At 62.9% G+C, this 56,299-nt stretch carries 53 protein-coding genes and 1 pseudogene (1 of these 54 cut by a window edge); 21 read left to right on the top strand and 33 right to left on the bottom strand.

Annotated elements, in window-relative coordinates:
- The 3 genes in view from EN990_RS14165 to EN990_RS14155 are tightly spaced (at most 35 nt apart) and all read right to left on the bottom strand, a layout consistent with a single transcriptional unit that may run on beyond the window.
- Positions 1-9, bottom strand: the 5' end (the start) of a protein-coding gene (locus tag EN990_RS14165; RefSeq protein ID WP_013532900.1) for a hypothetical protein. The gene continues 153 nt to the left of window position 1, outside the view; only the first 9 of its 162 coding nucleotides appear in the window; its start codon is at positions 7-9; the stop codon falls past the left edge of the window.
- A gap of 35 nt (positions 10-44) precedes the next feature.
- Entirely contained in the window at positions 45-422 is a 378-nt protein-coding gene (locus EN990_RS14160) for a hypothetical protein (protein WP_013532899.1), read from the bottom strand.
- Positions 423-434: 12 nt separating this feature from the next.
- Positions 435-722: a hypothetical protein gene (locus EN990_RS14155; protein WP_127368959.1), complete on the bottom strand. Its 288-nt coding sequence runs from the start codon at positions 720-722 to the stop codon at positions 435-437.
- A gap of 286 nt (positions 723-1,008) precedes the next feature.
- Between EN990_RS14155 and EN990_RS14150 the strand changes: the two genes are divergently transcribed.
- The 4 genes from EN990_RS14150 to EN990_RS14135 all read left to right on the top strand — a co-directional run bounded on the left by EN990_RS14150 (position 1,009) and on the right by EN990_RS14135 (position 4,893).
- Entirely contained in the window at positions 1,009-2,142 is a 1,134-nt protein-coding gene (locus EN990_RS14150) for an aminomethyltransferase family protein (RefSeq protein WP_027163838.1), read from the top strand.
- Between the two features lie 142 nt (positions 2,143-2,284).
- Positions 2,285-2,881, top strand: a complete 597-nt coding sequence (locus EN990_RS14145) for a dimethylamine monooxygenase subunit DmmA family protein (protein WP_063171623.1) — start codon at positions 2,285-2,287, stop codon at positions 2,879-2,881.
- On the top strand, positions 2,878-3,843 hold the full coding sequence (locus tag EN990_RS14140; RefSeq protein ID WP_063167620.1) for a PDR/VanB family oxidoreductase: 966 nt from the start codon (positions 2,878-2,880) through the stop codon (positions 3,841-3,843). The genes EN990_RS14145 and EN990_RS14140 overlap by 4 nt, the downstream gene beginning before the upstream one ends.
- A 9-nt stretch (positions 3,844-3,852) precedes the next feature.
- Positions 3,853-4,893 (top strand): DUF3445 domain-containing protein, encoded by a 1,041-nt coding sequence (locus EN990_RS14135; RefSeq protein WP_024502597.1) that lies wholly within the window; start codon positions 3,853-3,855, stop codon positions 4,891-4,893.
- A gap of 52 nt (positions 4,894-4,945) precedes the next feature.
- Here EN990_RS14135 and EN990_RS14130 read toward each other — a convergent pair whose 3' ends face one another.
- On the bottom strand, positions 4,946-5,662 hold the full coding sequence (locus tag EN990_RS14130) for an XRE family transcriptional regulator (protein ID WP_013532893.1): 717 nt from the start codon (positions 5,660-5,662) through the stop codon (positions 4,946-4,948).
- Positions 5,663-5,980: 318 nt separating this feature from the next.
- Between EN990_RS14130 and EN990_RS14125 the strand changes: the two genes are divergently transcribed.
- Complete coding sequence (locus EN990_RS14125) at positions 5,981-7,339, top strand: NAD(P)/FAD-dependent oxidoreductase (RefSeq protein ID WP_127369003.1); 1,359 nt, start codon at positions 5,981-5,983, stop codon at positions 7,337-7,339.
- Between the two features lie 15 nt (positions 7,340-7,354).
- Here EN990_RS14125 and EN990_RS14120 read toward each other — a convergent pair whose 3' ends face one another.
- From EN990_RS14120 to EN990_RS14090, 7 genes are all read right to left on the bottom strand, one after another.
- Positions 7,355-7,732, bottom strand: a complete 378-nt coding sequence (locus tag EN990_RS14120) for a GFA family protein (RefSeq protein WP_013532891.1) — start codon at positions 7,730-7,732, stop codon at positions 7,355-7,357.
- Between the two features lie 29 nt (positions 7,733-7,761).
- On the bottom strand, positions 7,762-9,744 hold the full coding sequence (locus EN990_RS14115) for an ABC transporter permease subunit (RefSeq protein WP_127369002.1): 1,983 nt from the start codon (positions 9,742-9,744) through the stop codon (positions 7,762-7,764).
- Positions 9,741-10,826 carry a glycine betaine/L-proline ABC transporter ATP-binding protein gene (locus EN990_RS14110; RefSeq protein WP_127369001.1) on the bottom strand — a complete coding sequence of 362 codons (1,086 nt, stop codon included), beginning with the start codon at positions 10,824-10,826 and terminating at the stop codon, positions 9,741-9,743. Before EN990_RS14110 ends, EN990_RS14115 begins: the two co-directional genes overlap by 4 nt.
- A gap of 77 nt (positions 10,827-10,903) precedes the next feature.
- A complete protein-coding gene (locus EN990_RS14105) occupies positions 10,904-11,878 on the bottom strand; it encodes an ABC transporter substrate-binding protein (protein ID WP_064995094.1) in 975 nt (324 codons plus the stop codon).
- A 419-nt stretch (positions 11,879-12,297) separates the two neighbouring features.
- The gene (locus EN990_RS14100) at positions 12,298-13,062 is read right to left on the bottom strand and encodes an SDR family oxidoreductase (RefSeq protein WP_013532887.1); all 765 of its coding nucleotides are present in this window, start codon (positions 13,060-13,062) and stop codon (positions 12,298-12,300) included.
- Between the two features lie 79 nt (positions 13,063-13,141).
- The gene (locus tag EN990_RS14095) at positions 13,142-14,032 is read right to left on the bottom strand and encodes a DUF427 domain-containing protein (protein WP_164753535.1); all 891 of its coding nucleotides are present in this window, start codon (positions 14,030-14,032) and stop codon (positions 13,142-13,144) included.
- Positions 14,029-15,684, bottom strand: a complete 1,656-nt coding sequence (locus tag EN990_RS14090; protein WP_027163831.1) for an ABC transporter substrate-binding protein — start codon at positions 15,682-15,684, stop codon at positions 14,029-14,031. Before EN990_RS14090 ends, EN990_RS14095 begins: the two co-directional genes overlap by 4 nt.
- Before the next feature lie 112 nt (positions 15,685-15,796).
- On the opposite strand from EN990_RS14090, the gene EN990_RS14085 reads away from it, so the two are divergent.
- Positions 15,797-16,699, top strand: coding sequence for a LysR family transcriptional regulator (locus tag EN990_RS14085; RefSeq protein ID WP_127384733.1), 903 nt, complete (start codon positions 15,797-15,799; stop codon positions 16,697-16,699).
- Between the two features lie 33 nt (positions 16,700-16,732).
- On the opposite strand, the gene EN990_RS14080 is transcribed toward EN990_RS14085, so the two are convergent.
- The 7 genes from EN990_RS14080 to EN990_RS14050 all read right to left on the bottom strand — a co-directional run bounded on the left by EN990_RS14080 (position 16,733) and on the right by EN990_RS14050 (position 25,646).
- Positions 16,733-18,763, bottom strand: a complete 2,031-nt coding sequence (locus EN990_RS14080) for an ABC transporter ATP-binding protein (RefSeq protein ID WP_127368702.1) — start codon at positions 18,761-18,763, stop codon at positions 16,733-16,735.
- Positions 18,756-19,634, bottom strand: a complete 879-nt coding sequence (locus EN990_RS14075; protein ID WP_027163828.1) for an ABC transporter permease — start codon at positions 19,632-19,634, stop codon at positions 18,756-18,758. The genes EN990_RS14080 and EN990_RS14075 overlap by 8 nt, the downstream gene beginning before the upstream one ends.
- Positions 19,631-20,614, bottom strand: coding sequence for an ABC transporter permease (locus EN990_RS14070; protein WP_181172681.1), 984 nt, complete (start codon positions 20,612-20,614; stop codon positions 19,631-19,633). Before EN990_RS14070 ends, EN990_RS14075 begins: the two co-directional genes overlap by 4 nt.
- 100 nt (positions 20,615-20,714) lie before the next feature.
- Positions 20,715-22,379: an ABC transporter substrate-binding protein gene (locus EN990_RS14065; RefSeq protein WP_013532880.1), complete on the bottom strand. Its 1,665-nt coding sequence runs from the start codon at positions 22,377-22,379 to the stop codon at positions 20,715-20,717.
- Positions 22,380-22,625: 246 nt separating this feature from the next.
- Complete coding sequence (locus EN990_RS14060; RefSeq protein ID WP_127368703.1) at positions 22,626-23,810, bottom strand: mandelate racemase/muconate lactonizing enzyme family protein; 1,185 nt, start codon at positions 23,808-23,810, stop codon at positions 22,626-22,628.
- Position 23,811: 1 nt separating this feature from the next.
- Positions 23,812-24,918: a mandelate racemase/muconate lactonizing enzyme family protein gene (locus tag EN990_RS14055; protein WP_024502610.1), complete on the bottom strand. Its 1,107-nt coding sequence runs from the start codon at positions 24,916-24,918 to the stop codon at positions 23,812-23,814.
- Positions 24,919-24,953: 35 nt separating this feature from the next.
- The gene (locus tag EN990_RS14050; protein ID WP_013532877.1) at positions 24,954-25,646 is read right to left on the bottom strand and encodes a GntR family transcriptional regulator; all 693 of its coding nucleotides are present in this window, start codon (positions 25,644-25,646) and stop codon (positions 24,954-24,956) included.
- A 132-nt stretch (positions 25,647-25,778) separates the two neighbouring features.
- On the opposite strand from EN990_RS14050, the gene EN990_RS36645 reads away from it, so the two are divergent.
- On the top strand, positions 25,779-26,204 hold the full coding sequence (locus EN990_RS36645; protein WP_281040634.1) for a LysR family transcriptional regulator: 426 nt from the start codon (positions 25,779-25,781) through the stop codon (positions 26,202-26,204).
- Between the two features lie 22 nt (positions 26,205-26,226).
- Here EN990_RS36645 and EN990_RS14040 read toward each other — a convergent pair whose 3' ends face one another.
- Genes EN990_RS14040 through EN990_RS14030 form a run of 3 tightly spaced genes read right to left on the bottom strand, consistent with a single transcriptional unit; the run spans position 26,227 to position 30,818 of the window.
- The gene (locus tag EN990_RS14040; RefSeq protein WP_013532876.1) at positions 26,227-27,378 is read right to left on the bottom strand and encodes an efflux RND transporter periplasmic adaptor subunit; all 1,152 of its coding nucleotides are present in this window, start codon (positions 27,376-27,378) and stop codon (positions 26,227-26,229) included.
- A gap of 15 nt (positions 27,379-27,393) precedes the next feature.
- Positions 27,394-30,570 carry a multidrug efflux RND transporter permease subunit gene (locus EN990_RS14035; RefSeq protein ID WP_024502613.1) on the bottom strand — a complete coding sequence of 1,059 codons (3,177 nt, stop codon included), beginning with the start codon at positions 30,568-30,570 and terminating at the stop codon, positions 27,394-27,396.
- Positions 30,564-30,818, bottom strand: coding sequence for a hypothetical protein (locus EN990_RS14030; protein ID WP_024502614.1), 255 nt, complete (start codon positions 30,816-30,818; stop codon positions 30,564-30,566). Before EN990_RS14030 ends, EN990_RS14035 begins: the two co-directional genes overlap by 7 nt.
- Before the next feature lie 241 nt (positions 30,819-31,059).
- Between EN990_RS14030 and EN990_RS14025 the strand changes: the two genes are divergently transcribed.
- Entirely contained in the window at positions 31,060-31,650 is a 591-nt protein-coding gene (locus EN990_RS14025; RefSeq protein ID WP_013532873.1) for a TetR/AcrR family transcriptional regulator, read from the top strand.
- Positions 31,651-31,980: 330 nt separating this feature from the next.
- On the opposite strand, the gene EN990_RS14015 is transcribed toward EN990_RS14025, so the two are convergent.
- The 6 genes from EN990_RS14015 to EN990_RS13990 form a co-directional block, all read right to left on the bottom strand.
- Complete coding sequence (locus EN990_RS14015; protein WP_127370433.1) at positions 31,981-33,003, bottom strand: LacI family DNA-binding transcriptional regulator; 1,023 nt, start codon at positions 33,001-33,003, stop codon at positions 31,981-31,983.
- 136 nt (positions 33,004-33,139) lie between these two features.
- A complete protein-coding gene (locus tag EN990_RS14010; protein WP_013532870.1) occupies positions 33,140-33,931 on the bottom strand; it encodes an ATP-binding cassette domain-containing protein in 792 nt (263 codons plus the stop codon).
- A gap of 3 nt (positions 33,932-33,934) precedes the next feature.
- The gene (locus tag EN990_RS14005; protein ID WP_013532869.1) at positions 33,935-34,921 is read right to left on the bottom strand and encodes an ABC transporter permease; all 987 of its coding nucleotides are present in this window, start codon (positions 34,919-34,921) and stop codon (positions 33,935-33,937) included.
- 114 nt (positions 34,922-35,035) lie between these two features.
- A complete protein-coding gene (locus EN990_RS14000) occupies positions 35,036-35,971 on the bottom strand; it encodes a substrate-binding domain-containing protein (RefSeq protein ID WP_013532868.1) in 936 nt (311 codons plus the stop codon).
- 322 nt (positions 35,972-36,293) lie between these two features.
- The gene (locus EN990_RS13995) at positions 36,294-36,839 is read right to left on the bottom strand and encodes a hypothetical protein (protein ID WP_064995104.1); all 546 of its coding nucleotides are present in this window, start codon (positions 36,837-36,839) and stop codon (positions 36,294-36,296) included.
- Positions 36,840-36,915: 76 nt separating this feature from the next.
- Entirely contained in the window at positions 36,916-38,073 is a 1,158-nt protein-coding gene (locus tag EN990_RS13990) for a fumarylacetoacetate hydrolase family protein (RefSeq protein WP_063167634.1), read from the bottom strand.
- Between the two features lie 237 nt (positions 38,074-38,310).
- Here EN990_RS13990 and EN990_RS13985 point away from each other — a divergent pair, with 237 nt between their 5' ends.
- The 6 genes from EN990_RS13985 (at position 38,311) to EN990_RS13960 (ending at position 44,359) form a co-directional block, all read left to right on the top strand.
- On the top strand, positions 38,311-39,591 hold the full coding sequence (locus EN990_RS13985) for an FAD-dependent oxidoreductase (protein WP_127369270.1): 1,281 nt from the start codon (positions 38,311-38,313) through the stop codon (positions 39,589-39,591).
- A gap of 105 nt (positions 39,592-39,696) precedes the next feature.
- A complete protein-coding gene (locus EN990_RS13980) occupies positions 39,697-40,581 on the top strand; it encodes an ABC transporter permease (RefSeq protein WP_127384732.1) in 885 nt (294 codons plus the stop codon).
- The gene (locus EN990_RS13975; RefSeq protein WP_127388315.1) at positions 40,578-41,447 is read left to right on the top strand and encodes an ABC transporter permease; all 870 of its coding nucleotides are present in this window, start codon (positions 40,578-40,580) and stop codon (positions 41,445-41,447) included. Before EN990_RS13980 ends, EN990_RS13975 begins: the two co-directional genes overlap by 4 nt.
- Positions 41,432-42,502, top strand: coding sequence for an ABC transporter substrate-binding protein (locus EN990_RS13970; protein WP_127370096.1), 1,071 nt, complete (start codon positions 41,432-41,434; stop codon positions 42,500-42,502). The genes EN990_RS13975 and EN990_RS13970 overlap by 16 nt, the downstream gene beginning before the upstream one ends.
- A gap of 173 nt (positions 42,503-42,675) precedes the next feature.
- A complete protein-coding gene (locus tag EN990_RS13965) occupies positions 42,676-43,284 on the top strand; it encodes a cupin domain-containing protein (RefSeq protein WP_024502622.1) in 609 nt (202 codons plus the stop codon).
- Positions 43,274-44,359: an ABC transporter ATP-binding protein gene (locus tag EN990_RS13960; RefSeq protein WP_127385298.1), complete on the top strand. Its 1,086-nt coding sequence runs from the start codon at positions 43,274-43,276 to the stop codon at positions 44,357-44,359. Before EN990_RS13965 ends, EN990_RS13960 begins: the two co-directional genes overlap by 11 nt.
- Positions 44,360-44,919: 560 nt before the next feature.
- Here the strand turns inward: EN990_RS13960 and EN990_RS13950 are convergent.
- Positions 44,920-45,624 carry an SOS response-associated peptidase gene (locus EN990_RS13950; protein ID WP_127370059.1) on the bottom strand — a complete coding sequence of 235 codons (705 nt, stop codon included), beginning with the start codon at positions 45,622-45,624 and terminating at the stop codon, positions 44,920-44,922.
- 160 nt (positions 45,625-45,784) lie between these two features.
- Here EN990_RS13950 and EN990_RS13945 point away from each other — a divergent pair, with 160 nt between their 5' ends.
- Positions 45,785-46,138: a nuclear transport factor 2 family protein gene (locus EN990_RS13945; protein WP_127370058.1), complete on the top strand. Its 354-nt coding sequence runs from the start codon at positions 45,785-45,787 to the stop codon at positions 46,136-46,138.
- A gap of 168 nt (positions 46,139-46,306) precedes the next feature.
- Positions 46,307-46,657 carry an ArsC family reductase gene (locus EN990_RS13940; RefSeq protein ID WP_013532857.1) on the top strand — a complete coding sequence of 117 codons (351 nt, stop codon included), beginning with the start codon at positions 46,307-46,309 and terminating at the stop codon, positions 46,655-46,657.
- Positions 46,658-46,870: 213 nt separating this feature from the next.
- Here EN990_RS13940 and EN990_RS13930 read toward each other — a convergent pair whose 3' ends face one another.
- Genes EN990_RS13930 through EN990_RS13920 form a run of 3 tightly spaced genes read right to left on the bottom strand, consistent with a single transcriptional unit; the run spans position 46,871 to position 49,491 of the window.
- Positions 46,871-47,224, bottom strand: coding sequence for a DUF488 domain-containing protein (locus tag EN990_RS13930; RefSeq protein WP_127385297.1), 354 nt, complete (start codon positions 47,222-47,224; stop codon positions 46,871-46,873).
- A 21-nt stretch (positions 47,225-47,245) separates the two neighbouring features.
- Complete coding sequence (locus EN990_RS13925) at positions 47,246-48,502, bottom strand: aminopeptidase (protein ID WP_127369392.1); 1,257 nt, start codon at positions 48,500-48,502, stop codon at positions 47,246-47,248.
- Positions 48,499-49,491 (bottom strand): LysR substrate-binding domain-containing protein, encoded by a 993-nt coding sequence (locus EN990_RS13920; RefSeq protein ID WP_127369391.1) that lies wholly within the window; start codon positions 49,489-49,491, stop codon positions 48,499-48,501. The genes EN990_RS13925 and EN990_RS13920 overlap by 4 nt, the downstream gene beginning before the upstream one ends.
- Positions 49,492-49,585: 94 nt before the next feature.
- Here EN990_RS13920 and EN990_RS13915 point away from each other — a divergent pair, with 94 nt between their 5' ends.
- The 3 genes and pseudogenes from EN990_RS13915 to sbmA all read left to right on the top strand — a co-directional run bounded on the left by EN990_RS13915 (position 49,586) and on the right by sbmA (position 52,452).
- A complete protein-coding gene (locus tag EN990_RS13915; RefSeq protein WP_024502627.1) occupies positions 49,586-49,807 on the top strand; it encodes a hypothetical protein in 222 nt (73 codons plus the stop codon).
- A gap of 116 nt (positions 49,808-49,923) precedes the next feature.
- Positions 49,924-51,079, top strand: a pseudogene (locus tag EN990_RS13910) (YbfB/YjiJ family MFS transporter).
- A gap of 113 nt (positions 51,080-51,192) precedes the next feature.
- Positions 51,193-52,452 (top strand): peptide antibiotic transporter SbmA, encoded by a 1,260-nt coding sequence (gene sbmA / locus EN990_RS13905; protein WP_013532851.1) that lies wholly within the window; start codon positions 51,193-51,195, stop codon positions 52,450-52,452.
- Positions 52,453-52,485: 33 nt separating this feature from the next.
- Here sbmA and EN990_RS13900 read toward each other — a convergent pair whose 3' ends face one another.
- Positions 52,486-53,493, bottom strand: a complete 1,008-nt coding sequence (locus EN990_RS13900) for a polysaccharide deacetylase (RefSeq protein WP_084652795.1) — start codon at positions 53,491-53,493, stop codon at positions 52,486-52,488.
- 213 nt (positions 53,494-53,706) lie between these two features.
- On the opposite strand from EN990_RS13900, the gene EN990_RS13895 reads away from it, so the two are divergent.
- Both EN990_RS13895 and der read left to right on the top strand, forming a co-directional pair.
- The gene (locus EN990_RS13895) at positions 53,707-54,372 is read left to right on the top strand and encodes a tetratricopeptide repeat protein (protein ID WP_013532849.1); all 666 of its coding nucleotides are present in this window, start codon (positions 53,707-53,709) and stop codon (positions 54,370-54,372) included.
- On the top strand, positions 54,369-55,802 hold the full coding sequence (der, locus tag EN990_RS13890; RefSeq protein WP_064995110.1) for a ribosome biogenesis GTPase Der: 1,434 nt from the start codon (positions 54,369-54,371) through the stop codon (positions 55,800-55,802). The genes EN990_RS13895 and der overlap by 4 nt, the downstream gene beginning before the upstream one ends.
- A 32-nt stretch (positions 55,803-55,834) precedes the next feature.
- Here der and EN990_RS13885 read toward each other — a convergent pair.
- Positions 55,835-56,299: LysR substrate-binding domain-containing protein (locus EN990_RS13885; protein ID WP_245469183.1), on the bottom strand; the 465-nt coding region annotated here is incomplete at its 5' end.

Raw genomic sequence — 56,299 nt, 5'->3', positions numbered from 1 at the left:
CACCCACATGATCGTGTCCCCGAATTAAATCGTCCTCAGAACTCTTACTTGTCGTCGAATTTTTCGTTGATGACGTCGCGATATTCGCGGTCGGATGCGCGAAACAGGAAGACGAAATAGCCTATCAGCACCGCAGCCATTATGATCAGCGTCGGCCAGTCGATGACATAATGGAAGCGGTTCTGGATGATGTCGTGCGCGGTCTCGGGCGTGTAGCCGAGCTTTTCCCAGATCGAGGCCATGGTCGGGTTCTGGCCGAGCGCTTCCCACGTCTTGGCGTCGAGCGCGTCGATGGATTTCGCCGCACCGGCGAGGCCCAGTTTCAGCGGCAGCCACAGCGCCACGAAAATGGCGACGACGACGACGGCGATGTCGAAAACCTGCCCGGCCTTGCTCTGCTCCGGCGGCGTGTAGCGGGACATCTCTTCTACCCCTCAGGACTTGCGGTTGCGGAATGCGTCGGCGTTCTTGATATCGAGCCCGTAGATGAATTCCTTGTCTTCCTTGTAGTGCTTGACCATCGCCAGGATGGCGGCCGTGTTGAAGATCAGCACGGCGGCGGCGGCGATCGCGACCACGGCCTTGATGCCGCTGTGCGGGATGTAGGGCCATGTCATGAGCAGGACGAAGAGGATCGTTGCCCACAGGCAGACGATCAGGAGCGCGGATCCGCGCACGTCGGAACGGTACAGCGCTTCGATGCGCAGTTGCATGTCTGACATCGGTTTTCCCCTTTTTCCAACGCCAGGCCCCGAATTGGCCGGCCGCTGCCCTCTTTCAAGAGAGTGAAATTTTTTTCATAAATTCAATCCGAATCCCGCAATTGTCAAGCGCGATTTACGTGAGGTTAACTGTTTGCTTTGTGCGGTGGATTTTGCCTGACAATGAAATTAATTGCTTATGGGTATTGCGGCGTCCTGGCGTTTGCGATCAATATTCGGTCAAAGCTCCCGCCACTGCGCAGGGGGCAGGGAACAGCAGAGCATTATCCAAACGGAGGACGAGCGGATGACGGCATCCTGGAGATTTTCGACCCTGGCGGATCGCCACCGAGCGCTCGGTTCGAAGCTCGAAGACTGGAGCGGCATGGGAACCGCCTGGACCTACGACAAGGATGCCGACGAGGAGTACATCGCCATCCGCACCAAGGCTGGCCTGATGGATGTCTCCGGCCTCAAGAAGGTGCACATCACCGGGCCGCATGCTTCACACCTGATCGACCTGGCGACGACGCGCGACGTCGAAAAGATCTACCCCGGCAAGTCGGCCTATGCCTGCATGCTGAACGAGGCGGGAAAATTCACCGACGATTGCATCCTCTACCGCACCGGCCCCAATGCCTGGATGGTCGTGCATGGTTCGGGCACCGGTCATGAGGAGTTGCAGCGGGCGGCTATGGGCCGCGACGTGTCGCTGCGCTTCGACGACAATCTGCACGATCTTTCGCTGCAGGGGCCAACCGCCGTCGACTATCTGGCCAAGCATGTGCCGGGCATTCGCGACCTCAACTATTTCCATCATATGCAGACGCAACTGTTCGGTTTGCCCGTCATGATCTCGCGCACCGGCTACACCGGCGAGCGCGGCTACGAGATCTTCTGCCGCGGCCAGGATGCCGGCACGATCTGGGACAGGATCCTCGACGAGGGCAAGAGCGCCGGCATCATTCCGTGCCGCTTCACCACCCTCGACATGCTGCGGGTGGAAAGCTATTTGCTGTTCTACCCCTACGACAATTCGCAGAAATATCCGTTCGAGAACGAAGGACCCGGCGACACGCTGTGGGAGCTCGGCCTCGACTTCACCGTCAGCCCCGGAAAGACCGGCTTCCGCGGCGCCGAGGAGCATTATCGCCTCAAGGGTAAGGAGCGCTTCAAGATCTACGGCGTTCTGCTCGACGGCAAGGAGCCGGCCGATGAGGGTGCGCCGGTCTATCGCGACGGCAAGAAGGTGGGCGTGGTAACCTGCGCCATGTATTCGCCGCTGGTCGAGAAATCGATGGGCATCGCCCGCCTCGACGTCGACTGCGCGGTCAAGGACACCAAGCTCGAAATCCGCAACAGGAGCGGCGCCATCAAGGCCACCGCCCAGCCATTGCCATTCGACGATCCCAAGAAGACCAAGCGCACGGCGAAAGGTTGAGGCATAATCAACAGCGAGGGGTTCGAGCAGTTCCAGGAAAAGTGTGAAACGGTTTTCCGTCCGGAATTGCGTCAAAGCAAAGAGATAGAGCGGTCCGCCGTTTCTATGAAACGGTGAAGCGCTCGAAGGCACGAAGACTTAAATGGCAGCCAAAAGCATCATCAGCCGGCCTGTTTACGGAACCTTGTCTCCGCAGCCCGGCAAGCATCATCTTTTTATCGCGGATGCGGAAGGGGCGCTGGCGATAGCGGAGATGGCCGGGAGGGCGCCGCCCGGGTTTTTCGACGACGCCGAAATCGTCTTCATTCCCGGGCCTGACGGCAAACACACCGCAGCCCTCGAAGCGCTGAGACCGGCGCAGTTTCATCTGTCGCCATCCTTCGCCAGCCTGCTGCCACGGCTTAGGCAGACACTGACCAATGCGCATATGGGCCTGCGCCTCTATCTCGCCGGCACTGAGGGCCTGATCGGCCAGGCGATGCAGGTGGCGCTTGAAGCCGGCATCGACCACACTTCGATCCAGACCGAGCACCGCGGTTCGCTGGCGCGGCGCATGCAATGCGTCCACTGCAAGGGCATCACCGAGAATGTGACGACGCAGCCGGCGACCTGCGCGCATTGCGGCCTGCTGCTTCTGGTGCGCGATCATTATTCCAGGCGCATCGCGGCGTTCCAGGGCGTCTGCATCAACGCCGAGGATCGCAGCGAGATTCCTCCGATGGAGGAGGTTTTCCGATGAGCGCCGGAACAACAAAACTCGATGTCGTGGTCAGCGACGTCGTCCCGGTCAACGACCTCGTCACCCGCTTCCATTTCCGCCGGCGCGACGGCGAGTTGCTGCCGACCTTTTCCGGCGGCGCCCATGTCGTGGTCGAGATGCGCGACGGCGAACGCACCAGGCTCAACCCCTATTCGCTGATGGGCTCGCCGCTCGACACGCGCGAATACACGATCTCGGTGCGCCGCGACGATGTCGGCCGCGGCGGCTCGCTGTTCATGCACCGGAACGTCAAGCCCGGCATGGAGATGGTGGTCAGCTATCCCGTCAATCTGTTCTCGCTCGACCTGCGCGCCAAAAAGCATCTGATGCTGGCCGGCGGCATCGGCATCACGCCGTTCATGGCGCAGACCGCTCAGCTTGCGGCGGAAGGCGGCAATTTCGAACTGCACTACACCTGCCGCACCGCATCGCTCGGCACCTACGCCGATGTGCTGCGCGAGCGCTACGACCGACGGGTCAGGCTCTATCATGACGACCTTGACGAGCGCATCGAACTCGACCGGCTGCTGTCGACGCAGCCGCTCGGCACGCATCTCTATGTCTGCGGCCCGGCCGGCATGATCAACTGGGTGCGTGATCGCGCGGCAAGCCTCGGTTGGCCATCGGAAACTGTGCATTTCGAGCATTTCGCGGCCCCCCAGCCTGGCCTGCCTTTCGACGTGACGCTTGCCGTCAGCGGCAAGACGATCCGCGTCGATGAGCAGCAGAGCCTGCTGGAAGCGATCGAAGCGGCCGGCGTCGATCCGCCCTATCTCTGCCGCGGCGGCGTCTGCGGCCAGTGCGAAACCAACGTCATCTCTTGCGACGGCAAGTTCATCCACAACGACCACTGGCTGAGCGAGGAAGAGCACCGTTCGGGCAAGAAGATCATGCCGTGCGTGTCGCGCTTCGAGGGCCGGTCGCTGGTCCTGGAGCGCTAGGAGGAAATCATGGGCATCACCTTTCGCAAGGAAACGTTCCGCGACGACTTCACCTTCAGGAACAGCCCTGAGCACATCAGGCGCTTCCCGTTCCCTTTCCACGAAGACGCCTACATGTATGCGGTCAACATCGAGCCGCATGTCGTTGGGCCGAAAGGCAGCGTGCTGGAAAACCTGATCGACGTCGACGAGCACTATGTCGCCGAGATGCAGGACCGCGCGCTGGTGCTGGCCGAGGACCCGCTGCGCTGCCAGTCGCTGCCGCACATGACGCTGGCCGGTTGGGACTTGCTGGAACTGCTGATGGAGCAGCAGGCGCTGGGCTATCCCGAGCATTTCACGCTGACCCGCGACGGCGACCGCTGGCGCTGGATCAACCGGCCGCTCGGCATCGACGACACCTTCACCTTCGGCGACACCTCGACGCTGCCTTACGGCCCGATGGAGTACATCACCCGCCAGAGCCAGGGCGACTTCTGCATCCTCGACCAGCGCGACGGCAATCTGTGGATGGATGCCGGCATGGTCACCACCCAAGCCGACTGGTCGCTCGATTTCGACATCGGCATGAACTTTTTCGAATGGCACGCGCCGGTGCCGCTGGCGCATGAGAAGGGGATTTTTGTCAGGGCGCTGAAATTCCTCACCAACATCCAGCAAGGCAAGCCGGCCAGGCGCCTGAACTGGACGATGACCATCAATCCGCGCCTCGACACCAGCCCCGAAAACTATCACAAATGGGGTCCGGACCGGGCTACGGTGACGCCGGAAAATGTCGGCGACAAAGTGCATCTGCGCGTCGAGCTGCAGAGTTTTTGGCGCCTGCCGCGCTCGAACGGCATCGTCTTTCCGATCCGCTGCTATCTGATCAAGATGGATGAGCTGGTGACGCAACCAAAATGGGCCCGGCGCCTGCACCGCGTCATCCGCGACCTGCCCGACGAACTCGCCAACTACAAGGGCCTGACCCGGTATAGGTCAACGTTGGTCGAGTGGCTGTCGAAGCTCGACGACGGCAGCCCGACGAGCCCTGGGTTCGGACCGGATTGAGCGACGCCCGCGAAGCTGCCGATCTCCCCCTCGTGGGGAGATCGAGTCCCGCTCAACCCGCGCTCTGCGGATAGCAGATAATCGACAAATACCGCATCGGCAGTTTCGTCAGCTGTTCCGGCCCGTGCGGCGCGTCGGCGTCGAAGAACAGGCTGTCGCCGGGCTTCATCGGGTAGAGATTGCTGCCGTGCCGGTAAACGACCTCGCCCTCGAGCATATAGAGGAACTCCATGCCCTCATGCTGGAAGGTCGGAAACACGTCGGAATCCTCGGTCAGCGTGATCAAATAGGGCTCGACGACGACGCCGCTGGTATTGGAGCCGATATGGCCGAGCAGATTGTACTGGTGACCGGCGCGCGTGCCGCGGCGCTCGACATCGAGGCCTTGGCCGGCCTTGACGAAAACGGCGCTGCGCTCTTCCTCGAACCGGCGGAAGAAGGCGGTGACCGGGACGCCGAGCGCCCGCGACAGCGCCTGCAAGGTGGTCAGTGACGGCGAGGTGATGCCATTCTCGATCTTCGACAGCATGCCCAGCGAAATGTCGGTGGCGACCGCCAGATCGGCGACGGTGATGCCGAGCTTCTTGCGGAAGGCGCGCACCTCGCGGCCGATCGCCACCTCCAGCACCTTTTCGCGCGTGTCGCGAATGGCATGCGGGTTCTGCGTCAGCGGCGCGCGGATGGTTTTCCCGTCGGCCGAGACCTTTGGCTGCGGCTTGGCCTTTGCACCGGCTGGACCAGCCTTGGAATCGGAAACCTTCTTCGCCATGTCGCCCCCGGCACTCCTGCGGATTTATTTCACTCTAGGTGAACATGTCAGGTGCCGATACAGCAGCGCAACTGCGACGGCAAGTCGCCTGAAAGCGCATGCGCACGATCCGGCGTTTGGCCGCGTCCGGTTTTTTGCGGGAAATCCACATCGGCGGAACGTTGTTTCCGCACCGGGCTGTTGACAGCACGAAAGGGCCAATTACTGTCCCTGTGAGTGAAATTTGTTTCGTAAGAGCAATTCCGGAAAAAGCGCATAGCGCTTTCCCCTTGGGAGTTGCGTCAAGGCAAAAGTCGAAACCAGATCGGGAGGCCTGCCATGAAAAGTCGCGTTGCCGTCGTCGGAGCCGGCCCATCCGGCCTGGCACAGCTCAGGGCCTTCAAATCGGCGGCCGACAAGGGCGCCGACATTCCCGAGATCGTCTGCTTCGAAAAGCAGTCGGACTGGGGCGGCCTGTGGAACTACACCTGGCGCACCGGTCTCGACGAGCATGGCGATCCGGTGCACGGTTCCATGTATCGCTATCTCTGGTCGAACGGACCAAAGGAATGCCTGGAATTCGCCGACTATACTTTCGAGGAGCACTTCGGCCGGCCGATCGGCTCCTATCCGCCGCGCGCCGTGCTGTGGGACTACATCAAGGGGCGCGTCGAGAAATCAGGCCTGCGCAAATGGGTGCGCTTCAACAGCCCGGTGCGCATGGTGACGTTTTCGGACGAGACGAAGAAATTCACCGTCACCGCGCATGACCGCACCAACGACGTCACCTACTCGGAAGAGTTCGACAATGTCGTCGTCGCCTCCGGGCATTTCTCGGTACCCAACGTGCCCTATTTCGAGGGTTTCTCCACCTTCAATGGCCGCATCCTGCACAGCCATGATTTCCGCGACGCGATGGAGTTCAAGGGCAAGGATATCCTGATCATCGGCCGCTCCTATTCGGCCGAGGACATCGGCTCGCAATGCTACAAATACGGCGCCAAATCCATCACCTCCAGCTACCGCTCGAAGCCGATGGGTTTCAAATGGCCGGAGAATTGGAAAGAGGTGCCGCTGCTGCAGAAGGTCGTCGGCAAAACCGCGCATTTCAAGGATGGCACGACCAAGGATGTCGACGCCATCATCCTGTGCACCGGGTACCTGCATTCCTTCCCCTTCCTGACCGACGATCTGAAGCTCAAGACAGCCAACCGCATGTGGCCGCTCGATCTCTATGAAGGCGTCGTCTGGGAGAAGAACCCACAGCTTTCCTATATCGGCATGCAGGATCAGTTCTACACCTTCAATATGTTCGACGCGCAGGCCTGGTTTGCCCGCGACGTCATCATGGGCCGCATCAAGCTGCCCTCGGCCGAGGCGATGGCCGCTCACGGCGCGAAGTGGCGCGCGCGTGAGGAAACGCTGGAAGACGCCGAGCAGATGATCTGGTTCCAGGGCGACTACACCAAGGAATTGATGGACCAGACCGATTATCCCGGTTTCGACGTCGAGGCGGTCAACCAGACCTTCATGGAATGGGAACACCACAAGGGCGAAGACATTATGAGCTTCCGCGACCACGCCTACCGCTCGCTGATGACCGGCACCATGGCGCCGCTGCATCATACGCCGTGGCTGCAGGCGCTGGATGATTCGATGGAGAGCTATCTCGAGGTGAAGGGCGTCGCGGCGGAATAACGAGTGGGCTTGCCGTCAGGCCGGCGCCTCGACCCAGCCGTGGCGACTCTCGCCATAAACAGACTGCGTCGGCGCCGGAAATGCCGGGTCTCCGAAGCAGCCGACTGCGACGGCTACCGCCGCCGGTTTTCGTGACGGATACCAGAAGACCGTTGAGCCGCACGTTCCGCAGAAATGGAAGGTGACGGGAAAGCCGCTGTCGGAATCGCGTTGGAATGTCTGGAATGAGCCGCTGATCTCGGTCTCGGCGGCATCGAAGAAAGCGGCGATCCCGAACGGACTGCCGGTCCGCCGCTGACAGTCCAGGCAATGGCAAAGCGAGACCTTGGCCGGCTCTTGCGGGCAGCGGATCTGCAATTGGCCGCAGGTGCAGTGAGCGATCCGGCCGGTCATCATTCTCTCCTGTATCGGGGCGGCTAATCCTAACCCAGCCTTGCGCGCGCCTTCGCCGTCCAGGCGCTGAACAGCCGGTCGGCGACGATGCCGATGAAGGCGATGGCGAGACCCGCGACGATGCCGCGGCCGGAATCGGCCTTGGACAGCGCGATGAACACTTCCTGGCCGAGATCGCGGGTGCCGACCATGGCGCAGATGATGATCATTGCCAGCGCCATCAGGATCGTCTGGTTGACGCCCAGCATGATTTCCGGCAGCGCCAGCGGCAGTTGCACGCGAAAGAAGGTCTGGCGCGGCGTGCAGCCCGACACCTTGGCCGCCTCGATCAGCGCCGGCGGCACCTGCCTGATGCCGTGATTGGTGTAGCGGATCGCCGGCACCACGGCGAAGGCGATCGTCGCGATCATGGCGGTGACGTCGCCGACCCGAAACAGCATCACCACCGGGATGATGAAGCAGAAGGATGGCAGCACCTGCAGCGTATCGATGACCGGCGTGACGATCTTCTCGAACCGGTCGCTGCGTGAAGCCATCAGCCCGATCGGGATGCCGATCAGGCAGGCGATCAAGGCCGAGATACCGCAGAGATAGACCGTCGCCATGGTCTTTTCCCACAGGCCGGTGATGGCGCAGAAGGCGGTCAGCGCGGCGACGAGGACGGCGAGACGCAGGCCGGAGAGTTGATAGCCTGCAAGGCCGAGCAGGAAGACGGCGCCGAGCCACGGAAAGCCCTCGCAAAAGGCGCGCAGCGGGTTTAGCAGATTGAGTATGAGCGCCACGCGAAATGCTTCGATCGTGTCGAAGAAATTGATGGTCACCCAGTTCACCGCCGCCTTCCACAGCGGCGCCGTGGTGAAAGTGATCGCTTTCGGCACCACTGCCAAGGCCGGCACGAACAGGCCGAGCAGTGTTGTCACGACAAGGATGGCGATGGCCAGCGTCAGGTTGGGGTAGCGCCACCAGAGGCTCGGGCTTACCTCCTGATGGACATGGCCCTTTGCTTGGCTGTGCGCGATGGCTTGGCTCAGCCGGTCGAGTGCGATGGCGAGTGCCACAATGGCAAGGCCGGCTTCCATCGCCTCGCCGACCTTCAGCGCGCGCAGCGCCAGGAGCACGTCGTAGCCGAGGCCGCCGGCACCGATCATCGAAGCGATGATCACCATGTTCAGCGCCAGCATGATGACCTGGTTGACGCCGACCATCAATGTCGGCCGCGCCGACGGCAGCAGCACCCGCCACAGTTTCTGCTGCGCCGTGCAGCCGGCCATTTCGCTGAAATCGTCGATCTCCGACGGCACCCGCGATAGGCCGAGCATCGTTGCTCGCACCATCGGCGGGGTGGCGAAGATGGCGGTCGCAATCATCGCCGAGACCGGGCTGTTGCCGAACAGCAGCAGCATTGGGATGAGATAGGCGAAGGTCGGGATCGTCTGCATCAGGTCGAGGGCAGGGGAGACGATGAGCCTTTCGGCCCACGGCTTGCGCCACGCCCAGATGCCGGCGAACAGCCCGGTGACGATGCAGAACGGCACGGCGATGGAGATCAGCCCAAGCGTCAGCATGGCGCTGGTCCATTGGCCGAACAGCGCGATGTAGAGGAAGCAGCCGCCGACCAGCAGGCCGAGTTTTCTGCCGCCGGCTGCATGCCCCGCGATGAAGGCGGCAGCACAGACGCCGACCCAGGACAGCCGCGGCAGGACATAGGCGTCCGCGCCGTGACCGATCTTGAAATTCTTGGCCAGCAGATTGAGCGCGAAATCGAGCGGAACGCCGAGCACAGCGGTGATCGAGCGGGTCAACCAGGACAGGTTCGACTTGATCCAGCGCATCAGCGCGCTGATCCAATCGGCGACCGGCACGACGGCGCTGGCCGGATAATTGACCGTCCAGGACAGGCGGTCTTGCAACAGGAACACGACAAGCACGGCCGCGAGTGCCACCGCCCAGACGAACAGCCAGACCTGAACCGGGCGCGACCGCGTTTCGCCGGCGCTTGCCGTCACCGTCATGTGCCGCCTCCGGAACGCTCAATGCCGGCCAGCAGATCGATCACCGCTTGCGGCGTCACCTCGCCGATCGGCTTGCCGGTGCCGTTGACGACCGCGAACGGCTTGTTGGCGGCAACGATGCTGGCGGAAAAGCTGGATATCTTGGTCTCCGGCGCCACCGTTCCGCCATGCTCCGAGCCGTCGCAGGCCTGCATCAGGCTGCGTGCCGAGATCACCTTGGCGCGGTCGACGTCGCGGGTGAACTCGGCGACGTAGTCGGTCGCCGGATTGACCACCAGTTCCTCCGGCGTGCCGATCTGGATGACCTCGCCATCCTTCATGATGGCGATGCGGTCGGCCAGCCGGATGGCCTCGTCGAAATCATGGGTGATGAAGACGATGGTCTTGTGCAGCATCATCTGCAGCCGCATCAGCTCGTCCTGCATCTCGCGGCGGATCAGCGGATCGAGCGCCGAGAACGGCTCGTCGAGGAACCAGATTTCCGGTTTTGTCGCCAGGCTGCGGGCGATGCCGACACGCTGCTGCTGACCGCCGGACAGTTCGCGCGGATAGAAATGCTCGCGACCCCTTAAGCCGACAAGCTCGATGACCTCGCGCGCCCTTGCTTCGCGTGTCGCCCGGTCCTGCCCCTGGATGCTGAGTGGGAAGGCGATGTTCTCCAGCACGTTGAGATGCGGCAACAGCGCAAAATTTTGGAACACCATGCCCATGCGGTGTCGTCGCAATTCGATGAGTGCTGCATCGGAGATTTTCAGCAGGTCATTGCCCTCGAATTCGACCTTGCCGTGGGTCGGCTCGACCAGCCTCGACATGCAGCGCACCAGCGTCGACTTGCCGGAGCCCGACAGGCCCATGATGATGAAAATCTCGCCCTGGCGGATTTCAAGGTCGACGGCGCGCACCGCGCCGACCAGCCCGGCAGCCGTGACGTCGGCCATGCTGGCCTTGCCGTCACGTTCGCGGATGAAATTGGCCGCGTTCGATCCGAACAATTTCCAGACATTGCGGCAGGCAAGCTTTACCGGACGGGCGTCTTTTGGCGCGCCCGCCGTGTTTGGCTCCTGTTCAGTCCTGTCCGTCATTCGAATGTCCCTCTGGAATATCAACAAGTGAGGCCCGGCTGGTCAGCAGCCGGGTCTCATTTTTCCAGTCGGAACGATCACTGCGCCCAGGCTTTCCAGTCGGCCTCGTGGGCGGCGATCCAGGCAGCTGCGACGTCCTCCGGTGTCTTGCCGCCGAGATCGATCTCGCCGCTCATCTTGTTGAGCTCATCGGTGTCGATCGTGTAGGCCTTGGCCACCTTGTAGGCGACCGGCCATTTGTCCTTCATGCCGGACCAGGAGTATTTCCAGATCTCGCCATGCGGCTTGCCGCAGTCATATTTGGCGTCGGGGTTCACGCCCCATTTCGGGTCGTTGTAGCACTCGGGCGTGTATTCCGGGAATTCAACCCACTCGCCCTTGTATTTGGCCGGCGCCCAATGCGGCGAATAGATCCACAGCATGATCGGCGCCTTGCGCTGATAGGCGGAATCGAGCTCGGCGAACATCGCCGCGTCGGTGCCGGCATGGATGACGGTGAAGGGCAGTTTCAGCGCCTCGACGCGCTCGTCGTCAAAGCCTTCCCAGGTCACCGGGCCGCCGAGATAGCGTCCCTTCGGTGCGGTCTCCGCCGTCGAGAAGGCTTCGGCGCATTTCGGGTCCTTTAGCGCTTCCCAATTGGGCAGGCCCGGGCATTTCTCCTTCATGTATTCTGGAAACCACCACTCTTCCTTGGCCTTGGGTCCGAGCTTGCCCAGCCGTTCGGTCTGGCCGGTCGCATCGGAGGCCTTCATGGCTTCGCCGGCGGTCGTGTCCCAGAACTCCAGGCCGACATCGAGATCGCCATTGGTGAGGCCCGTGGTCAGGCTGGAGAGGTAGTCGGCCGTGGGATACTCGACGGTATAGCCGAGCTTTTCCAGGATACCGCCGAGGATCTTGGCGTTCAGATTGACGCTGGTCCAGTCGAACAGCGCGATCTTGATCGGATCGTTGGATTCTGGTGCGGCGGCTTGGGCGGAAGGTGTCAGTGCACTCGCCGCGGCGAGTGCGAAGGTTCCCATTGTTAAGGTCGAAATCACACTGCGAAGTGACATGCTTGTTCTCCTTCAAGCTGTGAAAATTATCGTTCGTTCCCTTCTTGCGGCTTTTCTTGATTGTGTTGGAAAGGCTGGTCTTTGCGCAAGGCCGTCGGCGCCAGATTGTTGCCCCGGCTTTGGCCGACGCAGGCAAGATGGTGCTCAATTCTAGTGATGATGGAACAGGACTGCAGTGTCGGCGTCATGGTTGCCGACGGATCGCTGCGGGGGCGGTCATCTGCGGATCGATTGCCAGTCTTGCGGCGCCTTGCAAGGTGCGAGCCATCAAGGTCTCATGTTCTCGGCTGTCGACCCGGCAAGCGCCATCTCGCCAAGCCAGTTTCATGGGATGAAATTATATATATCAAGGTTCATGTCGCGCAACGACTAACACCGCGCGAGGCGTATAAATTCAGACTGCAGGCGAAGTTGAACCTCTACCAGCAGACGTAGCCGCCATCGACAATCAGGTCGAGGCCGGTGACGAAGCTCGCTGCGCGGCTGGCCAGGAACACCGTCGGTCCGACCATTTCCTCCGGCGCCGCCATCCGCCCCATCGGCGTGTCGCGCTTGAAGATCTTCACCTCTTCGGCCACCTCAGGCCGCTTGTTCATCGGCGTCAGTGTGTAGCCCGGGCTGACGACATTGACGCGCAGGCCGCGATCGGCCCACTCCATAGCGAGACTCCTGGACATGTGGATGACGGCGGCCTTCGAAGAATTGTAGTGCGCCTGCGTCAGGCCCCGGTTGACGATGGTGCCCGACATCGAGGCGATGTTGATGATCGAGCCCTTGCCTCGCACCAGCATCTTGCGCGCTTCGGCCTGACAGGACAGGAACACGCCGGCGACATTGACCTCGTGCACCTTCTGCCACGTCTCCAGCGGCATCGTCTCGGCGGGTTCGGAGCCGGCAATGCCGGCATTGTTGACCGCAACGGTCAGCGCACCGAGTTCGCTCTCGACTCGATCGATCGCCGCCGCCAGATCGCTCTGCGATGTCACTGTACCGTTCAGCACCAGCGCCTTGCGGCCGAGTGCCGTGATCCGGTGCGCCGTTTCATCCAGCCCACCTTTCGACGCATGACCAAAACAGGCGATGTCGGCGCCTGCCTCGGCCAGCCCGATCGCGATGGCCTGGCCGATGCCGCTGCCGGCGCCGGTGACCAGCGCGACATCGCCATCCAGCTTGAAAAGATCCATCGAGTGTCCTCCCTGTCTCAGGAGGGTATGCGCTGACCCGTGCTTCGATCAAGCGCCCGCGCGCAAGCGGCGTCGATGCCTAGAAATAACCGTTCGACGCGGCCGTGGCTTCCTTCGGGATTTCGACGCCATCGACCAGGATCTTGTCGACCAGCTCGTGGTGGAAACAGACCAGCCCCTTGATGCGCTCCGCCTCGTGCACCGGCTCAGGATAATACCAGACCAGGTTCTCGTGGCGCTTGGCCTTGGTCGTCACGTGATAGTAGTTGGAGATGCCCTTGTAAGGACAGCGCGAGATGTAGCGGCTGGGCGCGAACATATCGAGCCGCGTGTCGGCGATCGGCAGATAGTGGCGCACCGGATGGCCGGTCTCGAACAGGAACACGCCGCGGCGTGAATCGGCGACCTGCTCACCATCGAGGATGACCTGCACGCGCCGCGACGACGGCAGGCAGTCGACGCGGCGGAACGGATCGCGGGCGTGGACAAAGATCTCCTCGTCCTCCTCGAACCAGTGCCCCATCTTGCTCCAGGTGAACGACATGTAGTCCGATATCGGCGGACAGCCCTTGACCGGATCGAGATAGCGCCAGGCCGCGTCCTCGACCAGCGTGATGCCGGTGTTGAGCGAATAGTGGGTGGCTGTGCCCTTGAATGGGTCCTCTATCGTGGTCTTGCTCGGCAGCAGGAACTCCTCGCGAACGTCGCCGATCGGAAAATAGTAGACCGGCAGATGATCGGATTCGTAGAACACCAAGGCGTTGGTCGTATCGGCCACGGTCATTGACCCCACCTGCACGCGCAGGCGCTTCTGCGTCGGCATGGTGAAGGCTATGTAGCCCGGCTCGAAGTCGTACTGCACGATGGTATCGAGCAAGGGAAAATGCGGCCCGCGGCCGCGCAGATGAGGCTTGCGAATGGTAGTCTCCCGTTTTGTTTCTTTTGTCATCGGGCGTTGAGGCACGATCAGCTCAGGGACACGCGATCGAGCAGCAGGCCGGCGGCGATCGGCGGCAAGCCGCTGACATTCTTGCGCACCGGCACCAGCAGATCGGGGAAATAGCTGAAGATGACAGGCGTCTCGTCGAGCAGCAGTTTCTGGATGTCGGAGGCGGCAGCGCGTTGCGCGCCGACATCGAGCGCCTTGAGATAGCTGGTGACCATGCCGTCATAGGCCGGGCTCTTGAAATGCGCCGCATTCCACGGACCGTCGCTGACCAGCGGGCTCTTCAGGAAGACGTTCGGCACGCTGCGATGGGCGTAGTCGGTGATGCCAAGTGGGCTGTCCAGCCAGTCCGACTGGCCGAACACCGCCTTGCCGTAATATTTGTCCTGGTCTTCGATGTTGAGCGAGATGCGGGCACCGATTTCCTTGGCGAAATTCTGGAACAATTGCGCGTAGCCGGGAATGTCGGAATAGCGCAGCGTCGTTAGCGTGATGTCGAAACCACTGGCAAGGCCCGCCGCCTCCAGCAACTGCTTGGCCTTGGCGATATCCTGGACGCGCTGCGGCACCGTCTTGTCGGTTGCGGGGAAAGCGGGTGCGAAGGGGCTGTCATTGCCGGTCGCCGCCATGCCGCGGCACAGCCCGTCGACCAGCTTGGAGCGGTCGATGCACAGCGCCAGCGCCTGGCGCACGCGCTTGTCGGTGAAGGGGCCGGTGTCGCAGCGCATGTGAAGCTGCCGGTGCGCGGTCGAAGCGACACGCAGCACCGTGATATCAGGACTGTTCAGCACCACCTGGCTTACATCGAGCGGAACGGCGTCGAGAATGTCGACCTCGCCGGCCTGCAGCGCCAGGATGCGCGGCTGCACGTCGCCGTAGAATTTGAATTCGAGCCGGTCGGGCAGCGCCTTCTCGCCCCAATAGTCGGTATTGCGGATGAAGGTCGCGCCGACCTTTGGCGTGTAGGTCTCCAGCCGGAATGGCCCGGTTCCTTCGAACGTCTTTTCGTAGTCGCCCTTGTAGCTCGCCGGCAGGATGACGGCGTTGTAATTGTCGATCGACACCGAATAGGGAAAGCTGCCATTCGGCGCATCGAGATGGAAGGCGACGGTGTGGTCGTCGACCTTCCGGGTGCCGCCTTTCGACAGCAGCCCCTTGAACACGGAAAGTGCATTGGAAGCGCCGTTGGGGTCGGCCAGCCGGTCGAAGGTCGCGACGACGTCGTCGGCCTTGAAATCCTCGCCATTGTGGAATTTCACGCCCTTGCGCAGCTTGAACGTCCAGACGCTGCCGTCCTCGTTCGGCGCCCAACTCTCCGCCAGCACCGGCTTCAAGGTGAGGTCCGGCTGCGTGATGCAGAGAAATTCGGCGGTCTGGAAAACCAGCTGGTAGCTGCCGCTGTCATAATAGGTGACGGGATCGATGGCGCCGCCCGGCGTCGCCACGCCGGCGCGCACCGTGCCGCCCGGCTTGCCCTCCGCGCGTGCTTGCTGCGTGCCGAGGCCGGCGGCCGCGACAAGGCTGCCCAGGAACGGCAGTGAGAGACCAAGCACGCTGCCATGGCGCAGGAAGTCGCGGCGGTCCATCCTGCCGGCCAGCAATTCGTCGACAGCGGAATTTTCGATTGCAGTGAGCGTTCTGCGAGCGTTGTCGATCATCCGGAAATGCTTGGGCATGGCTGGATTCCTCGCTTGTCTTGGGGTTCGGCCATCTAGTTCATTGTTGACTGCCGCCGGAAAGCGATATTTTTTGATAGGGGTCATCGAAATTTTCGATGCAGAGGTGGGCATGGACACTGAAAATCTGCGCAGCTTTCTCGAAGTCGCCACCCATGGCAGCTTCACCGTTGCGGCCAGCCGGCTCAACCTCGCGCAGTCCACCGTCAGCGCACGGATCAGGGGGCTGGAGGAGCAGTTGGGCCGCCGGCTTTTCGTGCGCGACCGCGATGGCGTCACGCTGACGCCGGCCGGGCGGCAGTTCCTGCCACATGCCTCTTCCATCACCCGAACCTGGGAGCAATCGCGGCAGGACATCGCCGTTCCCGATGGCTACGAGACCTTGCTGCGGCTGACCGCGCCTGCCTATCTGTGGGACCGCATCACCTCGCCATGGGTCGAGTGGATGCGCGCCAGGCGGCCGAACGTGGCGCTGCGGCTGGAGGGCAGCTTCCCGGACTCGGCGATCGACCAGCTGACGGAAGGCCTGCTCGACATCTGCATCCTCTACCTGCCGCGACCGCATCCCGGCATCGTCTACGAAACGCTGGCCGTCGATCAGGTCGTGCTGGTGCAGCACGCCGCGCAGAACAGGCCGTGGACCGAAAACTACATCCTGATGGACTGGGGGCTTGAGTTCCGCATCGAGCACGACCGCGCCTATGCCGGCATGGTCAAGCCGGCCATATCGGCGGGGCTGGTCTTCATCGGGCTGCAGCATGTCCTGTCGCAGCAGGCCGCCGCCTATCTGCCGCTCAGCGCCGTCAGCGGTCATATCGAGCGCGGCGAGATGCGGCGCATCGACAATACGCCGGTGTTCCAGCGGCCGATCTACCTCGCCTATCCCTCGAACCCCGCCTCGTCGGATGTTCTGGATGTCGCGCTCACAGGCCTGCGCACGCTGGCCAGAGACTGGGCCGAAGGGCAGGGCTTTTCGGAAGGCGACCGTGCTCTCAGCATGGCCGGCCAGATCTGACCGGCCAAGCCACGCGGGTGATGGTGACGCTCGCTATGCCGGCTCGGTCACGGCCGCTCTCTGCAGCCTGGCCAGTTCGGCATATGGAATGTGGCAGCGGATCGAATGGCCGGGCTGGGCCTCGCTCAGCGGCGGCTCCTGCTGTTCGCAGATCGGACCGATCTTGCGCGGGCAGCGCGTGTGGAACACGCAGCCCGACGGCGGATTGGTGGCGCTCGGGATTTCGCCGTCGAGACGAATGCGCGCCGTCTCGGTCTGGTCGAGTTTGGGCACGGCCGACAGCAGCGCTTCGGTGTAGGGATGATGCGGCCCGGAAAAGACCTCTTCCGACGGTCCGAGCTCCATGATGCGGCCGAGATAGAGCACGGCGATCTTGTCGGAGAGGTAACGCACCACGGCCAGATCATGCGAGATGAAGATGTAGCTGACGTCTTCCTTCGACTGCAGGTCGGCGAGCAGATTGAGGATGGCCGCCTGCACCGAGACGTCGAGCGCCGAGGTCGGCTCGTCGCAGACGACGATGCGCGGGTCGCCGGCGAAGGCGCGGGCGATGGCGACGCGCTGCTTCAGGCCGCCGGACAGCTGGCGTGGCTTGACGGCAAGATGCCGGTCCGTAAGCCGCACCGAGCGGATAAGGTCGTTGAGACGAGCCTCCAGCGCCTTGCCGGAGAGGCCCGCCAGCCGCTTCAGCGCGCGTCCGATCAGATGCCGGATCGAATGCGATCGGTTGAGTGCGGAGTCCGGGTTCTGGAAGACGATCTGCATCGCCTTGATCTGGTCGTCGCTGCGGTTCTCCAGCCTGGGCGCCAGCGCCTTGCCTTCCAGCTCGATCGTGCCGCCTGCGTCCGGCGGCACAAGGCCGAGCAGCAGCCTGGCGAAGGTCGTTTTGCCGCTGCCGGATTCGCCGACCAGCCCGAGCGTTTCGCCAGGCCGCAGGTCGAGCGACACGTCCTTCACGGCGCGCAGTGCATGGCCATGGCTGGCATAGGTCTTGTTCAGCCCGGTGACGCGCAGCACCGGCGCTGCCGCCGCCCTTGGTACAGGCGCCACATCGCTCGGCGTCGCGCGCGGCAGCGCCTGCGCCTTGTCGTGATGAAAGCAGCGCGACAGCCGGCCGCCCAGATCGTAGAGTGGTGGCAATTCGCTGCGGCAGCGGTCGTCGGCGAGCGCGCAGCGATCGGCGAAGGCGCAGCCCTTGATGTCGACCCCGATGCCGGGCAGGAAGCCGGGAATGGTGTCGAGGCGGCCCTGGTCCTTGCGCTGGCCCCCGCGCGGCAGGCAGCGCAGCAAGGCTACGGTGTAGGGATGGCGCGGGTCGTTGAAGACGACCTCCGTCGGTCCTTCCTCGACCAGCATGCCGGCATAGAGCACGCCGACGCGGTCGCACATGTTGGAGACGACGGCGAGGTTGTGGCTGATAAACAGGATCGAGGCCGACAGTTCTTGCCGCAGCTGTGCGATCAGGTCGAGCACTTCGGCCTCTACCGTCGCATCGAGGCCGGTGGTCGGCTCGTCGAGGATCAGCATCGAGGGATCGTTGGCCAGCGCCATGGCAATCGCCACGCGTTGCTGCATGCCGCCGGAAAGCTGGTGCGGGTAGCGCTGCATGACGCTGACGGGGTCGGAGATGCGCACGCGGTTCAGCATCGCAATCGCCCGGTCGGTGGCCGCTTGTCCCGAAATGCCGCCGAGTTCAAAAATCTCGGTCAACTGACGGCTGACGCGGATCGACGGGTTCAGCGCCTTGCCCGGGTCCTGATAGACCATGGAGACGCTTTCGGCCCGCGCCCGCCTGAGCGCCTCGGCGTCGAGTTTCATCACGTTCTGGCCGTCGAGCGATATCGTGCCGCCGGTGATAGAACCGTTTCTCGGCAGATAGCGCACCACCGTAAGCGCCACGGTGGATTTGCCGCAGCCGGATTCGCCGACCAGGCCATAGGCTTCGCCCTGGCCGATGGTGAGGCTGAGGTTACGCAGCACGGCGCGGTTGCGGCCGGCGACGCGGTAGGCAACCGAAAGATCGGTGACTTCGAGTGCGTTTTCGGCCTTGGCGGAGTTAGTCATTGAGCGCTCCGTGAACGCCGTCGGCGGCCAGGTTGACGCCGATGACCAGCGAGGCGATGGCGAGCGCATCGAACAGCACCGTCCACCAGAAGCCGCCGCCGATCATGCCGTAATTGTTGGAGATCGACAGCCCCCAGTCGGGCGAGGGCGGCTGGATGCCGAAACCCATGAAGGAGAGCGTGGCGACGGCGAAGATGGCATAGCCGAGCCGCACAGTGGTTTCGACCAGGATCGGCGGAATGACGTTGGGCAGGATCTCGACGAACATCGTATGCAGGGCACTTTCATGCCTTAGCTGCGCGGCAGCGACATAGTCGAGTTCACGCTCGGCCAGCACCGCGGAGCGCACGGTGCGCGCGATGATCGGCGCGAAGCTCAAGCCGATGACGACGATGACCGTCGTCTTCGAGGTGCCGAGCGCAACGATCGCCAGCAACGCAACGATGACCACCGGGATCGCCATGAAGGCTTCCAGGATTCGGCTGACGACATCGTCGACGAGGCCGCGAAAATAGCCGGTGACGAGGCCGAGCGCCGTGCCGGCCACTGTCGCCAGCAAGGTCGCCAGCGGGGCGACGGTCAGGATGTCGCGCGAGCCGACGATGACGCGCGAGAAGACGTCGCGGCCGATCTGGTCGGTGCCGAACCAGTGTTCGGAAGAAGGCGGCGCCAGCGCGTTGATGATGTCGTCGGCGAGCGGGTCGTAGGGTGCGAAGTGCTCGCCGAACAGCGCGCAGGCAACCCAGAACAGCACGATGGCGAAACCGACAAGGAATGTTCGCGAGCGCAGCAGCGAGAAGAAGACCTCGGCCAGCGGGCCGCGCGGGCGCGTGTCGTCGGGTGTCGAGGAGGTGGTCTGGATGGTGCTCATTGGTCTGACCCCAGCCGGATGCGCGGATTGAGCACGGAGTAGAGGAAGTCGGCGACAAGAGTGGCCACGGCATAGACGATGCCGATGGTGAGGATGCCGGATTCCAGCATCGGGAAATCCTTGCCGCGCGCGGCAGTGAAGATCAGCGAGCCGATGCCCTGGTAGCGAAACAGCGTTTCGATGACGACAAGGCCGCCGATGAGGTAGCCGGTCTGCGTGGCGATAACGGTGATGGTCGGCAGCAGCGCATTGCGCAGCACATGGCGCCAGATCACCGTGCGCCAGGGCAGGCCCTTCAGCACGGCCGTTCGCGTGTAGTCGGAATCGAGCGCTTCGATCATGCCGGAGCGCGCCATGCGGGCGATGTAGCCGAACAGCACCAGGAACAGCGGCAGCGACGGCAGGATCAGGTAGTAGAGCTGCGTGAAGAAGCCGGCGTCGCGCGGCCATGCGGCCGATATCGGCAGCCAGCGCAGCCAGACACCAAAGATCAGGATCAGGATGATGCCGGTGACGAATTCCGGCAGCACCGTCACCGACAGACCGCCGAGGCTGATGATGCGGTCGAGCGGGCGGTTGAGGTTGAGCGCGGCGACGACGCCGCCGAGGATGCCGATCGGTACCACCAGCACGAAGGCGACCGCCGCCAGCTTCATCGAATTGCCGAGCGCATCGATGACGAAAGGCGCGACCGGCGAGCGGAAGATGTAGGACGTGCCCATGTCGCCCTGGACGAAATTGGAGATCCAGCCCCAGTACTGTGCCAGCAGCGGGCGATCGACACCGAGCGTGTGATTGAGCGCGTCGACCGCGCGCTGGTCGGCGAACGGACCCAATATGGCGCGCCCGACATTGCCGGGCAGCACCTGGCCGCCCAGGAACACCATGATGCTGAGCAGGAACAGCGTCACCAGCGACAGCGAGACACGCCGGGCAAGGAAGGAGAGAATGGCTAAGACTCCTTGTGGAGCCAGCCCCATGCGGGAGCTGGCTGTTAGAGGATTGGCTTTCCCTTTGAGCATGATCCCGAAAAGTGGGGACCGGTTTTCGGAAAAGGTCATGCTCCAACAAAGAGTTAGTTCAGGCTTTCGATGCCTTGTCGAGGAACAGCTGCGACATGGCGGTCGGCTGTACGCCGGCCACGCCCTTCGCCGTCGCCGTCAGATAGTCGTAGAAATAGCCGAAAATAACAGGCGTTTCCTCGAGCAACAGCTTCTGGATCTTGCCGGCGTCGGCCTTCTGCGCCTCGAGGTCGAGTGCTGCGATGTAGCTGGTCGCCAGCGCGTCATAGTCCTTGTTCTTGAAATGCGCCGCATTCCAGGTGCCTTCGCTCTTCAGCGGTGCCGCAAGATAGACGTTCGGCACGCCGCGGTGGCCGTAGTCGGTGATGCCCATCACCGAATCCAGCCAGTTCGACTTGCCGAACACCGCGTCTCCGTAATAGCCGCTCTGGTCGAGGATGTTGAGGTCGAGCTCGACGCCGATCTCCTTGACCCAGTTCTGGATGAGCTGGGCGTATTCGGGGATTTCCAGGTAGCGTTCGGTGGTCAGGGTTATCTTGAAGCCCTGGCCAAGGCCGGCTGCTTCCATGAGCTGCTTGGCCTGGGCGATATCCTGCTTGCGTTGCGGCACGCTCGTATCGGTCGAAGGATAGACGGCGGCGAACGGGCTGTCATTGCCCAGGGCGGAGCGTCCCTTCATCAGGCCGGCGGCCAGCTTGTCGCGATCGAGGCAGAGCGCAATGGCTCGGCGCACGCGCGCATCCTTCAACGGACCCTCGTCGCAGCGCATGTGCAGCTGCTGATGGGCCGACGACTTCAGGCTGATGATGTCGATGTTCGGATCGTTGAGCAGAGCGACGCCGGCCAACACCGGCATCTGGTTGATGATGTCGACCTGTCCGCCCTGCAGCGCCAGGATCTGCGGCTGCATGTCGGTGAAGAAGGTGAATTCGGTGCGCTCGGGCAAGGCCTTGGGACCCCAATAGTCCTCGTTGCGGACGAAGGACGCGCCGACCTTTGCCGTGTATTTCTCAATTCTGAACGGCCCGGTGCCGTCGAAGCTCTTTTCGTAGTCGCCCTTGTAGCTCGCCGGGATGATGACGGCGTTGTAGTTGTCGGACGACAGCATGTAGGGGAAGTTGCCGTTCGGCGCATCGAGGTGGAATTCCACCGTGTAGTCGTCGACCTTCTTTGAAGCGCCTTTCTGCAGGATGCCGGTGAACACCGACAGCGCATTGGACGAGTTGGCCGGGTCGGCAAGGCGGTCGATGCTGGCCACGACGTCGTCGGCCTTCATCTCGCCGCCGCTGTGGAATTTTACGCCCTTGCGCAGCTTGAAGGTCCACACCGTGCCGTTGTCGTTCGGTTTCCAGCTTTCGGCCAAGGCCGGCTGCAGCACCAGATCGGGGCCGTCGACGCAAAGGAATTCGGCAACCTGCTGCATGATCAGCAGGCCGCCGGCGTCTGCAATGCTGACCGGGTCGATCGTCGCCGCCGGCACACTGCTGGCGACGCGGATGGTGGCGCCCGGCGCGCCCTGGGCGCGCGCCAGCGACGGCATGCCGCCAAGGCCGGCGGCCATGCCTATGCGGCCCAGCAGCGGCAGCGACAGGCCGAGCAGGCTGCCGTGACGGACGAAGTCGCGGCGGCTGACACGGCCGTCGACGAGGCCGTCGATCAGGTGATTTTCAAGCGGCGTGCGATTGCGCCGGATAAGGTCGAGAATGCTGTGGTTCTTGCTCATGGGTTTTTACCCTTTCCCCTATTTCTTATGGTTGACGAAATTTTCGTGGATTGCTCCATTTTCCCGGCACCGGAGGCCTGTCTACCGGAACTTTAGCATGCGGTTTTGTCCGGTCCATCCAGTCGTGGCGTGGACGCTCGGGATTGTGGCTGCACGGCTTCCACCGTCTTTGTCCAACCTTCCCGACCGAAATCGCGGCGGTTGGCTTCTCGTGTCTGGCCGTCGGTCTTGGCCGCTAGCCGTCATCTAGTTCAGCGGCAAACGGCGATAGGTTCCGGGCTTTGCCGGGTCATGATACTTGTTGCACGGTCCTTTCTCGGTAAAGTCTCTGTGACAGGCAGCGAGGTTTTCGCGCGACAAGGTGACGCCGAGACCGGGACCTTCCGGAACGCGCACGACATTGTTTTTCGGCGAAAACGGTCCTTCCTCGGTGACATCCATCGGCAGCATGCGAAACAGCGACTGGTTCGGCTCCCTGATCCAGCCGAGTGCCGCGCACAGATGCAGATAGGCGGCGCTGCCGATGCCGCTGTCGCCGCTGTAGCACCAGAAATCGATCCCGGCATGCTCGCAGGCGCCGACGAAGCGCAACAGCCGGCCGATGCCGCCATGCGTCGTCGGGTTGCCGACGAAGGCGTCCGGCACTTTGGTTTCCATGGCGCGCGCAATGTCGATGTTGTGGGTCGAGAACGGGATCGAGCAATGGCGCCGCAACTCGCGCATCTCCTCGATGGTCGCCACCGGATCCTCCCAGTTGCGCACGCCCAATTCTTCCAGCGGGCGCGCCAGCCGCCGCGCGGTGCTGAGCGAATAGGCCTGGTTGGAATCGATACGGATCATCGCATCGTCGCCGAGTTTTCTGCGGATCAGCTCGACCATCCTGAGCGAGATTTTCGGATCTTCGGTCGAGAACTTGCCTTCGAAGAAAGTCGTTCCATGCGTCTCGTGCAATTCGACGCAATAGTCGGCGACTTCCTGGGGCGTCGTCTCGCCCTTCACATTTGGCCCATCACCGCGCAGCGAAAAATAGTCGGTGAACGGGATATCCTTGCGTACGGCGCCGCCAAGCAACTGATAGAGCGGCTGGTTCCACGCCTTGCCGCGCAGGTCCCACAAAGCCATCTCGATGGCGCCGAAAGCCATGATGCGCGTGCGGTCGTTGATCGACTGCACGCCGGTCCAAAAGGGCAGGCAGACATGCTCGGCGCCGGCGATGTCGAAGGCATCGCGCCCGACCAGCCGCGGCGCCAGGACATTATTGATGATCGCGGCCGCCGCTGGCGTCGGCGCTTCGCCGAGGCCGACCAGGCCATCCTCGGTCTCGACTTCGACGACGGTCGGTGAAAATCCGTCGAGTTCGCCGAACACCCAGGCATAGGGCGCTTCGAGGCGCAGATTGATCGGCGTGGCTTTGATGCTGCGGATTTTCATCTCAGCGCCCGACCTCGAAGAACGGCGCGCCGAGCAGATCGGGAACGACGTCTATGCCGAGACCCGGCCCGTCTGGAATGCCCATGCGGCTGCCGGTGACCGGTGGCATGTTCGATGCCGTGCGCACCGTCACCCATTCATGGAAGGCGATGGCGTGCAGCCGGCGCTCTTCCGGCGTCGACAGCGACAGATGCGCCATCGCCGCGGTGTCGATCTCGGCGCCGCCCGTGTCCTCGACCGTGATCATGAAGCCGAGGTCGACGGCAATGTCGCGGATCTGGCGCGTCTTCGTCACGCCGCCAAGGCGCGAGATCTTCAGCGTCAGCCCGTCGGCCGCGCCCAGGCGATGAATTTCCAGCATCGCCTCGAGCGAGGTGACGGATTCGTCGAGCACCATCGGCTTGTCGAGCATGCGGCGCACCGACATGTTTTCATCGATCGTGGTGCAGGGCTGCTCGAACGTGTAGTCGATGGCGCGCGTGGCATCGGCGAATTGGCGCGCCTGATAGGGAGTCCAGCCGGCATTGGCGTCGCAGAAGATGACCGTGCCTTTCGGCACCGAGGAGGCAACCGCGATGACGCGTTCGATGTCGTCATGGACATTGCCGCCGACCTTGACCTGCAGCCGGTGGAAGCCGTCCTTGACGATGCGCTTGGCCAGCGCGGCCATGGCGTCGACGCTCCCGTGCGTGACGACCTTGTAGAGTTCCGCGGTGTCGCTTTCCTTGCCGCCGAGCAGCGTGACCAGCGGCACGTCGGCTGCGCGCGCCGCCAGATCCCAGCAGGCCATGTCGAGCGCCGACTTGATGTAGGGATGGCCCTTGAACACCGTGTCCATCAGCCGCCCGATGCTGGCCAGCCCGCGCGGATCGCGGCCGATCAGATGCGGCGCGATCTCGACCACGCCGGCGCGAACGCCGGCGGGGAAGGCGGCCGAGTAAAAATTGCCGAGCGGCGCCATCTCGCCCCAGCCGGTGATGCCGCTGTCTGATGTCATGGACACGATCACGGCGTCGAAGGCGTCGGCCTCGCGCCCCTTCGACATGCGGTATGGCCCGTCAACGAAGGGCTGCATGACGTGGTAGGCCTTGATGGTCTCGATCTGCACGTGTCTTGTCCGCTGTCTGTGGTGTTGGGAACGGGTCAGGCGCCCCTCGATGGGCGTTGTTCGAGGCCGCGGGCGTAGGCAAGCAACTCCTCGAAGTCGAGATCGATATGCTCCCTGGCATGGCACTGGGCCGCACGCATGTCCTTGCCCTTCAGCAACCGCACATAGGTTTCGTGAACGTCTTCGGCCGGCACCGGCTCGTTGCGGGCATGCTGGTGGAGCGCGAAATACATCTGCAGCCGGCTGGTCAGCCGCTGCCAGGTTTCCAGCAGCACCGAATTGTCGGCCCATTCGTAGATCAGGCCATGCAGTTGCAGCGCGGTTTCGATCTGGCGTGTCGTGTCCAATGCGCGGGTCGCCTGCTTCACGGCTTCGTGGCGCCGATCGAGCTCGTCGAAGAAGCGCTGGTCACGCAGCGGCCACGCCCGCTCGATGGCCAGCTCGTCCATCACCTTGTTGAACGAATAGGCATCGTCGATGTCCTTGGCTGTGACCTCGATGACGAAGGTGCCGGCATAGGGGATGCTGGTCAGGATGCCTTCCTGGACCAGCTCGCGCATCGCCTCGCGCAGCGGCGCGCGGCTGACCCGCATCTGTTCGGAAATCCGCAGTTCGTTGAGCTTCTGGCCGGGTGCGAGCTGCCCGGTCAGGATCGCGCGCCGCAACAGCGCAACGATCTCGGCGCGTCGCGTCGTGTCCGCGATCGGACTGAAATCCGCTTTCGCCATTCGGCCACTCCCAGGAAACCGAAAGCAAGACAAGCAGATTGTCGACAATCTAACAAGAGGCTATCTCAATTGATTGGCCAACGCTGCTGAGACCGTTTCGAAATTCCCCCTGGCGAGTCATATGGAGCCGCTGTGGAACGGTTGCCGCCGCTGAATGCGATCAAGACTTTTGAAGTTGCCGCCCGTGCCGGCAGCTTCACTCTGGCCGCCTCTGAACTCGGCGTGTCCTCTGCAGCGGTCAGCCAGCAGATACGCAATCTCGAAACCTGGTTCGGCAAGCAGCTGTTCGTGCGCAGCGGCAACCGCATCGCGCTCACCGACGCCGATCGCCTCGGCAAGGCTCGGCCTGGGCATCGCGCTTGGCCAGCGGGTCATGGCGCACGCCGATCTGGAGGCCGGTCGGCTGATTGCGCTCTCCTCGTCTCGGTGCACCTCGGGCACCCCTATTGTGCATTCATGCCGCCGGCCAAGGCCGACCGGGCCGATGTTGCCGGTCTGGTGGAACTGCTCAGTCGAGCGGCGCCCGCGACCTGTGGGAAGGCCGGGGCGCCGCGCTGAAGCCGGATCCTGACGGGGGTGTTCAGGTGGCCGGCTTTTCCGGTATCGGCGATACGGGCGCTCCGGGGCCGATCTTCTGCAGATTGCCCGTAATCACCTGGTCGCCCTCGGCGACGCCGCTGAGGATGGCGACCTGATCGCCGCTCGTCGGTCCGAGCGAAACCAGCCGCTGGTCGACCGTATTGCCCTTGCCGACGACATAGAGATATTTGCCGAGCTGGCTTGAGCCCAGCGCCGTCTGTGGCACCATCAGCGCATCGGCCTGCTCTCTCACATGCAGCCGGACACGGACATATTGGCCCGGCAGCAGCGTGAACTTGCCATTGCCGATCGTCGCGCGCGCCGTGATCGTGCCGGTCGAGCGGTCGACCGAATTGTCGATGAAGGTAAGCTCGCCCTTCTGGCTTGCCTCGGTCTGGCCGGGGAGCAGGACATCCACTTCGATCGGGCCGTTCGCACGGGCTTGCTCGATCTCGGTCAGATCCGTCTCGCTCGGGTTGAAGGTGACGTAGATCGGGTCGAGCTGCACCAGCGTGTTGAGCACGGTGCCGGCGACGCTGACCAGCGTTCCGACCGAGGCCTGGTTGCGGCCAAGGCGCCCGGCAAACGGCGCCCGGATTTCAGCGTAGCTCAGATTGAGCTCTGCCGTGCGGACCGCCGCCTGGTTCAGCGCCAGCGATGCCTGCGCTTCGCGCAAGGTGCTGGTGCGCTGGTCGAAGCCGTCCTTGGCGAGGTAGCCGCTCTTGGCGAGCTCGGTGCCGCGACCAAGATTCGAGCGGGCATAGTCGAGCGTCGCCGTGTCGCGCTGCACTTGGGCCTTGGCCTGGTCGAGCGCCGCCTGGAAGTCGTCAGGCGAGATCTTGTAGAGAAGATCGCCTTGCCGGACGTCGACGCCGTCGGCTGCGGTCTGCTCCTGCAGATAGCCGGGAATCCTCGCCTGTAAGGTGATGCTGCGGATCGGCTCTGTCCGCGCGGCATAGTCGAGGTAGATCGGGATCGTCTTCTTGACGACGCTGACCACCGGCACCGGCATGACGAACGCCGCCGGGGCGGGCGCCGCACCTGCCGTGCCGGCATTGAGGCTGAGATTGCCCATATCGAGCAGGTGGACGCTGGCCACCGAGATCGCACCCAGCGCGACAGCCGTTCCCAACGCGATTTTCCATTTACGCATGATCAGTCTCCAATCTTATTCGGCCGCTTCCGCCAGGGGCGGTAAAGCGTGCTCAGCAGTTGGTTCATTGTCTTGAGAGGTGGGCTCGTCTTTGCCGCGGCGTTCACGCAGCTGTTCGATGACCGCGTAGAACACCGGCACGAACACCAGCGACAGGATGGTCGCCGCGACCATGCCGCCGAACACGGTGGTGCCGATCGACTGCCGGCTTGCCGCACCGGCGCCGGTCGCAAACATCAGCGGCAGCACGCCGAGGATGAAGGCGAAGGCCGTCATCAGGATCGGCCGCAGCCTGAGCCGTGCCGCCTCCATCGCCGCGTCGACGATGCTGAGGCCTTCCTCGCGCCGTCGCCTTGCGAATTCGACGATCAGGATCGCATTCTTGGCCGCCAGGCCGATCAGCATGACGAAGCCGATCTGCGAGTAGACGTCGATCTGCATGCCACGCAGCAACAACGCTGCGAAGGCGCCGAACAGGGCCAGTGGCACCGCCAACAGCACCATGAACGGCATCGCCCAGCTCTCATACTGCATCGCCAGGATCAGGAAGACGAAGACAATGGCGAGGCCGAAGACGACGGACGCGATCGATCCTGCCTTGAGCTCCTGGAAGGTGATGCCGGTCCATTCGAAACCGAAATCCCTTGGCAGCGCGGTTGCAGCGGCCCGTTCCATGGCGGCAACCGCCTGGCCGGAGGAAAAGCCCGGTGCGGCGCCGCCATTGATCGAGGCCGAGGCATTGTTGTTGTAGTGCGGCACGGTCTCCGGGCCGACGAAGGGCACGAGTTTGCCCAGCGTCGAGAGCGGCACCATGCCGCCGGAGGCATTGCGCACATAGAGCCGCGAAATGTCGGCGGCACCTGCACGTGCATCCTTGTCGGCCTGGATGGTCACCCGGAAGGTGCGGCCAAACAGGTTGAAGTCGTTGACGTAGAGCGAGCCGAGATAGATCTGCAGCGTGTTGAAGACATCGGGCAGGTTGAGGCCGAGCAGTTTGGCCTTGCTGCGGTCGAGGTCGTAGTTGAACTGTGGCGTCGAGGTCGAGAACGGCGAGAACAGCTGCTGCGGGTTGATTTCCGGCTGCTTGCGCGCCTCGGCGATCACGGCTTGCGTCGCATCGTTGAGGGCTGAACTGCCGCGGCCGGTCAGATCCTCGACGACGAATTCGAAGCCGCCCGTCGTGCCGATACCGGGGATCGACGGCGGATCGAAGCTCAGCGCGAAGGCTTCCGGGATCTGCATCAGCTTGCCGCGCACATCGGCGACGAGCTTCGATGCGCTCTGGTCGGGGCCCCGCTCCTCCCATGGCTTCAGGATGGCGAATTCGACCGCCGAATTCGATTGCGCGGCACTGGTCAGGAAGTTCAGGCCGCTGATCGAGCCGACGATGTCGACGCCGGGCGTCGCCTGCAGGATGTCGCGTGCCTTCTGCGCCACCGCGTCGGTGCGTTCCAGCGATGCGCCGTCGGGCAACTGGATGACGACGAAGAAATAGCCCTGGTCCTCGACCGGAAGGAAGGTCGAGGGCAGGCGCTGCCAGACGAAGTAGGTGGCGACCAGCCCCGCCGCGAACAGGCCGAGCATGATCCAGCGCAAACGGATGAGGATGCGCACACCATTGGCATAGGCGTGCGACAGCCTGTCGAAGCCGGTGTTGAACCAGCGGAACGGGGCGAACTGCGTTTCGCCGCGATGCCGCAGGAAGGCGGCACTGAGCGCGGGGCTCAGCGTCAGCGAGTTGAAGGCGGAGATGCCGACGGAGATCGCCACCGTCAGTGCGAACTGGTTGTAGAGCTTGCCGGAGACGCCGGGAATGAAGGCGACCGGCACGAACACCGCCATCAGCACCGCGGTGGTGGCGATGATCGGGCCGGTGACCTCGGTCATTGCGGCCTTGGTCGCCGCAAGCGGTTTGAGCCCGGCCTCCAGCTGTCGTTCGACATTCTCGACCACGACGATGGCGTCGTCGACGACGAGGCCGATCGCCAGCACCATGCCGAGCAGGGAGAGCATGTTGAGCGAGAAGCCGAGCATCTCCATGACGACCAGCGTCGCCACCAGCGACACCGGAATGGCGATGGTCGGGATGATCGTCGTGCGCCAGCTTTGCAGGAAGAGGAACACCACGGCGACGACCAGCACCAGCGCTTCGCCGAGCGTGATCAGCACGTCATGCATCGACGCCGAGACGAAACGGGTGGTGTCGTAGTGCATCGCATAGGACACGCCCTTCGGGAAACGGCCCGACAGCTCCTGCATCTTGTCCTTGACGCGCTGCTGCAGATCGAGCGCGTTGGAGCCGGGCATCTGGTAAACGGCAAGCACCACGGTCGGGTCTTTACCGAAGAAGGCAGACGACGAATATTGCAGCGCGCCGAGTTCGATGCGGGCGACGTCGCGCAGCCTGACCAGCGAGCCGGTATCGGTGTTGGCGCGCACGACGATGTCGCCGAATTCCTTGGGATCGCTCAAGCGGCCGACGGCGTTGACCTGCATCTCGAAGGCGGTGCCGGCGGGTGCCGGCGACTGGCCGATCTTGCCGGCCGCCACCTGGACGTTCTGTTCGGCGATGGCGTTTTGCACATCGACGGCGGTGATGCCGAGATTGGCGAGCTTGTCGGGATCGAGCCAGACGCGCATCGAATAGCGCCGCTCGCCGAAGATCTGCACGTCGCCGACGCCGGGCAGCCGCTTCAGCGGGTCGACCACCTGCAGATAGGCAAGGTTGCTCAGCGCCACCGGATCGACCGAACTGTCGGGCGAAGTCAGGTTGACGATCAGGACGAAGTTCGGATTCTGCTTCTTGATCGTCACGCCGCCCTGGTTGACGATCGCCGGCAGCGACGAGGCGGCCTGCGAGACGCGGTTCTGCACGTCGACGGCGGCGGTGCTCAGCGAATAGCCGACATCGAAGGTGATGGTGATGGTCGAGGAGCCGTCATTGGAACTCGTCGACGACATGTAGGTCATGCCCTGCACGCCGTTGATCTGCTGCTCCAGCGGCGTCGTCACCGTGTCGGCCACCACTTGTGCGCTGGCGCCCGGATAATGGGCGCTGACCACGACCTGCGGCGGCGTGATGTCGGGAAACTGCGAGACGGGCAGCAGGAAATAACAAATCGACCCGGCGAGCACCATGATGATGGCGATCGCCGAGGCGAAGATCGGACGGTGAATGAAAAAGTTTACCACGACACGCACGCCTCTCCGGCTGCTGTTGCCCGCCCGAAGGCGCTGGCAACCCTGGACAGCCTTTGGCCGCGCTTGTCACCGAGGCCGTCCCGCGAACGCAGCAACGGCACCTCGCCACGCTGCGTATCGGCGAGCGAGCGCAACATCGTCTCGAAGGCGCGCGGGTCGACGCCATCGGCTTTCATGACCAGCCGGATCATCGGATCCCGGACGGCTTCATCTATGGTAAGATCGCGGCGCTGTGGCATGGCCGGCTCCTTGTCTGTCGATTCGCAGCCCGTGCTCGCGAACCGTTTTCATCTCTTCACCGGCCGAGGCCGCATGATTGGCAGTTTCTCGCCCCTCTCGTCTGGCAGGGCCGTTCACGGCCTTGTTATTGACGGTGGACGATATAGGTGTTACCAGTAAGTAACATTCTGGAAGTTACAGACCGGTAACACCCTAGTCAAGAGGTGGCCGAGGGTTTTTTGGAAACGAAAGGAGATCATGATGGCAGACGGCATCGTGGAGCGCTCTCGTCCCCGGGATCGGATCCTGGAGACGGCACGCGACATGTTCCACAAGCATGGCATCAAGGGCGTCGGCGTCGACGCCATCACCGAAGCTGCCGGCACGAACAAGATGACGCTCTATCGTCACTTCGAATCCAAGGACGAACTGATCGTCGAATGCCTGCGCGCCAATGCGGCCAAGGCCGGCGCTATGTGGGAAGCATTCGAGGCCGAATTCCCTGGTGACAAGCTTGCCCAACTGCATGCCTGGGTTCGCAAGGCGGCTGCCATGCTCAATGCGGACGGCCGCGGCTGCGACATGGCCAACGCCGCCGCTGAGCTGACCGAGCCGGACCATCCGGCCAGGCTGGTGATCAAGGAGCTCAAGGAAGCCCAGCGCGCGCGCCTTGTGACGCTATGTCGGGATGCCGGCATTGGTCAGGCCGAACTGCTCGCCGATACGCTGTCGCTGTTGTTCGAGGGCGCGCGTGTCAGCGTGCAGACCGTGGGTACCGAAGGTCCGAGCACCCAGTTCGTGCGCATGGCCGAAGGGCTGATCGTTTCGTTCCGGGGCGCTGCCGCCGGTTGAGATCCGCCACGATTGTTGGCGGGTTACGGCTCTATGACGGAGGGCCGCGTACGCCTTTGACCCAGGCGGTATGGAAACTCCGGCGGCCAAACGAAAAAAGCCCGCTGCCGGGAGGAGGTGGCAGCGGGCTCGATTTTCGAATGTGGCGCGGGAGGAGGTGCACCCCATTCAGCGTCGGCATCGCATCTGGGAGGAGTAGATGGCCGACAACCAGAACCTACGAGTTGCCCAACGATTCGGCAACAAAGAAACTTGCATAGCTGCTGTGCAGATTTGCCGTGCCAATTATCATACAAATCCGGCAACAGGCATTTTTGCAGGCCGCCTGCTTCACTGCACCGGGACGTTTTCCCTGAAGATCAAGCGCGGTTCGATGAACTTGCGCGTCAGATAGGGTGCGGAGGAGGCAATCGAGCCGAGCAGGCGAATGACCGACTGCTCGGCGATCAGCCGCGCATTCTGGTCGATGACGACATCGGCGAGATCGTCGACGAGATGACCGCGCGTGTCCTTGGTCAGGTCGTGGCAGATGAACACCGGCTTGTGGTTCGGCCTGGCCTCGCGGATCGCCTTTGCAACGCCCGAATGTCCAGCTCCGACGCAATAGATGCCGAGCAACTCCGGCTCGTCGTGCAGTGCCTTCATGGTCTCGGTGTAGCCGGCATCGGGCTCGTCGTTGATCTCGACGGCGCTGCTGACGGTCAGATTGGGAAACTCCTCATTGAGCACCGAGCGGAAACCCATCTCGCGTTCCTCGTGGCCGCGATAGGAACGTGAGCCGACGACCATCGCCAGATGGCCGGTGCGGCCGCCAAGGAAGCGTCCCATCAGCAGCGCCGCCGTTCGTCCCGCCACCCTGTTGTCGATGCCGACATAGGCCGCGCGCGGTGCCGTCGGAACATCGGACACCAGCGTCACCAGACGCATGCCGGCTTCGACGATGTCGCGCAGGATGTTGCGCGTACGCGGATGATCGACAGCGATCACGCCAACGCCATTGGCCCTGAGCGACAGGTTTTCGACAGCGCTCTGCAGCGCGTTCGGCGAGATACCGGCGAGATTGTGGATCCGGCACGAGGCGACAAGCGGCAGACGCGCGGCGTAGTCCTCGATATGCCCGGCGAGATCGCGCATGAAGGCATTGCTGCCGATCGGCAGCAGGAATTCGAGATGGGCGGGCCGCGAGGGCAGCGTCACCTGATCAGCGACCGGCAGGTAGCCGAGTTGCTTGGCCGCCTCCATGACGCGCTGGCGGTTGGCCGCACTCGCACCCGGCCGGTTGTTCAGCACCCTGTCGACCGTTGCGGTCGATAGCCCGCAATTGCGGGCGATATCCGAGACGGTGGCTTTCATGCCGCTACCCACAGCCCGCAATTGCGGACGATATCCGAAACGGTGGCTTTCATGCCGCTACCTATGCGCCCTGCGATGCCGCGCCAGACAAGCGATGCGATCTGAGGCAGCGGTGATTGCCGCCATCACCCGACAGTCAGTGCGACGGCTTGCCATCGGTGATGGCATCGCGGATTTCCTTGTCCGACATGCCGGTGATGATCCGCTCTACCTCCGCCACGCTGGTCGTCTTCGGGTCGATGTCGTCGGCGACCACCTTGCCCCGGCGCATGACGACGATGCGGTCGACCACCTGGAAGACATGGTGGATGTTGTGGGCGATGAAAATGCAGGAGTGACCGGAATCGCGGGCGCTGCGCACGAAACTCAGCACGCCCTGTGTTTCGGCGACGCCCAGATTGTTGGTGGGCTCGTCGAGGATGATCAGGTCGCTGTCGAAATGCATGGCGCGCGCGATCGCCACCGCCTGACGCTCGCCGCCGGAGAGCGAACCGATCGGCGTCGTCGGCGGGATGTTCTTCGAGATGCCGACCTGCTTGAGCAGGTCGCGGGCAACCGTGTTCATCGCCTCCTGGTCCATCCGGTTGAGGAAGCGCGGCGGTTTGATCGGCTCGCGTCCGAGGAACAGATTGCGGGCGATCGACAGTTGCGTGACCAGTGCGGAGTCCTGGTAGATCGTCTCGATGCCATGGGCGATGGCGTCGCTGGTGCTGCGCAGGCTCACCTTCTTGCCACGGATGAAGATATCGCCGCTGGTCAGCGGAACGGCACCCGAAAGCACCTTGATCAGCGTCGACTTGCCGGCGCCGTTGTCGCCGAGCAAGCCGACGATCTCCCGTTCATTGACATGGAAATTGGCATCCTCCAGCGCCTGCACGCGGCCGTAGGACTTGCGGATGTTCGTCATGCGGATCAGTGGCTCGGCCATGGTTCAAGTCCCCGCCTGATGCCGGCGTTCCAGCCATGAATGCAGTGCCATCATGCCGAGGATGATGGCACCGATGAAGATGTTATAGGCAAGACCAGGCACGCCGATCAGCACGATGCCGTTGCGCATCACGCGCAGGATCAGGATGCCGAGCACGGTGCCGATGATCGTGCCGCGCCCGCCGGTAAGTGCGGTACCGCCGATCACCACCATGGCGATGACTTCCAACTCATAGCCGGTACCGCTGTTGGGGTTGGCGGCGGACGTGCGCAACGAAGAGATGACGCCGGCAAGCGAGGCCATGACCGACGACAGCACGAACAGGCCGATCTTGACCCCGCTGACATTGACGCCGCGCGCCCGCGCCGCGCTCGGGTTGCCGCCGGCCGCCTGGATCCAGTTGCCGGTGCGGCTTTGCGTCAGCACATAGCCGAGCGCGATCGCCGCGGCGATGAACCAGAACAGTGACATGTAGATGCGGAACGGGCCGATGAAGAAGTCGCCGACCAGCGCTTCCGCCAGCCAGCTGCCCTCCGCACTCCAGGTGCGCTGGGGAAAACCGTCGGTGACGAAAAGGGCGGTGCCGCGCACCACCAGCAGCATGCCGAGCGTCACCAGGAAGGATGGGATCTTGAGCTGCGTCACGAACCAGCCATTGACCAGCCCGATGAAGGCGGCGACCAGCAGCGCGGCGACAAAGCCGGCTTCGAGCGAGGTCAGGCCGCTGTTGAACAGGGTCCACATCAAGACCGGCGAGAAGCCGAACAGGGAGCCGACCGAGAGGTCGAACTCGCCGGACGTCATCAACAGCGTCATCGCCAGCGCGATCAGGCCGAGCTCGACCGTGAAAGCCAGCGTGTTGGAGATGTTCTGCGGCGACAGGAAGTCGTGGTTGAAACTCCAGAAAACGGCGATCTCGACGACGAGCAGCACGAAAGGGCCGAATTCCGGCCGTGCGATCAGGCGTGGGACGAGCGAATGATTTTCCACAGGCAATCCGCGACATGAGTGGAAGGCTGAGCGTTGCACATCGCGTGCGAAGGGCTCGGCGAAATGGAGAGCCAGTCGCGACCGTTGGGCGGCCGCGACTGTTGAGATTGGATGTTACTTGCCGGACAGGATGTCGTCGTAGATCTGCGCGGTGTCTTTTTCATAGAGCGCGCCGGTGATGACGTTGAAGCCCGGAGGAATGCCGCCGGCGGCCATATTGGCCAGCGAAAGCGCGACATAGCTGGTCGCCTGCGGGTCCTGCCACTGGCCGGCATTGACATAGCCGTTCAGCACTTCCTGGGTGGTGTCGAGCGAATTGCCCCAGCCGACGACCGGGATTTCGCCCGGCTTGATGCCGACCTGGTCGAACACCCGCTTGATCGAGCCGGTGACGAGGTCGCCTAGGCCGATGATCGCCTTGACCTTGGCCTTGTTCGCCGTGAGGTAGTCGACCATGCGGTTGATCACTTCAGCCTGATCAAGCGTCGCTTCCGTGATTTCATAGGTGATGCCGAGCGGCTCGAAGACGCTCTTGATGCCTTCCTCTTCCTGCACGCCATAGGTGGCGCCGGGGATTTCGACCGGCATCCAGACGAAGTCGCCCTTCTTCACCAGGCCTTTGTCGACCAGATACTGTGCCCAATGCTTGCCGAAGGTGACATTGTCGCCGCCGACATAGGCGTTGAAATCGGCTTTCGGATCAGGCGTGTTGAAATTGATGATCGGCACTTTCGCCGCACGCGCTTCCTTGACGATCTCGATCAGGCTGCCCGGATCGGGGCTCGTGGTGACGATGCCATCGGCCTTGGCGGAGAGGGCGGCGCGAACCGCTTCCTGCTGCGAGGCGACATCGCCGTTGTGGAACGAGGTGTTGACCGTGTTGCCGGTGTCCTTGGCCCACTGCTTGGCGCCGGCCAGGAAGTAGGTCCAGACCGGATCGGCCGGACCGCCATGCGAAATCCAGTAGAACGTCTTGGCCTGTGCCGCTGCTGGTACCACCATCAGCGCCACCAACAGGCCGTATAGAACGAGTCTTAGCCGTGTCAGCATTTGATTTCCTCCCGTTTGTAGATCGTCAGTTCAAAATCCGTTCCCTTGTTCTGCGTCTTTTGCCAGTGCCGATTGAATGCGTCAGAGCATCCCCTTTTTCGACGGATGGCAAGCCTCCATCTGCCAGGCCTCCATCTGCAGGTGTAGTGGGCGCCTGACGGGGCGTCATCAGCCGTCCCATCAGATTGCATCAGTTGAGGTGATTTTCCGACTGTCGGATAATTGATGTCGAGGCTAGCCGAGCAGATAGTCCTCGTCATGGTCGGCGCGCAGGTTGCTCCACAGCCGATCGGCCGCCAGGCGAGCAAGGCGATTTGTTCCGTTAGGTATCCGACAAATGCAGATGCTCGGGCACTCGCAGCATTTCGGCATTGGTGAGTCTTCCGCTGGTGAACTCTAATCGGAGCCCCTCGCAGTATCCGATGGCTTCTCCCTCGATAGGACGTTTGCTGGCCATCAGGAACGCGACAACGCCGAGATCGATGATCCCACCGTGCGTCACCAATAAGCCCGTCGCTTCGTTGGGAACTCGGGCAGCTATGCTCGTCCACAGTCGCACTTGGGTGTTAGCAAATGCAATGCAGTCTACGTCCGATCGGAGTACACGTTCTACCTCCGCCAACGGGCTCGGCCACGAGATCGTTTCGAGTATATTTTTGGGAAGAATTCCAAGTTCGGCAATCAACTCATTTACTTCGAAACCCATCGCAATTGCGGTTTCGATTGCCCGTGGAATTTCGCTTGTGACAACAAGTTCATAAGAGTCAGCCCCTTGGGCTACAAACCGCGCTAGTTCGATTCCTTCTCGAGAAAGGTGCGCGCCAGGCTTGCGCCTCATGGTGTGCCGGCGAACATCAAGTATCGTCATTGGATTCCAGTCCGACGAGGTCACGAGTAATAAGGCGCCAACATTGCGTTGATGGTGGCCCTGGGCCAAGGCTTGGCTAAATAAGATCGGCCTTCGCCAGCTCCCGCATCAGATGGCTGGCGCCGTAGGTCCAGTGCGGGCAGTCTGGCGACAGCTGCACGCGGTTGACCAGCGCGCCGAATTTTTCCGACGAGATGGTGACGATGTCGCCGACCTTGTGGGTAAATCCCTTGCCCTTCTCGCCGCGATCCTTGGACGGAACGAACATGGTGCCGAGATAGAGCGCCAGCCCGTCCGGATACTGGTGGTGCGGCCCCATGGCCGCGGCGACCAGTTCCTCCGGCGAGCGGCTGATCTCGGCCATCGAGCTTGCGCCCTCCAGCGAGAACCCGTCCTCGCCCTCGACTTTCAGGCGCACGACGGCGCGCTTGACGTCATCGATGGAGAATTTCTCGTCGAACAGGCGGATGAAGGGGCCAAGTGAGGCCGAGGCATTGTTATCCTTGGCCTTGCCGAGCAGCAGCGCCGAACGCCCTTCGACGTCGCGCAGATTGACGTCGTTGCCGATAGTGGCGCCGACGATCCTGCCGCTGGAGGCGGCGATCATGGCGATCTCGGGTTCCGGATTGTTCCAGGTCGACACCGGGTGCAGCCCAACATCGGCGCCGAAGCCCACCGAGGCCATCGGCTGGCACTTGGTGAAGATCTCGGCATCGGGGCCGATGCCCACTTCCAGATATTGCGACCAGGCGCCGCGCGAAATCAGCTTGGCCTTGATCTCCATCGCTTCGGGCGAACCGGGCTTCAGCTTCGACAGGTCGTGGCCGATCAGTCCGGCAATGTCGGCGCGGATGGCATCGGCTTTTTCAGCCGAACCACGCGCCTGTTCCTCGATCACCCGTTCCAGCAGGCTGACGACGAAGGTGACGCCCGATGCCTTGACCGCCTGCAGGTCGACCGGGGAGAGCAGGTAGGGTTTTGCTGGATCGCGCCCAGTTTCAAAACTGTTGGCGGCGATGTCATCGAGCGAACCGATCGGTCTGCCTTCGGCCGAGCGGACATGCCCAGCCGGGTCGGCCATCTCGCAAAGGTCGCGCATGGTCGGTGCCGTACGCGAGGTGATGTCGAAGACCGTGCCATCGCGAACCGTGACGACCAGCGGGTATGCAGCACCGCTGCTTCTGGCGCGTCCGACAAAAAGGCCCTCGCTGGGCAGGTGGGTCGGGTTCGTCATGGCGCTCTGTCCTCTTAGTGATCGACAATGTGGTGAAGTGATCGACAATGTGGGCTAGCCGGATCGGCGTGGCACTTTCACCGGATTCCCATCAAAGGTCTATCCCGTCGCAGGCGATCGGAACTCTGGGTCTCCGGTCGTCTCGGCGGCAGTCCACAGGCGAAAGCCATGGTGCTCTTTCAAAATTGTGAAATTCTGACTAGGATTTTCACCAATCGCAGCGCATTCAGGTGACCCTTGGCGACAGCATTCTCCGATCCCATCTGGCGCAGGCCGCAGGCAGCTTTCACGTTTCAATCGCTTCCCAATGGCGAACGGGTCGATCTCGCCATCGTTGGCGGTGGCATCATGGGCTTGTCGACTGCCTTGCATGCCGCCCGGCTTGGCCTGTCGGTGCAGGTGCTGGACGCCGGCGAGATCGGCCAGGGCGCATCAGGCTTGAATGGCGGCCAGGTCATTCCCGGCCTGAAATACGATCCGGAATGGTTGCTGGAGCATTTTGGCCCGGAGCGCGGCGAGGCGCTTGTCAATTTCGCGGCGTCGACCGCCGACGCGGTGTTCGAGCTGATCCGCGACGAGAAGCTGGCGGTGCCGTTCGTTCGAAATGGCTGGATCCAGGCGGCGCACACCGGGGCCGCGCTGAAGGCGGCGACGAACCGCGACCGGCAATGGCACGCGCGCGGTGCCGACGTCCGGTTGCTGAACGCAGAGGAGACCGCAGCCAGGACCGGCGCACAGGGTTATCTCGGCGGCTGGCTCGACCGCCGCGCCGGTGTGATCGATCCGCTCGCCTACACGTCTGAACTTGCCCGGGTCGCGACCGCGGCTGGCGTGAGGATAGCAGAGCGCCAAAGGGTCGTGCGGCTCGCCAATGCCGCCGGTGTTTGGCGTATTTTGATCGAAAATGGCCTGGAATTGCAGGCAAAGGCGGTCGTGCTGGCGACAAACGCCTATACGGACGGTCTGATCCCCGGTCTCGCCCAGACGATCGTGCCGCTGCATTCCTTTCAGATCGCCACAGCGCCGCTGCCGTCCAATCTGGCGGCCACGATCCTGCCGGAAGGGCAGGCGGTGTCGGACTCCAGGCGCATCCTCGTCTACTACCGCAAGAGCGCCGACGGCCGGCTGGTGCTTGGCGGACGGGGCCGCATGGCGCTGCCGACGAGCGCCGGCGACTGGGCGCATCTCGAGCACGCGCTGGTACGGCTCTATCCCTCGCTGTCCGGCGTTCCCATCGAGAAGCGCTGGTTCGGCCGGGTTGCGATGACGCCGGACCACCTGCCGCACATCCACGAGCCGGAGAAAGGCCTGCTCGCCGTGGTCGGCTGCCAGGGTCGTGGTGTCGGCCTGATGACTGCGCTTGGCGAGCGCATCGCCAGCTACCTCCAAAGTGGCGACGCCAGGCAATTGCCTTTCCCGGTCTCGCCGATCCGGCCGATCCCGTTTCACGCCTTCCGCCAGGTCGGCGTCGCCGCGACCATCGCTTGGTATCGCCTGCTCGATGCGTTGGAGCGCTGACCAGGGCGCTTCATCCCCTTGGGGCTCCGTTAGGGGATTCTGCTTGACAGTTTCATGAATATGAAAAACTCTAAGCCAATTTCAAATTTCCCAATAGGCAGGTCGATGTCGACCCTAGTTGCCACATCAGCGCCAGAGGCCCGGTCTTCCCAGGGCTTCCGGGTCGCCATGCTGCTGCCGGGCGCGCTGGTCACCTTGCTGCTGATCCTGTTTGCGCTTGGCCTCGTGCTTTTCCTCGCCTTCCGCGGCAATGACGGTTCGCTGCTCGGCGCCGGTTTCACCGTCGCGAATTTCGTCACCGTGGTGTCCGATCCGCTGTACTGGACGGTGACGCTGCGCTCGCTGATCATTGCCGCTCTGGTCACGCTGGCGACGGTCGTCACTGCCTATCCCGTCGCCTACTACCTTGCCTTCCACGCCGGCCGGCGGCGCGGCCTGCTGCTGTTCCTGGTGACGCTGCCGTTCTGGACCAGCTATCTCCTGCGCGTCTTCGCCTGGAAGATCGTGCTCGCCTACAATGGCGTTTTGAACTCGGCGCTGATCGAAAGCGGCATCTGGTCCGAGCCGACATTGGCCTTTCTCAACACGCCGGCCGCCGTCGTCGTCACGCTGGCGCACGCCTATGCGCCTTTCGCCATCCTGCCGATCTACGTGGCGCTGGACACCATCCCGAAATCGCTGATCGAGGCCGCTTCCGATCTCGGCGCGCGGCCATTCACCTCTTTCCGCCGGATCGTGCTGCCCAATTCGATGCCGGGCGTGCTGGCGGCAGCCCTCGTCATCTTCGTGCCGACGGTCGGCGACTATGTCACGCCGGCGCTCGTCGGCGGCCCGGCCAGCACCATGATCGGCACGCTGATCCAGGCGCAATTCGGCAAGGCCAATGACTGGCCGTTTGGCGCAGCACTCTCCGTCGCCGTCATGCTGGTCATCCTGTGCGTGGTGCTGGTCGCCCGCTTCGCCGACCGCAGATTTGGCAGCCGCACATGAGCACTGCACGCACGCAGGGAGGTGGCCGCTGGCTCGGCATGTATGTCGCCGCCTATTTGGTCTTTCTCTATCTGCCGGTGCTGCTGATCCCGCTGTTTTCCTTCAACAACTCGATCCAGGCAGCGTTTCCGCTGCAAGGTTTTACCTTGCAATGGTACGCGACGCTGTTCGGCAATTCGGCGCTGACCGTTGCACTCTTGAACAGCCTCGCCATCGGCGCCATCGCCGCCACGGGTGCGACGCTGTGCGGCATCACCGTGTCCTACATGGACCTCTACGGCCGCTCGCCGCTGGCCGCCACCATCAGCGCCATCGCACGGCTGCCGATCCTGATCCCGGGCGTCATCGTCGGCATATCGCTGCTGATCCTCATCAACCTCGTTGGTCTGGGGCCATCGCGCGTCGCCATCGTTCTCGGCCATATATTGGTGGCGCTGCCGACGACCGTGGTGATCATGCGCAGCCGCTTCGCCGCCATCCCGAAAACCATTCGCGAGGCGGCACTCGATCTCGGCGCCTCCGACTGGACGACCTTCCGGCGGGTCATGCTGCCGCTCAGCCTGCCGGCCATCGTCTCGGCATTCATGCTGGCCTTCCTGATCTCCTTCGACGAATTCATCGTCGTGTTCTTCCGGGCCGGCACCGAGCCGACGCTGCCGCTCTACATCTGGAGCCAGCTGCGTTTTCCCCGGTCGCTGCCGACGGTGATGGCACTGGGCACTTCGATCCTGGCGGTGTCCTTCGTCATCGCTGCAGCAGCTGAAATCCTGCGCCATCGCGGCTTATCCGCCACGGCGCCAAAGCCCGCGGATCCATCACAACCAAAACAAACCAAGAGAGGAGAACTGCAATGGCATTCGACCTGAAATCGATCTCTGCAAAGACTGTTTGCGCTGGATTGACGGCGTTCGCGCTGGCGCTGTCGTCGACCGTCGCTTTCGCCGGCGAAAAGCTGCAATATTTCACCTGGTCGGGCTATGAACTGCCCGACTTCAACAAGAGCTTCCTTGCCGCGCATCCCGATGGCGTCGAGGCCTCGATCTTCGGTGACGACGATGACGCCTTCACCAAGGTCAAGGCCGGCTTCCGACCCGACATTGCGCATCCCTGCTATGACAAGGTGGCGCGCTGGAACAAGGAAGGCCTGCTGCAGCCAATCGACACCAAGCGCATCAAGAACTGGGACTCGATCTTCCCGGTGTTCAAGAACCTGCCAGACCTGCAGGCTGGCGACGGCAAGGTCTGGATGGTGCCGTGGGACTGGGGCAACACCTCGATCCTCTACCGCACCGATCTGGTGAAGAACCCGGAAGCGAGCTGGAACCTTTTGTGGGACAAGCAGTATGCCGGTCGCATGGCGACGATCGACGCGGTGCATGACACGCCTGTCGTGGCGGCGCTGCTCGCCGGCGTCAATCCGTTCGACATGACGCCGGAGCAAATGGACAAGGTGGCCGAGAAGCTGCGCGAGCAGCGCCCGCTGCTCTCCAACTACACCACCGACATGACCTCCGTCGAACAGGCGCTGGCCAGCGGCCAATTGGTCGCCGCCATGACCTGGAACGCGTCGGCCACCTCGCTCAAGAAGCAGGGCGTGCCGGTCGAGTTCATGAAGCCCAAGGAGGGCATGCTGACCTGGGCCTGCGGCTTCGTGATGCTCAAGGACGCCAAGAATGTCGACCTCGCCTATGATTTCATCAACAGCCGGCTGGAGACGGATTCCGGCAAATACCTGATCGAGGCCTACGGCTATGGCAGCTCGACCAGTTCGGCCTTCGCGGCGGTGCCGAAGGAGGAGCTGGAGAAATTGCAGCTGCCGTCCGACCCGGAGGTGATGCTGAAGACCACCATCTTCACCGGACCGATGAAACAGAATGACGACCTCGCCAAGATGTTTGAGAAGGTGAAGGCGGGGGGATAAAGCTCCCCCTTCTCCCCTTGTGGGAGAAGGTGTCGCCGAAGGCGACGGATGAGGGGTGCTCCAGGGAACACCAGCGTCTCACTCCGCTGGAACACCCCTCAACCGTCTCGGCGCTGCGCGCCGATCCACCTTCTCCCACAAGGGGAGAAGGGAAAGCAAACGAGGACTAACGCATGGACATGCTGGATGAAGCGGCTGGGAAGCCGAAGGACGATGCCGACGTTCGCGTCGGCCGGCGCGTGCGGGCGCTGCGGCTGGAGCGCAATTTGTCGCTGGCCGATCTTGCGGCAAAGGCCGGCGTGTCGATCGGTGCATTGAGCCAGATCGAGCGCGGCATGTCCTCGCTGCGCGTCAAGGTGATCTGGCCGCTCGCCGCCGCCCTCGACATCGAGCCGTCGGCGCTGATCGCCGACGGCAACGATGCGGCCAACGATCTCTATTGCGTGCGTGCCGACAAGCGGCGGCAAATCCCGGTGAAATCGGAAGGCATTGCCAAGGCGCTGCTGTCACCGCCGGGCGCGACGCTGACCGGCATGCTGGTGACGGTGGAAGCTGGCGGCGGCACGGCCGAGGCCTATGCGCATGCCGGCCATGAATTCGGCTTCGTGCTGGCCGGTGAGGTCGAACTGGTGGTGGATTCGACGAAATACGGGTTGAAGGCGGGCGACAGCTTTGCCTTCAAGAGCACGCTTTTGCATGCCTTCCGCAATCCGGGCGCCGAGCGGTGCCAGATTCTCTGGGTCAACACCACGAAGCCGTCCGAGGTTCGCGATGGCGCCTGATCCACTCGTCCGGCTGCAGGCGGTCTCGAAGATTTTTCCCGGCGGCATCGTTGGGCTCGACGCTGTCGATCTCGACATTATCAGCGGCGAGTTCATCACGCTGCTCGGGCCGTCGGGCTGCGGCAAGACCACCAGCCTGCGCGTCATCGCCGGTTTCGAAAGCCCGTCGAGCGGCAAGGTGTTGCTCGATGGTCGCGATATCACGGCCCTTCGACCGTTCGACCGGCCGGTCAACACCGTGTTCCAGGACTACGCGCTGTTCCCGCACATGAATGTTGCAGAAAATGTCGGCTTCGGTCTGTCGCTGCGCAAACTGTCTGGAGCCGAACAGGCTAAGCGCACCGGCGAAGCGCTCGACATGGTCGGTCTCGCCGACAAGCTTGGCGCCCGCGTCTCCGAACTGTCGGGCGGCCAGCGCCAACGCGTCGCGCTCGCGCGTGCCATCGTCTGCGAGCCGCGCGTGCTGCTGCTCGACGAGCCGTTGTCGGCGCTCGATGCGCATCTGCGCGAACAGATGCAGGTTGAGCTGAAGCGGCTGCAGTCGCGGCTTGGCACCACCTTCGTCATGGTCACCCACGACCAGACCGAAGCGCTGTCGATTTCCGACCGCATCGTCGTCATGAACAAGGGCCGCATCGAGCAGATCGCACCGCCGGCCACACTTTATGACCGGCCTGCCACGAAGTTTGTGGCGAGCTTCATCGGCACCATGAATCTCCTGCAATCACGGTTTGTCGGCCGCGATGGCGATCGCTTGCGTTTCACCGCCGGCACCCTGCCGCTGGAGGCTATTTCTGAAACCGGCGAGGCACCTGCCGAGGGCGCTACCCGCACCATCGGCGTGCGCCCGGAGGATTTGCTGGCGATGACCGAGGCCGCGCCCGGCACCGCACCGGCGCGCGTCAACAGCGTCGTCTTTCACGGCCGCACGCTGCGCCTGCATGCCGAACTCGGGCAGGGCGCGCCTGTCGTCATCGACGCGCCGCGCCAGGCCGAGGGTTTTCGCTTCCAGGTCGGCGACGTGGCGCATATCAGCCTGCGCCGTGGCGCCAACTGCCCAGTGCTGCCAAGTTAGTCTTAGCGACGTTAAAAACGAAGCAAAACGTTTGCGTCGATCGGTGGCCACAAGCGCTACCGATTGGGCGATCAACCGCGAGGTTAAGGGCATCATCCGCTATGGGGGATGTCGGCGGGATGGTCTGCCTATGTGGACTGCCAGCCGGCTGTGAACAAAAAGACCGTGGACGAAGTAGGAATTGACTCGGGAGGGAATATATTCCTAATTTGGCCGATGCCGGAACTGAGCAGCCGACCGCGCCGAAATGTGCAGACCCTGTGCCTCGCGCACGAAGTCGGGCAACTCATTCGTGTACGATGCCCGCACTGCAACATCACTAGGCACTATCTGCCCGGCGATCTCGCAAAGCTTGTAGGGGATATTCCCTTTTGGGACGTCGAGCGGCATATGAGGTGCGAGCGCTGCAAGCTTCGCGAGCTTGACGCCAGTATTATTTTGCCGAGCGCTGCTGAACGCTTGAAAATTCGGGTCAGGCGACTTGTCGAAATCCGCATGGTTCGCCGGGTGATCTGGCGAGACGACGATTAAGAAAGCGGCTGGTTAGTCGATCCTGCGGCCTAGAACAGAGACCCTTGAGTTGGCACCTGCCGCGGAAACTTGATCTGCGTGGCGGGCTTCTCAACAATCACCAATGCATCGTCCGGCGCTGTCTGCTGCAAATGTCTCGCTTCTGCCCACGACGCTGTAAGCCAGGCCTGGGCCTCTTCCGGCGTGGTCAGGATCACCGGCATAGCCTTCTCATGGATCGGTGCGATGACGGCGTTAGGCTTGGTTGTCATGAAGGCAAATAGCTCGAAGTCGCCAGGACCATCCTTGACCTTTCTCACGCCTTGCCAACGGGTCCAGAAACCAGCGAAGAAGAACAGCGGCCGGCTCTCGTCACGCGCAAACCAATAATTGCGCTGGATGCCTGTGTCCGGGTCTTTGTCGTTCGGAGTAGGGCTGGGTTCGGCAAAGCTGGTCACCGGCACGACGCATCTGTGCTCGACGCCGACAAAGTGTTGCCAGTGCGAATATTGTGGGTTGCGCACGTTAGTGGTGCCGTAGTCCGCCTTGCCTTTCATGCGTTCAGGCGGCGTGGGCAAACCCCAAAGCAGTTTCGCCAATTCACGCTCTCCGTCCGCCGTGTTGCGAACGACTGGGGCGGGCTGATTGGGATAGACGTCAAGCGAAGGCTCAAGGTTGCCGCTGATATCGCGCATTGTGCGTGTCCATTGGCGGACCGCCTCTTGCGTCGTGGTAATATTGTAGAGGTTGCACATTCACCTAGAATTGCGGAATTGGCTTGTGTCCGCAACCGGATGGAGCGCGGTCCGCGCGATATCATCATCCTGACATGGCTTGTCAGCTACGGCGCGGTCCGACGATGGCAGGCCAGCAGGCTGTTCCCTACCTAAATGCGTCTGAACAGGAGGAACACAAATGACCATCGCGGAAATTGCCAAGGATTTTACCGAGCTGCTCAAGCAGGGCGACAACGAAGCTGCCGCCGAGAAGTACAATTCCGACGATATCGTGAGCTACGAAGCCATGGAGGGGCCGATGGCCATCTCCCGTGGCAAGGAGGCTCTCAGGCAGAAGGGCCAGTGGTGGCAGGAGAACAATGAAGTCCATGGCGGCTCTGTCGAAGGCCCCTATGTCAATGGCGACCAGTTCGCGGTGCGCTTCAAGTTCGACATAACGCCCAAGGCTACCGGCGAGCGTGTCACCATGGATGAAGTCGGCCTCTACACGGTCAAAAACGGCAAGATCACCGAAGAGCGCTTCTATTACTAGGGCCGGCCCCGGGTTCCGCCTCACGTCGCTGCAGGACCAGGAAATTAGACGGCCGGGACATTGTCCTGGCCGTCATGTGGAACGGAGATATGGCAACGGCTCTGGCAAAGCGGAAAGGGTGGTTTAGTCTGTGGAACGGATTCGACAGTCAGCCAAGGAAGCACGCTTTTGACGATCACCATGTACGGCATCACCACTTGCGACACGGTCAGGAAGGCGCGCGTCTGGCTGGAAGGCCATGACGTAGCCTACCGGTTTCACGATTTCAGGGCCGAGGGACTGGACGCGAAGCGGCTGGATGGTTGGGCGGGCAAGGTCGGCTGGGAAAAGCTGCTCAACAAGGCGAGCACGACGTTCCGCGAGCTGCCGGACAAGGAAAAGCAGGGTCTCGACGAGAAGAGCGCCAAGGCGCTGATGCTGGCCAAGCCGACCATGATCAAGCGGCCGGTGCTGGAGGTAGGCGACCGGGTTATGGTCGGGTTCAAGGCTGATGTCTATGAGGCGGCGGTGGGGAAGTAGAGCTGCCTCTCGTTCCACGGTGTTCCGTGGCGCCCCCCTCTGTCCTGCCGGACATCTCCCCCTCAAGTGGGGAGATTGGCAGCTTCGCCGCTCCGCCATTCCTGTCACGTTCGGGATTTGCGAAGAAGATGATGACAGCGGATCTCCCCACCTGAGGGGGAGATGGCCGGCAGGCCAGAGGGGGGGCGCTGTCCCGCCGACCGCCATAAAATCTCAGCGTCCGCGCAAATACCCCGCCAGCGCCACCGCATTGTTGTGCGCCTCGTCATGCGCGCCGTAGAGCAGCGTCACCTTGCCGTTACCCAGCAGGCCTCGCAACTGCGTCACCGCCGCGCCATTCCCATCCAGCTCAGCGCGATACCGCTCCTGAAATTCCGCCCAGCGCGCCGCCTCGTGTCCGAACCACTTTCGCAGCTCGTCGCTCGGCGCGATGTCCTTCAACCACAGCGTCAGCGCGGCGTCTTGCTTGCTGACGCCGCGCGGCCAGATGCGGTCGACCAGAACCCGCTGCCCGTCATCGGCAGCGGGCGGCTCGTAGATACGCTTGACCGCGATGTTGAAGGCCATCACACCTCTCGGCTGCAACCCTCAGGCCCACTCGCCCTTGCGCATGACAGGCACGCGGGCGCCGTCCTTGTGGACGCCATCGATGTCGATCTTGTCCGAGCCGATCATCCAGTCGATGTGGATGAAGCTCTTGTTGCCGCCGCGCGCCGCGATCTCGTCCTGGCTGAGCGAGGCGCCGTCGACGAAGCACTTCGAATAGCATTGGCCGAGCGCGATGTGGCAGGCGGCGTTCTCGTCGAACAGCGTGTTGAAGAACAACAGGCCGCTGGCCGAGATCGGCGAGGAATGCGGCACCAGCGCCACTTCGCCGAGGCGGCGCGCGCCCTCATCTGTATCGAGCACCTTTTTCAGCACATCCTCGCCCTTCGAAGCCTTGGCCTCGACGATCCTGCCTTCTTCGAAACGCACCGAAATGTCGTCGATCAGCGTGCCTTGGTAGGACAGCGGCTTGGTCGAGGAGACATGGCCTTCGACCCGCCTCGCATGCGGCGTGGTGAAGACCTCCTCGGTCGGGATGTTGGGGTTGCAGGTGATGCCGTTCTTGGCGGTCGAGGCGCCGCCCATCCATTCATGGCCGTCCGCAAGCCCAACCGTCAGGTCGGTGCCCGGTCCGGTGAAGTGCAGCGCATGGAAATTATGGCCGTTGAGCCATTCGGTGCGGCTGCGCAGCGCCGCGTTGTGCGCCCTCCAGTTGCCGATCGGATCCTCCACATCGACCCGCGACGCGGCGAAGATGGCATCGGCGAGTTTCACGACCGCAACATCGTCGGCATCGCCGGGGAAGACCTGTTTGGCCCAGGCGAGGTCCGGATAGGCGACGATGTTCCAGTTGATGTCGAAGCCGGTGATCTTTTCCAGCGCCGGCTGATAAGCCATCGAATTGGCCTTGTTGGCGCGCGCCACTTTCGCCGGATCCTGTGCGGAGAGCAGCGACGGATCCTCGCCGCGCACCGCAAGCCTGGCCGCATTGTTGGAGAAGGCCTTCGCCATGCCTTCATAGAGCCAGCCGGCGGCGCGGTCGAAACCGGCATCGGCGCCGAAGCGGTAGCGCGCCAGCGTCATCTCGTCATCGTTGAAGATCGGCGTCACCAGGCCGGCGCCGGCCTTGTAGGCATGCTCGACGATCCGCCTGGTTAGCGGCAGTGCCGCGATCGATGACGTTAGCACCAGATCCTGGCCTGGCTGCAATTGCAGCCCGACCTTGATGGCGACTTCCGCCAGCCTGTCGAGCTTCACCGGGTCGATCGATGCGGAAACGCCGCGCGAATGTGTGGTCATGATCCTGCCTGTCGTAGTTTGATGTCCGGCCTACCATAGAGCGGCGGCGCGGCGCTTTCCACCGCGATCGCGCCGGCGGGTTTTGGGTTTGCGGACCCGAACCGCGCCATGGTTGCTTCGATCTCTTCCCTGATCCAGACCTTGAAATCCCGGACCTTGCGGCTTTCCGCCTTGACGGACGAGGTCACCAGCCAATAGCCGAGCCCGCTCTGGGCGCGGATACCGAAAGGCGCCACCAGCCGCCCGTCGGCCAGCGCATCCGCGGCGAGCAATTGCCAGCCCAGCATCACGCCATGGCCGGCAATCGCCGATTCCAGGCACAGCATCGGGTCGGTGAAACGCGCACCCTTGAGGAAGCTGACAGGTGGGACACCGGCCGTCTCGAACCAGCTTTCCCAGTTGATCATTGCTCGCTCGTCGGTGATCGCGCAGGTCTGGGCAAGGTCCTCGACCGACTTCAGTTTTTGGGCAATCGCCGGCGCGCAGACCGGGAAGACTTCCTGCGCCAAGAGCAGTTCCGTGCGCCCGCCCGGCCATTTGCCGTCGCCAAGCCGGATGGCGATGTCGATGTCTGAGTGATCGAGATTGGCCAGCCGCACCGAAGCGTCGATGCGCAGCAGCACGTTGGGATGTCGGTCGAAGTGGCGAGATAGTCTGGGCAACAGCCACTTCGAGGCAAAGGCCGGCGCCACCGAAACCACCAATGTGCATTGCGTAGCCTCGTCGGCCAGCGCCACGGCCTGGGAAAGCTCACGAAATCCAGCACCAAGGCGGGCCGCGAAGACGGCGCCGAATTCGGTCAGCACCAGACCGCTCGCCGTTCGCTCGAACAGCGCCTGGCCGAGCTGTTTTTCGGTACGGCTTATCTGCTGGCTGACGGCGCTGACGGAAACGTTGAGCTCACCGGCGGCCGCCGCCAGCGATCCGAGACGGGCAACGGTTTCGACGGCGCGCAGGCCGTTGAGGTGGACGCGGTTGAGCATGGCCATTGAGTTTTTCTAAACTGATCCGGCTGAAATCTCAATTGAAAGGCATGTCGAAACGGCGGATTTTATCGGAAGAGACAGACCTGTGGAGCCGGAAATGCTGAGGATCTTGTCGTCGTCGCTGAAGGTCTTTTTCGCTGCGAGTACGCCGTATGAGCCGCACCCGGACGGCGAAACGCAGAGATGGCTGACCGATCCGCTTTCGCATCCGGTGCTGAACACCATGTCGGAACGCGAACTGGGCGATGTGCCGTTCAGGCTGACGGCACGGCGGACAGTGCACGAGACGGCCCCATTGCACGCCGGCGGCCGCTGCTGAGCAGGCGCCAAGCCTTCCGGCTTGAGGAAAGTCGAGGCGAGCACCACGTCCCGCGCACGCACTGGCCCAACAGATGGCGATTGTTTCAGCGACCCCTGCACTTATTGTGCAGTGCAATGACATCAGCCACCTCGACAGCGCTGCGTTTCGCCTTCGCCGGCATGATTGCCATGGCGGTTGCCATGGGCATCGGCCGTTTCGTCTACACGCCGATCCTGCCCGGCATGATGCAGGAATTGCATCTGTCGCCTGCCGATGCCGGTTGGATCGCGTCGGCCAATTATCTCGGCTACCTCGTCGGCGCGTTGGCAGCGGCGGGCGGCTGGGCGCATGGGCGCGAGCGCCTGCTGATGCTGGCGGGGCTTGGCGCCAGTACGGTCCTTGCCGCGCTGATGGGGCTGACCGATGCGATGGCCGGCTTTCTCGTCATCCGCTTTCTGGCCGGTCTGGCCAGCGCCTTCGTCATGGTGTTCATGGCCAGGATCGGTTTCAGCCACATAAACGCTGCCGGGCGCAGCGACCTGCAGGCCTGGCATTTCGGTGGCGTTGGCCTGGGCATCGCTGTGTCGGCGGCGATGATGGCGGTGCTGGTCGCCGAGCATTCGGGCTGGGCTGCAGGCTGGCTGTGGTCGGCGGCGATTTCGGCCTGTGGTTTCGTCCTCGTTGCGCTGTTGGCCAATGAGGGTCCGCTCGGCAACGGCGAAGTCACCCGCGAGCCGGCACTGCGGATGGACCGGTCGTTGGTCAAGGTCATCGTCGCCTACGGCCTGTTCGGCTTTGGCTATGTGGTGACGGCGACATTCCTGGTCGCCATCGTCCGGCAAGGCGGCGGCAGCCGCGTCTTCGAGGCCATGGTGTGGATGGTCGCCGGTCTTGCGGGCTTTCCCTCAGTCTGGCTCTGGCAGAAGATCGCGGCCCGCACCGGCCTCTATGCCGCCTATGCGCTGGCGTGCTTCATCGAAGTTGCCGGCGTCACCGCCAGCGTCGCCATCGGCGGCGCCACCGGGCCGCTGCTTTCCGGCGTGCTGCTCGGTGGCACCTTCATTGCCATCACCGCATTTGGCCTGCAGGCCGCCCGGCAGCAGGCGCCAAGCGCGCCGCGGATTCGCCCTGATGACGGCTGCGTTCGGCCTTGGCCAGATCATCGGGCCGGTCGCCGCCGGGTTTCTGGCGCAGATGTCCGGCGATTTCTTCCTCGCCTCGATCACAGCCGCGATCGTGCTGGTCGTCTCCGGCGCCATCACATGGTCGGCTGCGCCAAAATCGCCATGATTGTGGGCTTGCTGTGCCGGGCATCGGGCACGGGCATTTTCTTTCCCACTAATGTGTGACTTTATGCCCGCTGTCGTCAGCTGATTTGCGCCTAGATCGAGGAATTCGCCACAGTGTTCGTATCCTTTTTCCCGCAGCCGAAGCTGTTCTTCACTTCGGCCGCCGTCTGGAGCCTTGCGGCGATCCTGTTCTGGTTCTTCGGTGGTGAACAATTAGGTACGGTTTTCGGATTGCCGCCCGCCGCGGCCGGCGCGCCGCCCATCATCGGCATCGCCATCCTCGTATCGAAGCCGTTCCTCTGGTTCTATCTCTATTTCGCGTTCTGCGTGCTCGTCTTCTACGCATTCTGGAGCTGGTATTCGCCGCATCCATGGCAACGCTGGTCGATCCTGATGACCGCGGTCATCCTGTTCTTCATCTATTTCAATGTGCAGGTCAGCGTCGCCGTCAACGCCTGGTATGGGCCTTTCTTCGACTATGTGCAGGGGCTGATGTCGGGGACTGGAAAGTCGACCAACAGCGAATTTTATATCGGATTGGCTGATTTTTCGTGGCTCGCCCTGGTCGGCATGAATGTGCAGGTGGTCAACGCCTTCATCGTCAGTCACTGGATCTTCCGTTGGCGCACGGCGATGAACAACTACTTCGTCGAGAATTGGGGCAGGCTACGCCATATCGAGGGTGCCTCGCAGCGCATCCAGGAAGACACGATGCGGTTCTCGCAGATCATGGAAGATCTCGGCTCCAGCTTCGTCCAGTCGATTATGACGTTGATCGCATTCCTGCCGGTCATGATCCAGTTGCAGGCCCATATCACCGAGTTGCCGATTATCGGCGCGATTCCACAGCCATTGGTTGTCGCAGCCCTTGCCTGGTGTCTGTTCGGGACGATCTCGGTCATGGTTGCAGGTCTGAAACTTCCAGGGCTGCAGTTCCGCAACCAGCGCGTTGAGGCAGCCTACCGCAAGGAACTCGTCTACGGCGAGGATCACGCGGACCGGGCCCAGCCGGCCACCACGGCCGAGCTGTTCGAGAATGTTCGCCACAATTATTTCAGGCTCTATTTCCACTACATCTATTTCAACGTCGTCCGTTACACCTACCTGCAGGCCGACAACATTTTCTCGCTGCTGATCCTCGGTCCCTCGCTGGTGGCGCACAAGATCACGTTCGGCGCGCTGAACCAGATTTCGAACGCATTCGGCAAGGTGACCGGTTCACTGCAGTTTCTGCTCACCTCCTGGTCGACCATCGTCGAGCTGCAATCGGTCCACAAGCGCCTGCGCGCCTTCGAGGCGACGCTGCAAGGCGAGCCGCTGCCCGATATCGACCAGCGCTATCTGGCAAGGCAGGGCGCTGAGGATCCGGCCTAAAGATCGAGGTTGGAAACGAACCGGGTTGGCGGCTCAGCCGCCGACCGAGACCTGCCTCTGGCCGGCATCCTGGCGCGAAACATAATCGCGAAAACTGATGCATTCGACATCGGCCTTGACACAGACATCGCCGGCAAAACGCTCCAGCGCGTTCCAGTAGGCGCCGTCATTCATCAGCGCGAAGTGGAAGCCGAGCTCCAGCGGAATGCGCTTGCCGGCATACTGCTTGTCGAAGGCGGCGCGGAAGGCATCATAGGTCCGGTTGGCGAACTCGCCCGCTTGGCTTGGCCGTTCGAAGCCGCCGGAATGCCTGACATAGAGATTGTAGTCCATGGCGATCACCGGCCGTGACTTCGGTCCTTCTGGAATCTGCGGCAGCGAAAAGTGCATGACGCCGTTGCTGGCCGTCGGTCGGGCGGGGCCCTGCGAGACGCCGCTGGCGTCGAATTGATAGCCGGCGGCCGGCAGCGCTTCATAGAGCGCCTTGCCCGTCGACAGATACGGCGCGCGAAAACCGACAACCGCATGCCGTGCGAAATCGCGCCAGCCCTCAGGCTCGGGCGCAATGCCGTTGATGGCATAGGCGTTCTCGAGAATGTGCTCGAACGAACCGAACTCTTTCAGCCAGTCGGCCTTGCTCCAGTCCTTGCCGTCGAAATGGCCGCAGCCATGGCTGGCGATGTCGTGGCCCTCATGCGCGGCAAGCCCGATCTGCTCGAGCCGGTCGGTGACTTCCTGTTTCGAGGCGGCAAAGCCGATATTGGATTTCCCGGCGCTTCTGCCGGGTGCGGTGTATTCCTTGCGTGTTTCCGTCGACAGCAGGAAGACGCAGGACAGAAAATAGGTGAAATGTGCCCCGGTGCGCTCAGCCAGTGCTCGACTGCGCTTCCACTGCGAAATGTCGCGGGCGCTGTCGAACGAGATGATGACGACCTGCTTGGGCTTTGCCGGCACCGGTGGCGCGGGCGGGTCGGCCAGAGCCACGCCGGCAGTGACGAGCGCGGCAAGTGAAAACGCAACAACGCGGAACGGACGAAGCATAGGAAATCTGATCTTAACTCGGGGAACGTCTGCAAGCCGGCTATCGCCTAAATGTGGCGCGGGTGCGATGGGCCTCTTCGGCTGCTCGTCCGGGGCAAACATCCGTTTGCCCCGGACAATAGCGATTTTCCGGTTGAACCCCTTCCATGCCGGCAAAATTTCGCTAAAACGCGGGCTGACAAAGGCCCGACCGGGCAGGAATGGTTTGATTTGATGTCCGACGACAGTTTTATCCGTGAAGTCAACGACGAGATCCGTCGCGAACAGGCGCAGGCGCTGTGGGACCGTTTTGGCCCAGCCCTGATTGTCGTTGCGATCCTCGTGGTGCTCGGCACCGCAGCCTTCGTCGGCTATCGCTATTGGGACGAGACGCGCGCCAACCGCTCGGGCGATGCGTTCTCGCAGGCGCTGAAGCTTGCCAATGACGGCAAGAACGATGAGGCGCTGACCGCGCTCGATCAGTTGGAGAAGGATGGCTACGGCGCCTATCCGCTGCTCGCACGCATGCGCGGCGCGACCGTCAAGGCGAACAAGGGCGACGTTCCCGCCGCCGTCAAGGATTTCGACGAAGTCGCCGCCGACACGGCCATTCCCCAGAGCATTCGCGACATGGCGCGGCTGCGGGCAGCGCTGCTGCTCGTCGACCATGGCTCGTTCGCCGACGTGTCCAGCCGTGTCGAAGCGCTGACATCCGACACCAACACGCTGCGCCACACGGCGCGCGAGGCGCTCGGCCTTTCCGCCTGGAAGGAAGGCAAGACGCAGGATGCGCTGAAACTGTTCGACCAGATCGCCGCCGATGACGGCGCCCCGCGCAACACCCGCGAGCGCGCAACATTGATGTCCGAGCTGATCCGCGGGTCGGGCAGTGCGTCGTGACCTTCAAAGTCGCCATCATCGGCAGACCTAACGTCGGCAAATCGACTCTCTTCAATCGGCTGGTGGGAAGAAAGCTGGCGCTTGTCGACGACACGCCGGGCGTCACCCGCGATCGTCGCGTCCACGCCGCCAAGCTCTACGACCTGCATTTCGATGTCATCGACACCGCCGGCTTCGAGAACGCTGGTGCCTCGACCTTGCCCGGCCGCATGCGTGCGCAGACCGAGATCGCTATCCGCGAGGCCGACCTGATCTTCTTCACCATCGACGCCAAGTCCGGCCTTTTGCCTGACGACAGGACCTTCGCCGAGATCGTGCGCAAGTCCGGCAAGCCGGTCGTGCTGGTCGCCAACAAGGCCGAGGCGAAGGGCGCCCAGGGCGGTATGCTGGAAGCCTGGGAGCTCGGCCTTGGCGAGCCGATCCCGGTTTCGGCCGAGCATGGCCAGGGCATGCCCGATTTGCGCGACGCCGTGATCGGCGCGCTCGGCGAAGCGCGCGCCTTCGGCGAAGACGAAGATGGCGAAGACGAAGAGATCGCTGCCGGCGAGGTGCTGATCGGCGAGGATATCGCCGATCCGGATGCCGAGCACACCTATGACGACACCAAGCCGATGCGCATCGCCGTCGTCGGCCGTCCCAATGCCGGCAAGTCGACGCTGATCAACGCGCTGATCGGCGAAGAACGGCTGCTCACCGGACCGGAAGCCGGCATCACCCGTGATTCGATCTCGGTCGATTGGGATTGGCATGGCCGCCGCCTGAAGCTGTTCGATACGGCCGGCATGCGCCGCAAGGCCAGGATTCACGAAAAGCTCGAAGTGATGTCGGTGCAGGACGGCCTGCGCGCCATCCGCTTCGCCGAGATCGTCATCATCGTGCTCGACGCCACCATTCCCTTCGAGAAGCAGGATCTGCAGATCGCCGACCTGATCATCAGGGAAGGGCGGGCGCCGGTGATCGCCTTCAACAAATGGGACCTGATCGACCATCCCCAGGAGCTTCTGGCCGAACTGCGCGAGAAGACGGAACGGCTTCTTCCCCAGGCGCGCGGCCTGCAGGCCGTACCTGTCTCCGGCGAGACCGGGCGCGGCCTCGACAAGCTGATGGATGCCGTCATCAGGACCCACAAGGTATGGAACAGCCGCGTCTCGACCGGCAAGCTCAACCGCTGGCTGGAAGGCATCCTGGCACACCATCCGCCGCCTGCCGTGGCAGGGCGCCGGCTGAAGGTCAAATACGTCACCCAGGCCAAGACCCGGCCGCCGGGTTTCGTTGTCCAGTGCTCGCGGCCCGATGCGATGCCGCAATCCTATGTCCGCTATCTCTCCAACAGCCTGCGCGAAGCCTTCGATATGCCCGGCGTGCCGATCCGCATCGCGCTGCGCACGTCGGACAATCCGTTCGCCGGCAGGTCGAACAAGCGTAAATAAGCGGTCGGGCGCTGGATACCTGTTCCGGCTGTCTAAGCGACCTCCTTCAACCGCTCGTCCCGTGGCAGCGCCTGCAACGCCGCCTGCAGTAATATGTCGGCCAGCCGCGCTGCCACCGGATCCAGTTCAGCATCCTTCTGGTGCAGCACCAACGCCATTTTGGGCAATGCCGGCAGCCCGGCGATCTCCGGCGTCATCGCGCTGACGCTGGCCGGCAGGCCGATGTCGGTGCGGATTGTCAGCCCCAGCCCCGCCGCCACGGCTGCCCAGATGCCGCCAAGGCTCGGGCTGGAAAAGGCCATCCGCCACGACAGGCCGGCGCGGTCGAGCGTTTCGGTTGCCACCGTGCGCAGAAGGCATGGCGCTTCGAGCGCCACCAGCGGCAGCGGCTCACTGTTGCGCAGGCTGGTCTCGATACGCTTTGCCGACCCGATCCAGCGCATCGGCACATCGGCGACATGCTGGCTGTAGGGCAGCGTTTCGCCGCAGTGCCAGGC

This window comes from Mesorhizobium sp. M7A.F.Ca.US.005.03.1.1, from assembly GCF_003997975.1.
Lineage (GTDB): Bacteria > Pseudomonadota > Alphaproteobacteria > Rhizobiales > Rhizobiaceae > Mesorhizobium > Mesorhizobium ciceri.
This window is presented reverse-complemented; position numbering and strand designations above follow the sequence as displayed.

What these genes read in the sequence shown, in the direction of transcription:
- EN990_RS14160 (WP_013532899.1), bottom strand. Translation starts at nt 422, where the DNA reads ATGTCCCGCTACACGCCGCCGGAGCAGAGCAAGGCCGGGCAGGTTTTC.
- EN990_RS14155 (WP_127368959.1), bottom strand. Translation starts at nt 722, where the DNA reads ATGTCAGACATGCAACTGCGCATCGAAGCGCTGTACCGTTCCGACGTG.
- EN990_RS14150 (WP_027163838.1), top strand. Translation starts at nt 1,009, where the DNA reads ATGACGGCATCCTGGAGATTTTCGACCCTGGCGGATCGCCACCGAGCG.
- EN990_RS14145 (WP_063171623.1), top strand. Translation starts at nt 2,285, where the DNA reads ATGGCAGCCAAAAGCATCATCAGCCGGCCTGTTTACGGAACCTTGTCT.
- EN990_RS14140 (WP_063167620.1), top strand. Translation starts at nt 2,878, where the DNA reads ATGAGCGCCGGAACAACAAAACTCGATGTCGTGGTCAGCGACGTCGTC.
- EN990_RS14135 (WP_024502597.1), top strand. Translation starts at nt 3,853, where the DNA reads ATGGGCATCACCTTTCGCAAGGAAACGTTCCGCGACGACTTCACCTTC.
- EN990_RS14130 (WP_013532893.1), bottom strand. Translation starts at nt 5,662, where the DNA reads ATGGCGAAGAAGGTTTCCGATTCCAAGGCTGGTCCAGCCGGTGCAAAG.
- EN990_RS14125 (WP_127369003.1), top strand. Translation starts at nt 5,981, where the DNA reads ATGAAAAGTCGCGTTGCCGTCGTCGGAGCCGGCCCATCCGGCCTGGCA.
- EN990_RS14120 (WP_013532891.1), bottom strand. Translation starts at nt 7,732, where the DNA reads ATGACCGGCCGGATCGCTCACTGCACCTGCGGCCAATTGCAGATCCGC.
- EN990_RS14115 (WP_127369002.1), bottom strand. Translation starts at nt 9,744, where the DNA reads ATGACGGTGACGGCAAGCGCCGGCGAAACGCGGTCGCGCCCGGTTCAG.
- EN990_RS14110 (WP_127369001.1), bottom strand. Translation starts at nt 10,826, where the DNA reads ATGACGGACAGGACTGAACAGGAGCCAAACACGGCGGGCGCGCCAAAA.
- EN990_RS14105 (WP_064995094.1), bottom strand. Translation starts at nt 11,878, where the DNA reads ATGTCACTTCGCAGTGTGATTTCGACCTTAACAATGGGAACCTTCGCA.
- EN990_RS14100 (WP_013532887.1), bottom strand. Translation starts at nt 13,062, where the DNA reads ATGGATCTTTTCAAGCTGGATGGCGATGTCGCGCTGGTCACCGGCGCC.
- EN990_RS14090 (WP_027163831.1), bottom strand. Translation starts at nt 15,684, where the DNA reads ATGCCCAAGCATTTCCGGATGATCGACAACGCTCGCAGAACGCTCACT.
- EN990_RS14085 (WP_127384733.1), top strand. Translation starts at nt 15,797, where the DNA reads ATGGACACTGAAAATCTGCGCAGCTTTCTCGAAGTCGCCACCCATGGC.
- EN990_RS14080 (WP_127368702.1), bottom strand. Translation starts at nt 18,763, where the DNA reads ATGACTAACTCCGCCAAGGCCGAAAACGCACTCGAAGTCACCGATCTT.
- EN990_RS14075 (WP_027163828.1), bottom strand. Translation starts at nt 19,634, where the DNA reads ATGAGCACCATCCAGACCACCTCCTCGACACCCGACGACACGCGCCCG.
- EN990_RS14070 (WP_181172681.1), bottom strand. Translation starts at nt 20,614, where the DNA reads ATGGGGCTGGCTCCACAAGGAGTCTTAGCCATTCTCTCCTTCCTTGCC.
- EN990_RS14065 (WP_013532880.1), bottom strand. Translation starts at nt 22,379, where the DNA reads ATGAGCAAGAACCACAGCATTCTCGACCTTATCCGGCGCAATCGCACG.
- EN990_RS14060 (WP_127368703.1), bottom strand. Translation starts at nt 23,810, where the DNA reads ATGAAAATCCGCAGCATCAAAGCCACGCCGATCAATCTGCGCCTCGAA.
- EN990_RS14050 (WP_013532877.1), bottom strand. Translation starts at nt 25,646, where the DNA reads ATGGCGAAAGCGGATTTCAGTCCGATCGCGGACACGACGCGACGCGCC.
- EN990_RS14040 (WP_013532876.1), bottom strand. Translation starts at nt 27,378, where the DNA reads ATGCGTAAATGGAAAATCGCGTTGGGAACGGCTGTCGCGCTGGGTGCG.
- EN990_RS14030 (WP_024502614.1), bottom strand. Translation starts at nt 30,818, where the DNA reads ATGCCACAGCGCCGCGATCTTACCATAGATGAAGCCGTCCGGGATCCG.
- EN990_RS14025 (WP_013532873.1), top strand. Translation starts at nt 31,060, where the DNA reads ATGGCAGACGGCATCGTGGAGCGCTCTCGTCCCCGGGATCGGATCCTG.
- EN990_RS14015 (WP_127370433.1), bottom strand. Translation starts at nt 33,003, where the DNA reads ATGAAAGCCACCGTCTCGGATATCGCCCGCAATTGCGGGCTATCGACC.
- EN990_RS14010 (WP_013532870.1), bottom strand. Translation starts at nt 33,931, where the DNA reads ATGGCCGAGCCACTGATCCGCATGACGAACATCCGCAAGTCCTACGGC.
- EN990_RS14000 (WP_013532868.1), bottom strand. Translation starts at nt 35,971, where the DNA reads ATGCTGACACGGCTAAGACTCGTTCTATACGGCCTGTTGGTGGCGCTG.
- EN990_RS13995 (WP_064995104.1), bottom strand. Translation starts at nt 36,839, where the DNA reads ATGACGATACTTGATGTTCGCCGGCACACCATGAGGCGCAAGCCTGGC.
- EN990_RS13990 (WP_063167634.1), bottom strand. Translation starts at nt 38,073, where the DNA reads ATGACGAACCCGACCCACCTGCCCAGCGAGGGCCTTTTTGTCGGACGC.
- EN990_RS13980 (WP_127384732.1), top strand. Translation starts at nt 39,697, where the DNA reads ATGTCGACCCTAGTTGCCACATCAGCGCCAGAGGCCCGGTCTTCCCAG.
- EN990_RS13975 (WP_127388315.1), top strand. Translation starts at nt 40,578, where the DNA reads ATGAGCACTGCACGCACGCAGGGAGGTGGCCGCTGGCTCGGCATGTAT.
- EN990_RS13970 (WP_127370096.1), top strand. Translation starts at nt 41,432, where the DNA reads ATGGCATTCGACCTGAAATCGATCTCTGCAAAGACTGTTTGCGCTGGA.
- EN990_RS13965 (WP_024502622.1), top strand. Translation starts at nt 42,676, where the DNA reads ATGGACATGCTGGATGAAGCGGCTGGGAAGCCGAAGGACGATGCCGAC.
- EN990_RS13960 (WP_127385298.1), top strand. Translation starts at nt 43,274, where the DNA reads ATGGCGCCTGATCCACTCGTCCGGCTGCAGGCGGTCTCGAAGATTTTT.
- EN990_RS13950 (WP_127370059.1), bottom strand. Translation starts at nt 45,624, where the DNA reads ATGTGCAACCTCTACAATATTACCACGACGCAAGAGGCGGTCCGCCAA.
- EN990_RS13945 (WP_127370058.1), top strand. Translation starts at nt 45,785, where the DNA reads ATGACCATCGCGGAAATTGCCAAGGATTTTACCGAGCTGCTCAAGCAG.
- EN990_RS13930 (WP_127385297.1), bottom strand. Translation starts at nt 47,224, where the DNA reads ATGGCCTTCAACATCGCGGTCAAGCGTATCTACGAGCCGCCCGCTGCC.
- EN990_RS13925 (WP_127369392.1), bottom strand. Translation starts at nt 48,502, where the DNA reads ATGACCACACATTCGCGCGGCGTTTCCGCATCGATCGACCCGGTGAAG.
- EN990_RS13920 (WP_127369391.1), bottom strand. Translation starts at nt 49,491, where the DNA reads ATGGCCATGCTCAACCGCGTCCACCTCAACGGCCTGCGCGCCGTCGAA.
- EN990_RS13915 (WP_024502627.1), top strand. Translation starts at nt 49,586, where the DNA reads ATGCTGAGGATCTTGTCGTCGTCGCTGAAGGTCTTTTTCGCTGCGAGT.
- EN990_RS13900 (WP_084652795.1), bottom strand. Translation starts at nt 53,493, where the DNA reads ATGCTTCGTCCGTTCCGCGTTGTTGCGTTTTCACTTGCCGCGCTCGTC.
- EN990_RS13895 (WP_013532849.1), top strand. Translation starts at nt 53,707, where the DNA reads ATGTCCGACGACAGTTTTATCCGTGAAGTCAACGACGAGATCCGTCGC.